The following is a 56036-nucleotide window of genomic DNA, read 5'->3' on the forward strand; positions in this document are numbered from 1 at the left end:
GCGTTGTAGGAGAAGTTTGGCTGGAACTCAGTGCCCGGAGTTGGGATCAGTGTTGCAGCCCAGTACTTATCAGTAAAGCCGAGCCAACCCGTGTTAGCGCGACCTGGGCGAATGCTTCCATCCTCAATCAGGTCAGAATAGTTGATTTCCTGGAGACCTTCTTCGCCGATAACGCCGATAAGACCTTCATGCAGTACGAAGAAGCCAGCGGTTTCTGGCTCGCCGTTACGCGCAATCAAACCATAAGGATAAAGCTGAACGTTCTGACCAGTGCTGTTCTGAACTTCCTGGTCAACAGTGAACATGTAGTTCTCGTCGACGGAGAAAGTGCGCTTGAACACCAGTCCTTCACCATTGTCCCAGCTAAGAACGATAGGGGAAGACGGCGTCAGGTTACCAGAAGTCTCTGCAGTCCAAATAGTTTCAGCATTAGGAAGTTTGACCTGTGCACCTGGATCTGCAACCCAGCCATGCTCAGCGTAGTATGGCTCTGGGCTGCCCTTTGGCGAGAACAGAACAACAGTTTCACTGTCTTTGGCCTGTGTCTGACGGTAGTCGTTCAGGCGAAGGTCATCCAGCTTCGCGCCTTGCAAATTGACAGAGCCGGAGAGGCTAGGGGTGTCAATGGTCAGGCGAGGAGAGGCAGCCAGTGCTTGTGCGCGACTGACGAATGATTGCGCAGCGGCCCCGCTGTCGGTGCCTGGAGCAGCCACTTGACCGGATGCACCTTCAGGCAGTGCAACGGGTGAGCTGGAACCGGCTTGTTGTGCATCGTCTGCCAGCTGCGCCTGTTGCGCGTCCTGCTGAGCTTCTAACTGTGGTCCGGCAATAAAATATTGCCAGCCCAATAGCACAACCAGCGACATTACGATCGCTACGATCATATTGCGATTATCGTTCATCGACTGGATCACTCATTTTCAAAAGGGTGGAATAAATAGTCATCACTGGTCAGTTGGCCTCAACTTTATCATGTGGAGGTTTAGAATTTGCCAGCGAGTTCGGTTTTGATCGGATAGGGCGAGGTTTACGAGGCTTGAACGCATTTCTTACACTACCTTTGAGGTCTTTCAAAAGCTCCTCGAAAGGTTGTGAGAGCGCTGCTCTCCTGCCAACTAAAACATAGTCGGCGCCTATCTGGGCAATATCCAAATCAAGGGAGGCAACAGCGGCTCGAAGTCGGCGCTTTATTCGACTGCGCTCAACAGAGTTTCCGGTTTTCTTGGTGACCGTATAACCCATTCGAGGGTCGCCATCACTGCGGGTTTTAGCCGCTTGAAGCACAAAAGCACGCCGAGCTATCCTTCCGCCTTTTGCGACGGTAAGAAACTCGGAGCGCTTTTTGAGTGTTTTCATGTTTTTGCGGCGGAACTTTTGTTCAATGGATATGAAGTGAATGCCGCCGCGCAACGTCGCGATTAAGCGCTAAGACGCTTACGGCCTTTAGCACGACGACGTGCCAGAACCTGGCGGCCATTTTTAGTTGCCATACGTGCCCGGAAGCCGTGGCGACGCTTGCGAACAAGGTTGCTCGGTTGGAAAGTACGCTTCATTTTATTACCCTAGCAGAGCCGTTGGCTCCAACTTAAACGTTAATTTGGATTGTGCGTCTTCTCCCCGAAGTCACCGCGACTTTATTCAAGTTACAGGACTTTGCGCAGGGGATCCGCACTCCTATTCGTCGGCGCTTATATTAGTGTGCGTGCTTCAAGTCAATAATTGCTGTGCCGGAATCTACGATATCCTGACTCTTTATTGCCTCACAGCCTCGTGTAGAGCTGTTACCCCTCATTCAAAACAGAGTGAAACTACGGGTAACGCACGAACCTGTGATAACACCGGAGGTCTTTCTGATTGTATGAAAATTGTAAGACATCAATTCACTAGGCGATTGAGCCTGCAAAAAACATAGTAACCTATTCAGTCTAGACTAGGCAAGAACACTGAGGTTTCGGTTCTTTTCAGGTCTGAACGTTGAAACCATCTAAGGAAAAGCACATGGGAATCACGGAACACAATGATAACAAGTCGCCAGCCGAGGGAGCTTTGGGCTTCGTCAAACGCTGGGGACTACTCTTTGTTATCCTTGCCGTGTCCGCCTATGGCATCTCTCAGGGCTGGCATCAGCAAATCACAATCAGCAACCTGATCAAAAATCAGCAACTGCTTTCTGGTTATCTGGCCGAATACCCAATCCTGACCCCACTGATCTATTTCGTCGTGTACACACTTGCTGTTGCGCTGTCTTTCCCGGGTGCATCCTTGCTTACAATCGCAGGCGGCTTTTTGTTCGGATGGTTCTTCGGTGGTTTGCTCACCGTTCTGGCGGCAACAATTGGTGCCTCACTGTTGTTCATCGCTGCAAAAACGTCTGTTGGTGCAACGCTCAAAGCAAGAGCAGGGCCGTTCCTCGATAAAATGTCAGAGGGCTTCCGTAAGAACGCGTTCAGTTACCTTCTCTTTTTGCGTCTCACCCCAGTGTTTCCGTTCTGGCTCGTCAACATAGCACCTGCGTTGTTCCATGTTCCGTTAAGCACATATCTGATCGCAACATTCGTCGGTATCATTCCAGGCACTTTCGCCTATGCCTTCGTTGGGGCTGGTCTGGATAGCGTGATCCTGGCGCAAGAGCAGGCAAATCCGGGTTGTTCGGCTGCTGGTACATGTGAAGTGGAGATTTCCGCACTCATCACGCCTGAGCTGATTTGGGCATTTGCGGCGCTAGGTTTGGTAGCGCTCATTCCGCCGATTGTTCAGCGTTTTCGCGGCAAATAAATCTCAGACCAGATCAATTTTGAAATGACGGACTTTCTCGATGACAAGTAACAATAATGCAAAAACATTGACCCCGGATATCTGTGTTATTGGTGCTGGCTCGGGCGGCCTCTCAGTCGCAGCAGCCGCGGCAGCCTTTGGCGTGGATGTTGTCCTGATTGAAAAGGGGAAGATGGGCGGTGACTGTCTGAACTATGGCTGTGTCCCATCCAAAGCAATTATTGCAGCTGGTAAAGCCGCCGCTACCTATCGGTCCTCAGAAAAATTTGGCGTTGGCGCTCAAGAGCCTGAGATTGATTTCTCTAAGGTGAATGATCACGTTCATGATGTGATCGCCACCATAGCTCCACATGACTCTGTTGAGCGCTTCGAAGGTTTGGGTGTGCACGTCATCCAGGGTGCAGGTGAGTTTACTTCCGCAGATACCGTCAAAGTCGGTGAGCAGATTATTAAAGCGCGCCGCTTTGTCATTGCCACGGGCTCCAGTGCTGCGGTCCCTCCGATCCCTGGTATTGAAAACACACCGTACCTGACAAACGAAAACCTGTTTGAACTGAAAGAACGCCCTGAGCACTTGATCATTATTGGTGCAGGGCCAATCGGCATGGAGATGGCACAGGCTCACCGTCGTCTGGGAAGCCGTGTCACAGTCATTGAAGCATTGCGTCCATTGGCAGTGACCGATCCTGCCCATGCTGCTCAAGTCATCGAGAAGATGGAATCCGAAGGTGTTGAGATTCTTGCAAACACTAAGGTCAACAGCGTTGAACGCACTGACGCTGGCGTAAAAGTCACCATCAAAGTTGATGATGAAGCCGAAGGAACTGTTGAAGGCACGCATCTCCTGATCGCGGCAGGTCGTGCCCCGAACGTCTCTTCTCTTGGTTTGGAAGCCGCTGGCATTGAGTATAACCGCAAAGGCATCAAAGCAGATGACGGGCTGCGCACCACAAACCGTAAAGTTTATGCGATCGGTGATGTCGCCGGTGGAGCGCAGTTTACACATGCCGCAGGAGCGCACGCATCACTCGTCATTCGCTCAATCCTGTTCCGCATGCCGGTCAATCACAACAACATAACAATGCCTGCGGTGACCTACACTGAACCTGAGATTGGGCAGGTTGGTCTTTCAGAGCAGCAAGCACGCGAACAGCTGGGCGATAAGCTCAAAGTTCTGACAGCAGAGTTCTCCGGAAATGATAGGGCGCTGGCCGAAGGCAAAGGCAAAGGTCAGGTTAAGCTCCTGACCAACGGAACAGGGCAGCTCGTTGGTGCGTCCATTGTAGGCCCAGGTGCTGGTGAGCAGATTGGTCTGTTGGCTCTGATGATCTCTCAAAAGTTGAAGGTCGGTGCTCTCTTGGGCGTGGTCTTCCCGTACCCGACACTAAATGAGGCAATTCGCAGAGCTGCACTTACGTATTATGCGGATGCCCCTAAAAATCCATGGCTCCGCAGAATTCTGGCGCTTCTGAGAAAGTTCGGATGACGCAGTTGTGATCAGCTGTGAGAGAAGTGTGTTGCTTGGCACACGTCATCTGCTAAAAATGAGTAAGGCATAGCGCGTAACAACAAATTGCGCTGCACGATCATTGTGTACCAACTCATCAGGTAGGTGGATGGCTCAAAATAATGGGAGAGTGGCCTCTGAAACAGAGGTCACACCGAAAAAGCTGAACTCGGATGAAACTCCGAAAGACAGACACCGCAAGATATTTGGCGGTGGAATGGGCCTCTCTGGCAAACTTTTGCTGCTGACAATCTTGTTTGTCATGCTCAGTGAAGTTCTTATTTTTGTCCCTTCCATTGCAAATTATCGAAACACTTGGCTGCGCGATCGATTAGCGGTTGGTGGTGTTGCCGCAACTTTGTTGTCTGAAAGTGAGACACTGTCTCCGCAAGTCCAACAAAAACTGCTTGAGGCAACGGGCGCTCAAGCAATTTCTCTTGCCGTTGGAGAGCGCCGTAATTTGATCGCTATGGAGAGTTCAGAAATGAACATCACCAAGACGATTGATATGACACAGGATTCCCCATGGGATGCGATTGGATGTAGCCTTCAGTTTCTGACTGGAACGCGAACCGGCCAGATCCGCGTCATCGGCGATATTGATATGCGCTCAGGTGGTAGAGTGGATATGGTCTTCCCAGCATCTTTGCTGCGAGACGATTTGCAGAAATACGCTCTGAACATTCTGCAGTTATCTCTCCTCATCTCATGCCTGACAGCTGCGCTTGTTTATCTGTCCATTCGTTCCTTGCTGCTGCGTCCTTTGCAACGGCTCACTGGCTCCATGATGCGGTTTGCTGAATCTCCTGAAAATGCGCGTGAGATTATCAAGCCAAGCGGACGTGCGGATGAGCTGGGTGAGGCTGAAATTCAATTGCAGTCCATGCAGAAGTCTCTGAACCAGACACTGAACCAGCAACGCCGTATGGCAGCGTTGGGACTAGCTGTTTCCAAGATCAACCATGATATGCGGAATTTGCTGGCTTCAGCGCAGCTGTTCCTTGAGCGACTGGAGTTACTGCCGGACCCGACCGTACAACGTGTTGCACCCAAGATCCTTGCAACGCTGGACCGAGCGGCCAGCTACACCAGTGCAGTGTTGTCCTACGGCAAGGCTCAGGAGGCTGCTCCAGAGCTGCGTGTCATCCGCCTTGCATCGGTTCTACGCGATGTGGAGGAGGTTCTTGGCCTGTCCAGATACGCTAATGGCATAGAGATGCATGTCAGCGTACCAGAGACGCAGGAGTTGGAAGCAGATCCTGAACAGATATTCCGCGTACTGCTCAATCTCTGCCGGAACTCGGTACAGGCGATGGAATCGTCCAAAGGCGCGTCTGGTGTTGTTTGCAGGATTGAGATCCATTCAAAGGTAAAAGACGACATGCTGTCCATCTATGTCTCTGATACGGGACCAGGCATCCCTGCAAAAGCTCAGGAGGGATTGTTCAAAGCCTTCCAGACATCCGGCAAAGTTGGCGGAACAGGATTGGGTCTGGCGATTGCAGCAGAGATCGTTGTGGCGCACGGCGGTAAGATCACATTGGAGAAAGATGTGACAACCGGGGCTTGTTTCAAAATCCAGTTGCCATACCGGCATGGGGCACAAGCGACTGAAAAAATTACGAGACTATTCCCTGCTGACAGCAGCAAGGGCTAATCTCTGGAAAAGCTGTACTGTGCAAGTGCAGCTTTTCTCACGTTTAGGCTGCAATGCCCTACGTCTTTGTTCTGATAGTCAGAAATTGTTATCCCCAAAACGCAAAATCACTTTAAAAAACTTCTCTAAAGCGCTTGCCAAGGTCCAGTAAGGCGGCTACATAGACCTCCGTTCCGCAGGGAACGCGGCCTGCACCGGTAGCTCAGCTGGATAGAGCACCAGACTACGAATCTGGGGGTCGGGGGTTCGAATCCTCCCCGGTGCGCCATTTACTCTTCTCTAAAGAGTAGGTGGCTTAGATTGCACTAGACCGATACATAATTCTTGTTCGCAAGAAACAGCGCACCGGTAGCTCAGCTGGATAGAGCACCAGACTACGAATCTGGGGGTCGGGGGTTCGAATCCTCCCCGGTGCGCCAATTTTCTCCCCTTAAAATTTAGCTGTTTCATCTGATAGATGAATTGTGCTTATTAAACTCTTTGAGCATTCAATTGCTTGAAGCGAGAGTTTCTTCTTCGCTCTGCCCTTGTGGAAGATTTTCCAACAAAAACCTGATGATGTTTTCGCCCATCACAGCTGCGATCTGTTTTTCTGTGAAGCCCTTTTTCAAAAGTTCCTGTGTCAGAACCGCATATTCAGATGTATCGAAGGCAGTCGTAACAGAACCATCGAAGTCAGATCCCAGCGCCACATGGTCGATACCGGCAATTGAAACAGCATAGTCAATTGAAGCTGCAACGCCCTTTGGGCTGATGTCGCAAGCTGCTGCATCCCAAAAACCGATACCAATCAACCCGCCTTTTGCTGAAATCTTCCTGACTTGATCATCTGTGAGATTGCGAGGCGTGTCACAAATCCCCTTCACGCCTGTGTGAGAAACGACAATCGGTCGTGTCGCCATTGCCAGCACATCTTCAACCACCGCCGGAGAAGAATGAGCAACGTCAACAATCATCTCCTTCTTCTCCATAAGCCGCACCACGTCCTTGCCAAAGTCCGTGAGGCCTGCCTTGGATTGGCCATGGAGAGAACCACCCAGTTTATTGTCGAAGAAGTGCTGGAGGCCCATCAACCTCAAGCCGCCCTCATAAAGCCGATCTACGTTCTTGATATCACCATCCAGTGCGTGCCCACCTTCTGTGCCTAAGACCCCGGCAATGATTTTGGAGCCTTGGGCTCTGGCTGTGAGGACAGCTTCCAGTTGTTCTCTATTATGGACAACAGTAATTTCGTCTGGATGTTTCTGCTCTAGATCGTAAAGGCGCTGCGCCTGCAACAGCGCACGCTCAGAAAGCTTATTCAGTGCGCTAGAAGGCCAGCTTTGCAGCCAACCTAGCAGCGTGATGTTGTCAAAGGCCTCGGCTGAGTTCTTCTTGTAGTTTTGCCCACGGGGGGACTTGGTGACGCTGGTGAAGATTTGTACACCAACATTACCCTTTTTGAAGCGTGGCAGGTCTGAGTGACCGATCGAAGATTCCTGCGATATGTTCCGGTCCCAAAGCAAAACATCATTGTGAAGGTCCGCAATCCGCAGGCTATCGTGTAAAGCCTGTGCATCTGCACTGATGGGATAGGAAGCGTGTTCGACAACGTGATTTTGGGATTGATCAACATATTGGGCAATGTAGCCAGACCGAATGATACCGTATCCAGCTGCTGCAACAATCACAACGGCACCTAAACCAACCTTTAAATAAGAGATACCCATAATACATGCCCAATATGTTTGTAGTCACCGACCCAGAAATATTGGTTTACCTTAAGGTAAATCGCATGTTTGTCCAGATACTCTAGCAGAGAGATGCTCCCGTTCCAGTGCAGGCGTGTTGCGTATCTCCTTGTAGGCAGACAACACTTCTGGGTAATATGAGAGCTGATTTCATCGGTTCTATAAACAGTTAAAGGCGAAAGGCGTTATCATGAATGCTCAGCAACTGGTCGAGACCATTCGCTCGCGTACATCTGCATCACTTAAGCTCATGAAAGCTCCCGGGCCGAATAGAGAAGAGATGAAGCTTATAATTGAGGCCGCTGCAGCTGCTCCTGATCACGGGCATCTACATCCATTCCGAATTTTGGAGATCCCGACAGACGCACGCAATGATCTGGGAGATCTGTTTGTAAAAGCCGTTGAAGAAATAAAAGATGACCCAACCGAAGAAGCGCTTACCCGTGCAAGGGAAAAAGCGCATAAAGGGCCTGTGCTTCTGGTTTTGATCGGATGTTTTCACGGTTCGGATGATACCCGTATTCCCCAATATGAGCAAATGCTCTCAGCGGGGACAGCTTTGCAAAACATGGTGCTTGTAGCTCACGCAATGGGGTATGCATCCCGGATTACCAGTGGTGACAGTGCGCGTTCCTCTGCCTTCCATAAAGGATTGGGTCTCTCCGAAAACGAGGAATTCCTGTGCTTTATCTCTCTTGGTAAGGTTGATGAAGCAAGACCTGCCAAAGGTAGACAAGAAGCCCAGGAAATTCACTCAACGTGGGTGCCGGAATAACGCGCTTACTTCGCTTTTGGGCGGAACGCCACAATCACATCTGGGTCCGTTTCAATACGCCCTGCACCGATCAGATCAAGACAGTACGGCACCGCCTGAAACACTGCATCAAGGCAGGTTTTGATGCTGGCTGGTTTACCCGGCAAGTTGATGATGAGGCTTTTGCCCCGAATGCCAGCTGTCTGACGTGAAAGAATTGCTGTCGGCACTTCTTTCAGCGACAACTGTCGCATCAGTTCACCAAACCCGCGAAGCTCTTTCTCCATAACGAGCTCCATAGCTTCCGGAGTCAGATCGCGAGGAGAGGGGCCTGTTCCGCCTGTTGTAAGGATGAGGTCGATACCATCTTCATCAGCCAATTGCTTCAAAGTAGTGCTGACGCTTTCAATTCCATCCGGAATGATCTTATGGATGGGTTCCCAGGGACTGGTCACAGCTTCTTCAAGGTATGCGAGAATAGCTGGGCCACTTTTGTCTTCGTAAGTTCCATCACTGGCGCGATCGGAGATGGTAACAGCTGCAATCTTCATGGATATCTCTCATAGACACGGATGATTTGCTGCGAGAGTAAGCGTGGAAATGCTTGGGTTCAAACATTAATTACCTGCTACTTTCCTTGTCCTCTTATTCTTTCAGGCCTGCAGAGAGCCCGTCTCCTTCTACGGTTTGCCACCTACTCCCCATGTGTTTCTCACTGTGTATTTTGATAGACTGACGCTTCTTTGTTTAAACGTTACTATCCCGTCATTACTGAAGTTTTTAGGATGTTATCTACGTAATCCGGGGGGAGAAGCTGCAACAGATTGAGATGCATTTTACCCGTAACAGTAATGGTCTCTTGCAAGTCCGATACTAACTTTGGGTAAGGTCATGTGCAGTTATTCTAAGACACTCTCAGCTTACAACTTTGATGCGCCGGGATGTTTCGGACATGTACTCTGCAGCTGTGCTAAATAGAACAGATATGGGTAAGTACGTAGAATAGCTTGGCGATCTGAATCTTGAAATGCACTCAAACAGCTGTTGGGCTGCAAAGCGTAAGGAATCCGCTTAATGCGTAAAGTGCAAGTTGCTGCATTAGATGAACTTGAAGATCGTAAGCCTGCTCATGCACTTGTTAGCGAGGTGGATCTCGTTGTCGTAAGGTTCGATGAGGACATCTCCGTCCTCTACGGTCGTTGCCTCCATCGCGGTGCATTGCTTTCTGATGGATATGTCAGAGGTCGCAATCTGATTTGTGGATTGCATCAGTGGGATTATCGCCTGAACTCCGGCGTCAGCGCCTATGACAACAAAGAGTGCCTGCGAAAATTCACGCATTTCGTTGAAGACGGCAACATCTTTGTTGATGAAGATGAAGTGAAGGCATGGGCTAAGGACAATCCGCAGCCCTATTTCCGCAAAGCCTATCTGGGTGAGTATGCGGACTTTCATGGTACGGAAGAAGAACCTCATAACAAGCTGATTCAGACATACGCTCGGGCAGGGCTGAAGCAGACGGGCCATCATGGCGCAATTGAAGCTATGGGAGTGCCGACAACAGAACTACCTCAATGGGAAGACATTCAGATACTGACAGCGCAGTTGCAAAAGCCGCCGCGGTTGGATGAAGAACCCGTTGGAACTGATATTGTTATCGGCCCCAAGGCCCAGAAGCCGTTACACCTGAAAATCCCGCTCTTTGTCTCAGACATGAGCTTTGGCGCACTATCAGAACCCGCCAAAATTGCACTTGCTCGCGGAGCAGAGAGCGTTGGCACAGGCATCTGTTCTGGTGAAGGTGGGATGCTCCCAGAAGAGCAAGCAGAAAACACACGCTACTTTTATGAATTAGCTTCTGCACGTTTTGGTTTCTCTTGGGACCAGCTGGAAAAAGTTCAGGCCTTCCATTTCAAAGGCGGGCAGGCTGCCAAAACCGGAACTGGTGGACACCTCCCAGCTGCGAAAGTGACTGAGAAAATCGCAGCGGTGAGGGGACTACCTCCGGGAGAGGGCGCTATCTCGCCTGCAAGATTTCCTGAGTGGATGAAACCAGCAGATTTCCGCAAGTTTGCAGATGAAGTGCGCGACAAGACTGGCGGTATCCCAATTGGTTTCAAGCTGTCTGCGCAGCATATCGAGAAAGATATCGATGCAGCTCTGGAAGTTGGCGTTGATTACATCATCCTCGATGGGCGTGGCGGTGGCACCGGTGCTTCGCCGCTCGTGTTTAGAGATAACATTTCTGTTCCAACCATTCCGGCGTTGGCGAGAGCGCGTCGTCATCTGGATCGCAGTGGTCAACGGGATGTAACGCTTGTCATCACCGGCGGTCTTCGCAAACCGGAAGATTTCGTGAAAGCAATGGCCTTGGGTGCCGATGCCATAGCCCTGGCGAATGCGCCAATGCAGGCCATCGGCTGTATCGCCATGAGAGCATGCCACACCAACAACTGCCCGGTCGGTATTGCCACCCAGAAAGACCATCTGGTCGCGCGTCTGGAAGTTGAAAAGTCTGCAAAGCGCCTGGAGAAGTTTTTCACGGCCTCAGTTGAACTGATGAAGGTGATGGCCCGGGCTTGCGGGCATGCGCATATCTCCGATTTCTCTATCGACGATATTACAAGTTGGAAGAAGGAAATGTCAGAGCTTGCTGGTATCAACTGGGCAGGGCACGGCCCCAATGACTAATTCTCCCTGCCATCAACGGCAGCACAAAATCAGTAGGGTGCAGAAATGATTGTTGCTGAAGGTATTATTCTGATTGCACAAATTTACTGCGTGATTGGTCTTGTCGTCGCACTGGCCTTTATCAGTTTTGGCCTTGGACGCGTGGAACTTGCCGCACGTGGAGCTTTTCTTTTCCGCCTACAAATCATCCCGGGGCTGATCTTGCTTTGGCCAATAGTCATTGTGCGTTGGATTGCGCTGGAACGCTCCGGTGAAAAAATCTTGCTCGATAAAGAAGAAAAAGAACTCCACGAAGAGCAGGAGGCCAAGAAGTAATGCAACGTGCCTATAGAAAAGCCCACCGCACCATTTGGCTCATTCTGGCCATTCTCATTCCTCTCGTTTTGGGCCTAGCGCTTTTGATGCGTCCGACAGGAACGCACGAACAGCCGCCTGTTCCCCTTGACGACACAGCAAAGTCGGCTCTGGAGGCAAACCAGTGAGTGTTAAATATGTACCGGTAATCTGGAACCGTACAAAATTTGTCTATGATGCCGTCGTCTTGGCAACTGTTGGCGCATATCTGGGAATCTACATCTACATCGCGCCGATGTTCCAGACAGTCACAAGACCGATTGATTGGGATATCTACAAAGCTCAGGCATTTGGAACCTGTGTCTTCTTCCTACTCACATTTATTCTATGTATCGGGCCACTAGCTCGACTGGACAAGCGCTTCCTGCCGCTTCTTTATAACCGCCGTCACCTGGGCGTGATCACTTGCGTGCTGGCCTACTTCCATGTCGACAACATTCTTGGCTGGTACAATGCATTCTCGCCAATTAATCGTTACGTCTCGGTCTTCATTGTAAATACCAGCTTCGACCGCTTTCTGGGTTTTCCTTTCGAAATCCTTGGCGTCTTTGCCCTTCTGATCCTGACCATTCTCGCAGTTACAAGTCATGATTTCTGGCTCCATTTCCTAAAGCCTACGCTTTGGAAGACACTTCATATGGGGATCTATCTGGCTTATGCGCTGGTTGTTGCTCATGTTGCACTCGGTGCTTTGCAGAGTGCTGCCGGTCCTTTCATGACCACTGCAGTCGGTGCGTCTGTTGCGCTTGTCGCCACCTTACACTTGCTTGCTGCAAGAAAAGAGCATCTCTTTGATACGCAACAGAATACGATGGATGACAGCAGCACGTGGATGGATGCAGGTGATCCAAAAGATGTTCCTGATAAGCGGGCGAGAATTATTTCCATTACCGATGACGAGCGTGTCGCGATCTTCAGAAATGGCAAGAAACTCTCTGCGATCTCCAATGTTTGCGCCCACCAGAACGGACCTTTGGGAGAAGGTAAGATTGTCTATGGCTGTGTGACCTGCCCATGGCATGGCTATCAGTACCGTCTGGAAGATGGAAAATCTCCACCTCCATTTACAGAGAAAATTTCCACTTATCGGCTCAAATTGGAAAACGGTCGTTTGTGGCTGAACGTAGAGGCTCTGCCACCGGGAACGTATGTTGAACCTATTGTTTCTCCGATAATGGCGGAGGGAAGCTAATGGCCAAAAAGAAACCAGATCCCTTCTTTATCGGTTGGGCGAAAAAGCCACCAAAGAGCCTGCAAGGCTTCTTGTTCCTAATCTCTGCAATTCTCGTTGGCGCAGCAGCAGGCGTGGCGTTTGGTATTGGCTCGTCTGTTCCGGACCCGGGTGACGCTCGCTTTGCTTGGGGCGCTGGATATCAAACGTTTACAGGCTACGTAGATGCAAAACCTTACCCTCTACTCCGGCTTCCTGCAGGAGAAAATGGGCGTGACAAGCCACATGCCATGCTGATTTCTGGTATTGGCAAACGCGGCATGCAGCAACTTGCCGGCCCTTTGGATGGTCAGCCTGTTGATGCTGGCGGCATTTTGCTGAAGCGTGGTGATCTCGATATGTTGCAGGTCGGAGGTAAGGTCTCTCTTCGCGCTGCAGAAAATCCAGTCCAAAATTTTACACCAGCACCAGCAGAGCATTTAGGCAAATGGCGGTTAACTGGCGAGATCTGTGATGGCAAATGCTACAACGGCGCAATGCGTCCGGGTGTTGGCTTAGCCCACAAGGCCTGCGCAAATCTCTGCATCATTGGCGGTATCCCTCCCGTTTTTGTGACTTCTACCCCCCTTATGGGAAGTGAATTCTTCGTGTTGGCTGACGAGAATGGTGAGCCCTTGACTGCTGAGGTTGAAGATTGGGTTGCTCTACTGATTTCGTTGGAAGGTGAGGTCGAGCGCCGGGATGACCTGATGATCTTCAAGGTGAATCTGGACAGCGCTAAACAACTCTAGCTTATCGGAGACAGCACTTGCGGCGGCGAAGCAGTTTGCCGCCCAAAAACAGCGTATCCAAAGGTTGAAGTGGCGTAACAATTCATAGACTGCTAAAAAACACCATGTTTGCAGTGCAACACAAATTGTATTGCGTCCTCCTTCCTAGGCGCTCTTGTTTGCCGCATGTTCCCAAGCGTGCGCACAAAGCAGCGCCGCCGCTAAGCACAATCTGGTGATCCAATGATACAATTTTATGCCTACCCAGAATCCGTATTCTGCGCGAAAGTTCGAATTGCTTTGGATATGAAAGATCTGGATTACGCCGAGCTACCGCCCCCAGATGGATATGGATCAGCAGCCTATAAGAAGATCGTTCCGGCGGGTTCAATTCCCGGCCTAAAGGATGGTGAAGCTGCTCTGTCAGATTCAAACGCGATCCTTGAGTATCTTGAGGAAACCGCACCGTCTCCAGCGCTAATGCCAGAACACCCTATCGAGCGCGCTAAAGTCAGGGCACTGATGGGTCTGCACGACACGCGGATTGAACCATCTGTTCGCGCATTTTATGCCCCAATCAAAGCCGGAAAGCCGCCGAGGGATGAAGTCTACAAGCAGTTGATCAATGACATGAGTGTTGCGTTCGAACGTTTGGAGGACATGATTGAGGCTGAGCCGTATGCGATTGGCCATCATGTTACTTTGGTTGATGTAGCCTTTGCCACAACGTTTTCTCAGGCTCAGCAGCTTGCTGGTATGTTTGGTGGGGAGCTAATGCTGAAGCCTAAATGCCAACATTGGTGGCAAGCTATGCAATCTCTCTCTCATGCTGCAACGTCAATCGATATAAACCGCAAAGCGATGCAGGATTGGGTCGCGAAGTTTATTCAGGTAGACGCATAAGCGTGCAGTGAACCCAAAAGAAAAGGTGCCCCAATTTGAGGCGCCTTTCTTATGCTTTATGAGCAGTTTTTACTGCGCCAAGCCCCATTTCTGAGCTGTCGCAGCAAGGAAACCATTCATTTTTTTAATCTTGATCCAGTTGTTGATGTAGTTGATCCAAACCTGATCAGTCTGCGGCATCAACATAGCGATCGGGGTCGGGTTTCTGCTTTCAGAAACTGGCACGTTGGTGATCTGCTTGAACTTCGCTTTCAGCGTAGCACCTTCAATGTTGGAGGTGATGAAAACATCAGCGCGGCCTGACAGCACTTCCTGATAGCCACGAGCAGGTGCCTCAACAACTTTGATAGTTGCATTCGGGAACCATTCCTTGCTCAGCTTCTCAAAAGTAGTGCCAAGCGTGGTTGCGACCGTCACGTCTTTCTGGTTGATGCTGTCCCAGCTGTTGAACTCTCCAACTTTGCTGCTGGTCGTATACGGCAGGATCTCAACGGAAATATAGCTTTCGGAGTAACCAGCTACTTTCATGCGGCTTGGGGAGATTGAAGCAGAGCCAGTCAGGTTATACTTACCTGCAACGATACCATTCACCAAGGTTTTCCAATCGGTTGGAATAAAGGTGAGCTTCACACCAAGGTCGGTTGCAAGCTCGTTCATGATGTCGATGTCATACCCTTTATAACCATTGCTGGCAGGATCACGAACAGACATTGGGTTCCAGTCTCCGGTTGTACCAACCCTCAGTTCACCGGAATCCAAAATTTCGTTAAGCGCGGATTGTGCAAATGCAGAGCCGGAGAACAACGTGCCCGCGGCGAAAAATACAGTAAGAAATGAACGTAGCATCTTCATGAGAGTTCCTTGAAACGCAGTTGGAATCTGGCCCAATGCAAACCTAGCCATTTTAGCGATAACTACAATGCTGTTTTTGAGAGAAAACCGACTTCAATTAATTGTGTGCGATAAGTCTCTATAAGATTTGTATAAGAGCGCACGACACTCTAGGTTTTGTGTCCGGCAATCTATCTGTGTTGAGGCAGATACATGAGCTGCTTACGTGTTTTGCTTCCGTTGGCAGCCTTCTTAAATTTGGAAGGTGGATACCTTGAAATTCCGAAATGCAGCAGTGCTCGTCGCATTGGCATTCGTTTTGGCGGGCTGCACTGGTGACCAGTGGGGCTGGTATGTAGTCTCACCAGACACTGAGACAGGAAGAGTTAATCTCGGTTTCATGATCGCCGGGCTGCAAGAAACAGTCAGTGTCTCGCTCACAGCAATCGCAATCTCCATGTTCGTTGGCCTTATTGTCGCTCTGCCGGGGCTTTCAGATAATAAGTACGGAATTGCGTTCAACAGAACTTACGTTGAAGTGGTGCGCTCAGTGCCAAGTCTGGTGCTGATTTTTTGGGTTTATTACGGCTTGCCTGTTGTCGCGAATATCTCAATCAACGTGTTCTGGGCAGGTGTACTGGCTCTTGCCCTGTCAGACAGCGCGTTTCAGGCTGAAATTTTCAGAGCAGGCATACAGTCAGTCGATAAAGGACAGGTCGAAGCGGGTCGCTCTCTTGGGCTGAGTTATTTTCAGCGTCTTCGCTTTATCATTCTTCCGCTTGCAATCCGCCGTATGCTGCCACCGCTTGGAAACCAACTGGTCTATATGCTGAAAATGTCGAGTTTGGTGTCCGTGATTGGCCTGCAAGACCTGACAAGGCGTGCAAATGAGCTGGTCGTCACAGAATATCGACCACTCGAAATCTACAGCGTCCTTGTGCTGGAGTATCTAGTTTTGATCCTGATTGTCTCGCAAGGTGTTCGTTGGCTGGAGCGTCGTTTTAAGGCGGAGCATGCCTAGAGAACAGGCTGTTACCTAGCTTTTCACTGGTGACCAGTTGGCCAGCAAAGCCTTTAGTTCCGGCTCATCTACAGCATGAACAGCATCGCTTACGGAGAACCATTTCCGTGTGCGCTCGTCCTTTTCTGGCCAGTCCTCAAGCATCTCAGTCACTTCCAGCGGAAAAACCTTCACGCGGCAAGGGATCGGCTCTTTGGTGACCCGAAGCTTAGGGTAATGATAGATTCCAGCAGCTTGATCTGTCAGCTCACCTTTAATGCCAGCTTCTTCGAAGGCTTCTTGCTCTGCGGCTTCTCCACCACTGAGATCCTTCATTGGCCAGCCTTTAGGGAGAACCCAACGCTTGGTTTCGCGGGACGTAATCAGAAGAATTTGTAGCTTACCTTTTTTATTCTTTTTGAAAGGCAGTGCAGCAAACTGGCGTTTTGGTTCTGGCCAGACTTGTGCCTCTGTCTTTCTAAGGGCACTCTTCATGGGTTTCTTCCTTAACAGTGATCCGGCCTAGTTTCATTTTTGTTTGATCCAGATCTTCAGCCGTGAGCAGAGCTTTCCTTTGCTTGTGGTAGGAAGTTAGATCTGCTCCTAACTATCTAGTGTACTGCTTATATTTTTTCAGCGCTATTGCAAGATATCGCTGTGATTGCAGCCTGATTGAGCGAGATTTATTTCCTTTTCTACATATTTAGAATATTTGTTCTGAAATTTCCAGATAATACTTTTTACCTAGACTTCATGGCGAGACTGTTGCTAAAAATACTTTAAACTTGAAATATTAAAAAATGGAATCGCAGCTCGGTATTGCTTTGATGCCAAAAAGAGTGTGATCATAAAAACGATAATAGGGGGCTGATAGTGGAACTGGATGCAGTAAGCATTGAGCAAAGAGATGGAGCTGACTCGCTCGCTCATTTGCGCCAGCTTTTCTCAATTCCTGATGGGATTATCTATCTGGACGGAAACTCATTGGGGGCTCTTCCTAAGAATGTGTCTGCGGTATTAGCCAATGCAGTCGAAGAGCAGTGGGGCAAAAGCCTCATCAAAGGGTGGAACTGCCACGGCTGGATTGACCTGCCAAGCAAAGTCGGAAACCGGATTGCCAAGCTCGTTGGAGCTGATGACGGAACCTTGATCTGCGCGGACAGCACCTCGCTGAATGTCTTTAAAGTCCTCGCAACTGCCATCAAAATGCGCCCAGGCCGTAAAGTTATTCTCTCCGATACAGGAAACTTCCCGACTGACCTCTACATGGCGCAAGGTCTGAAAGAACTGACCGGTGGTGACATCGAGTTGCGTCTGGTTGCTCCGGAAGACGTTGAAGCCGCCCTCGATGATACTGTTGCAGTCATGATGCTCACAGAAGTGGATTACCGCACAGGTCGCAAGCACGACATGAAAGCATTGACTGAGAAAGCGCATTCTGTTGGTGCCTTGGCGATGTGGGATCTGTGCCACTCTGCAGGTGCTTTTCCGGTCCATCTGAAGGAAGCAAAAGCTGACTTTGCCGTTGGTTGCTCCTACAAGTATCTGAATGGCGGCCCCGGTGCTCCGGCATTTGTTTATGTAGCGCCACAACATCAGAGCCATTCTGGCAACCCACTAACGGGCTGGATGGGACACGATGCGCCGTTTGCTTTCGATCTGGGGTATACGCCATCTGCTAAGACAGACCAGATGCGCGTTGGTACGCCTCAGGTTCTTGCCATGACGGCTTTGGATGCATCTTTGGATGTGTTTGATGAGACTTCTTTGGAAGCGCTGCAGGCTAAATCCATTGAGTTGAGTGAGTTATTTATCACCGAAGTCAAACGTCGCTGCCCTAATCTGGCGCTTGCGTCACCAACGGATCCACTTAAGCGCGGTTCTCAAGTCTCGTTCCGTCATGAGCAAGGCTATGCAGTCATGCAAGCGCTCATTGATCGTGGAGTGATTGGGGACTTCCGTGCACCAAATATCATCCGCTTCGGGTTTGCTCCTCTGTACCTCTCTTTTGCTGAGGTCTTTAAAGCTGCTGAGATCCTTGAAGAAATTATTGCAGGAGATCTCTGGGACAAGCCGGAATACCACCAGAAGAGCAAGGTTACATAAGCATGGTTGAGAGTATTGATCGCAAATTAGAGCACCACGGGGCAGAACTCTCTTTCAAAGAAAACATGTCTTATGGCGATTACCTTCGTCTTTCCGATGTACTGGGTGCGCAAGCACCTCTAACTGAAGCCCATGATGAACTGCTGTTTATCATTCAGCATCAAACAGCGGAACTTTGGATGAAGCTGGCGATCCGTGAGATGTCGGAGGCTTGCACTGCTTTGGCAGAGGATGAGTTTGCTGAGGTCTCAAAGCTGATGGCCCGCGTCAACAAGATCTTCGCGCAGCTCAACAGCGCGTGGGACATTCTGCGCACCATGACGCCAAGCGATTACACCACGTTCCGCGATAGCCTCGGCAAGTCATCTGGATTCCAAAGCTACCAATACCGTGCCATCGAATTTGTGGTTGGTAATAAAAATCCGGCCCTGATGAAACCACATGAGCATATGCCAGAAGTATCAGCATGGCTTCGTCAGATTTATGAGGCACCGGGCATCTATGATCAGATGGTGCGTGCTTTGGCGCGTGCAGGCTTCGAAATCTCCGATGCAGTACTCAACCGGGACGTCACTAAGCCATATACAACTGATGCGTCAGTTCAGAAGGCTTGGGAAATAATATATCGCAATCCACGTGATAATTGGCATTTCTACGATCTCGCGGAGAAGTTAATCGACTTTGAGGACTTTTTTCGTCGGTGGCGATTCAATCACCTTACAACCGTAGAGCGTATTATTGGAAGCAAAATGGGCACTGGAGGCACTTCAGGGGCACCGTACCTGAAAAAAATGTTGGATACTGTGCTGTTTCCAGAACTTTGGCAGGTGCGCAGTGATCTGTAAGATTGCTGCGAAAATTACTCAATTTATGAAATTATTTTGTTCTAAAATCTCTTCAAACGGCGCATATAAGTGGAATTATCTATATGTTTCAGGCAATATATGCGCAGTCGAAGCTGTTTCCTCGCAACTTATGGGAAGGTTGTTAGGAGGTAGAATCTGGAAAGTTTCACTCAACTTGTCCAGATAGAACCACAATAATCGAGTGATTAGGCTGCAAATGGCGCGGACTTCTGCCTTGAAATAATATGCTACTAAGGGCATTAGGTAGGTGCTTGACAACAATAAAACGCCAGTCCTTTGCAGTCTGGGGGGATAATAATGCTGGAAATCGAACAGCTGTCGAAGCAATTCGGCGGGTTTAGAGCCGTCAATAATTGCTCATTTTCGGTTCAAAAGGGCACAATCACAGGTTTAGTCGGTCCAAATGGAGCTGGTAAAACCACAACGTTTAATCTGATTGCCGGGGCCCTTCAGCCAACTGCTGGAAAAATCAAATTTTTGGGAGAAGATGTAACGCGCCTCAGCTCTGATCAGCTGTTTCATAAAGGCTTGGTACGTACATTTCAGATCCCGCATGAGTTTCATCGTCTGTCAGCTCTCGAAAACCTCATGTTGGTTCCGCCCTCTCAAAAGGGTGAAAGCTTATTCCAGAACTGGCTCAGCTTTGGCAGCGTGAAGAAGCAAGAAGAAGAAGTACGCCAGAAAGCTTTAGAGACACTGGAGTTTCTGGAACTGTCTCATGTTGTAAATGAGCGTGCAGGTAATCTGTCCGGTGGACAGAAAAAGCTTCTTGAGCTTGGCCGTACAATGATGACGGATGCAAAGCTTGTTCTGTTGGACGAGCCTGCCGCTGGTGTCAACAGAACATTACTACGCCGCCTTGAAGACAAAATCCAAATCCTGAACCAGGAACGTGGCTACACATTCGTTCTGATTGAGCACGATATGGAGATGATCGAGAAGCTCTGCGATCCGGTCATCTGTATGGCGGAAGGCTCGGTTCTGATTGAAGGTGATTTCCAGACCGTTCGTTCTGATGCGCGGGTGCTTGAAGCCTACCTCGGTGAAACGGTTGGGGAGGCTGCACTCTAATGACGTCTCAAGCAATTGCAGAGCAACCAATGTCAAAGAACTCCGTGCAACAAAAATACTCCGGCAAACCAATCCTCACCATGACAGGTGTTCGTGGCGGATATGGTGATGCAGACATCCTGCAGGGTGTCGACATGCAAGTGACCGAGCAGGAAATTGTTGTAATCGTTGGCCCGAATGGAGCTGGCAAATCGACTGCGATGAAGGCGATCTTTGGCCTTTTGAAGGTTCGCGACGGTTCTATTGTCGTCAACGGAACAGACATCGCGGGCTGGAAGCCAAACCGTATTGTTCAGCACGGTGTTTGTTACGTCCCTCAGGTCAACAACATCTTCCGTGAGATGACCATTCACGAAAACCTCGAAATGGGGGCCTTCCTACGGAAAGGTGACATTTCTGAAAGCTTGGAAAGGGTCTACACCCTGTTCCCTGATCTCAAAGAACGCCACAATGCGTTGGCTGGAAACCTGTCGGGCGGCCAGCGTCAAATGGTGGCAATGGGCCGTGCATTAATGCTCAACCCGTCATTGCTCTTGCTGGATGAGCCGACCGCTGGTCTCTCTCCAAAATACATGGAGCAGATTTTTGAGATCACCCGCAACCTGCGTGATGCAGGTCTTTCGATCTTGCTCGTAGAGCAGCACGCCAAGCAAGCATTGGCATTTGCTGACAAAGGCTACGTTCTTGCAGCTGGTAGCAACCGGCATGAAGGAACGGGGCAGGAGCTGCTCGCAGATCGTGAAGTCGCTGAAATGTTCCTCGGCGGGTAAATAAGGGAAAATCCAATGCCATTCATGGAATTCGTAAATTTTTACCTCATGCCGGGGATCGTACTGGGCTCAATTTACGCTCTGGGCGCAGTTGGTATCACGCTGGTATTCGGCATCTTGAGGTTTGCGCACCTTGCGCATGGTGACCTCGCAACGCTTGGCGCATTTGCGGCCCTCGGCGTGGTGACCATCTTCGGAGTAAGCCCTTGGGTTGCTCTTCCCGTTGCTATGGTTGTTTGTGCGTTTATGGCGATCGGCATCGACAAACTATTCTACGACTACCTCTCGGAGCGACCAAAGATCATCGTGGTGATGTCCTCACTAGGCATCGCGCTGATGTTGCGTGCTGTTGTTCAGGTGGTCTGGGGTGTTGATACCGAAACTTATACCCGTGGTATTGTCAGACCAGATGATTACTGGGGCATCCGCATTCGTGATCGTGAGATCTACACCATCATTGCTATGTTTGTGATCGTTGGCGTATTGTGGGCGTTCTTGCAGAAAACCAAGTGGGGCAAGGCCATGCGTGCCATGTCCGACAACCCGGATCTTGCGCTGCTTTCCGGCGTTGATAACCGTAAGATCACAATGTTGACTTGGGGTATCGTCGGCATTCTGTGCGCCGCGTCTGGTTTCTTCCTTGGCATCAACACAGAACTGAAACCGCTCATGGGCTGGACAATGCTTTTGCCAATGTTCGCTGCTGCAATTCTTGGCGGCGTAGGGCGTGTAGAAGGTGCTGTGATCGGTGGCTTAATTGTTGGCATTGCTGAAGAAACATCTGTTCTGTTTATCCCGGGAGAGTACAAGGCCGCTATGGCGTTTGCGATCCTCCTGCTCATCCTTCTTGTGCGGCCAACCGGCTTGCTCAAGGGTAAAGTTCTGTAGGAGGGAGATGAACCATGGAACTCATCGGTCTGCTTAACTACGCGGTGTTCATGGCGATCTTTATCGGCATTTACTCCCTTCTGGCTCTCGGTCTTAACATTCAATGGGGCTTTTCCGGTCTCTTTAACGCAGGTATTGCGGGCTTCTTCGCTGTTGGAGCTTATTCATCCGCACTGCTCACAGCACCAGAATCCGCTGTCCATCTGGGGGGCTACCAACTGCCTGTTGTTGTCGGTTGGATCGGCGCGATGATCGCCGCTGGTGCAATTGCATGGCCAATCGGCAAGGTATGCTTGCGTTTCCGCTCTGATTATCTTGCAATCGCGACAATCGGCGTGGCGGAAATCATCCGTCTGGTCGTCAAGTCAGAAGGTTGGATGACAGGTGGCGCACGTGGTGTGAACAAGATCCCACGTCCATTTGGTGATCTGTCCTATCTGTATTCCCAGCTGGCTTATCTCGCTCTCGTCTTTGCCATCGTGCTCGTCGTGTACTGGGCTATCGAGCGTCAGATCTCTGCGCCTTGGGGCCGCATGATGCGCGGTATCCGTGACAACGAAGACGCGGCAACTGCGATGGGTAAGGATATTAAGGCTCGTCGTCTGGAAGCGTTCATCTTCGGTGCTGCTGTGATGGGACTTGGTGGAGCGCTGTTTGCTCACTTTAACCGGTCCATAACCCCAGAAGCCATTGATCCGATGATCGCCACATTCCTGATCTGGATTATGTTGATCCTCGGCGGCTCAGGTAACAACCGCGGAGCCCTTCTCGGCGTTGCTGTTGTCTGGATCATCTGGTCTGCGTCAGAGTTTGTAACGGATCAACTGCCAACAGAATACGCCATTAAAGCCAAATACATGCGCGTGTTCATCATTGGCTTGCTTCTGCAATTGGTCCTCCGGTTCAGACCGGAAGGAATCTTGCCGGAACCTCAGGGAACCGCTGGCAGTCCAGAAGTCAAAACCTTTCAAAAACAAGAAAGTGCAGCGAAGTAACGCCAGCACTCGTGGAAATCAATTTTAACGCCCTGGTCAATCCGGATAGTATTTGAAACAGGGCTCTTTGGAGGTGAACTGATGCTTAAGAAAATCGCATTGGCAGCAGGCTTGTTCAGCGCTACTGCACTTGCATCCAACGCTGTTCAGGCTGATGTAAAAATCGGTCTTCTGGGAGGCATTTCTGGCCCAATCGCGGCTATGGCTCCACCAATGCTGGACTCTGCAAAGCTGGCTATTCAGCAGGTGAACGATCAGGGCGGCATTCTGGATGGCCAGAAGCTTGAAGCTGTTGTGGGCGACAGTGCGTGTAACCCACAGAACGGCGTGGATTCCGCTACCAAGCTGGTAAACATTGAGCAGGTTGCAGGTCTTATCGGCCCACATTGCTCTGGTTCCGTTCTGGCTGTTGCAAACTCTGTGACTGTTCCAGCTGGCATCACGCTGATCACGCCATCAGGGACTTCTCCTGAAATCACAGGTCTGGAAGACAAAGGTCAGGTATTCCGTACAGTACCTTCCGATGACTTCCAAGGCCGCTCACTCGCTCGTACACTGTTGAACCTTGGCACAAAGAAAGTTGCTGTTGCCTACCTCAACAACGACTACGGCAGTGGCCTTGCAAATGCTTTCAAAGTTGAATTTGAAGCAAATGGCGGTGAGATTGCTGGATATTCAGCGCACGAAGAAGGTAAGGCATCTTACCGTTCCAACCTTGCTGAATTGTCCCGTGGTGGTGCAGATACGCTTGTAATCTTCGATTACGGTGATGGCACTGGCCTGACCATCCTGCGTCAGGCGCTGGAAAACGGCTTCTTCAACAACTTCGTTGGCGGCGATGGCATGAAGTCAGATGCAATCATCCGTGAGCTCGGTGCTGAAAACCTGACAACCTTCATCGCATCCTCTCCAGTTGGTGAAGCGTCCAACAGCCTAGAACTGTTCAACAAAGCTTACATAGCAGTTGGCGGCAACCCGGATGCGATTTTCGCGTCAAACTCTTACGACGCCGCATTCCTGATGGCTCTGGCTCTGGAAAAAGCTGGTGGCGATGCCACAAAGGTTTCTGAGGCGATGGCTGCTGTGTCCGACGGACAGGGTGAAGCTATTCTTCCTGGTGAATGGAAGAAAGCAGTTGAGCTGATCGCAGCTGGCAAAGACATCGATTACAAGGGCGCATCTGGCGATCTGAACTTCGACAATGCTGGTGACGTTCCTGGTTCCTACGGCCTGTTCAAGGTCGAGGGCGATGCATTCGCACTGCAGCAGGCTCTGAACTAAGGTTCAGAACAGTCAAAATTAGGAGAAAGCCGGCCTCATCTCAGGCCGGCTTTTTTCATGGCAAATTCTTCACTTAGTAAGAATCAACTTGCCAAGTTTTGTGATCGACAATCGGTAGTTATCCTCGCGATGGGAGATTGTGATCTCGCGCTCATCGCCAAAGAGTGCCTTGCTATCAACAGTGCGCTCATGTGGCTGACTTTGTGAGCTTTCCTGAGCTTTTTCCATATCAGTCATTCGCCTCAGCCTTTCCCCAATTTTGGCTAGCGTGGATGGTCGCGATACCCTCAAGAGCTAGGGGGACTCTATCGCGTTTATTTCTTGACTTTCATATTCATGTTTTATTACAAGTGCAATGCCTACTCAATAATTGCTGGAGATCGCGTCCTCCGGCAAACCGTCCTGGAGTAGGATTTGTATCGATGCGCAAGCCAGCTGTTACTCTCTCCCTCAACAGCCAGCCAGCCCACGATATCCTTGATATCTGCGACTGATTTGCATTTGCAACTAAGTTTTAATTTTTGGGTTGGGGTCCTATGAATAAGTTGGTTAAGCTGTTTTCACTTGCTCTTGCTGCCTTGTGGATAACGCAAATAACTGCTGCTGAAGCAGCAAGCACGACAAGAGAACCAGTGATCGCTCTCCAGTTGAATAAAGCTGAGACCACTCAGAACGGGTGTCGTGTAAGCCTTCTTGTTCGCAATCACCTTAAAGATGAGATCATTCAACTGGCGCTGGACTTGGTAGTCTTTGATAGTACAGGTGGAATTGCTGATTTTCTGAGCATGAAGACAGGTCGTCTTCCTTCCGGAAAGACGCGAGTTCAGCAGTATGATCTCCCATCCAGCAGTTGTGCAGACATCTCGTCATTGCTCATCAATGATGTCAGCCAGTGTGAGGGAGCTGAAAATGTATCTCCGGCTAGCTGCTTAGACTCATTGAATGTATCCTCTCGCGCTGCGATAGAACTAACACTCTGAACCGCTGCAGAACCGAATTAGAAAAATAACGAGATTTCCAGAATGAATGCCATGATTGAAAACCTGGGCCTGACCGCAGCAATGACACCTGTTATGGATCTGCTTGCAAAAGGTGGCGTGGTCGTTGGATTGCTGCTGGTTGTCAGCGTACTTGCTCTAACAATTGTCATCGCAAAACTCTGGCAGTTCTGGATTGCAGGCGTTGGTCGTCATCGCAAAGCCGAGCAGGCCGTGGCCTTTTGGCGCGTCGGCAAGCGTGATCAGGCCTACAGGATCGTGGTAACAGATCGCTCTCCGGTCTCCGATGTTCTGGCACATGCCATGCGTGGCCTTATGAAACCGCAGGTGCCTGAGAAAAGAGTCCGGGAAGATGTCGAGCGCGTTTGCTTCACGCATCTTGCAGATCTTCGTAGTTATTTACGGGCATTGGATATGATTGCCCAGATCGCTCCTCTACTCGGCCTGTTCGGAACAGTGCTTGGTATGATCGGGGCGTTTCAGGCTATGGCCGACGCTGGTTCGCAGGTTGATCCATCTACTCTGGCTGGTGGCATCTGGGTTGCGCTGCTGACAACAGCCGTTGGTCTGGCCGTTGCAATCCCAGCTTCTGTGATGTTGTCATTGTTCGAAGGCCGCATCGAACGTGAGCAGGGGGCAATGGAAAAGATCGTCACTGAACTCTTCACCGGGGCAGTCACCTCCATCGCTACTCAAACTGAAGAAGCGGAACAAGTTGGAACACAGCCGCGCTTTGAGGTCGTCCACGATGCGCCTTAGTGAGGCTCCAAAAAGAAGTCGTGCGCCTGGTCTCACATCTCTGATTGATGTGATCTTCCTTTTGTTGATGTTCTTTATGCTCGCTTCCACGTTCTCGATATACCAAAAGTTGGATGTGACATCGGGAACTGAGGGCGCAGGACAAATGGAACAGTCCCCAATCCTGCTGCAAGTTTTCGCAGAAGGACAGCTGTCGGTGAACGGTGACCGGGTGAAGGTTGAGGCGTTGATTGTGGCGCTCGACAATGCAGGTATCGAAAAAGTACGACCTGTGGCGATCATTCCTGCCAAGGATTCCACTGTGCAGGATGTCGTGAGTGCGCTTGAGATGCTTAAAACAGCAGGCTGGTCAGCGACGATCGTTGGCAATTGAATTCAGAATATTGCGAAATAAGAAGTTTAAAGAATGCGTCTGAAGACAAAACCACAAAAGAGGACATTTGAGAACACGATCCCATTGATCAATATCGTGTTCCTGATGCTCATCTTCTTCCTCTTTGCAGGTTCAATTGATAGAGACGATGCAAAAAACGTGAGCCCTGCAGAAACGCAGGAGCAATCTGGTCGCGAGCTTATTGCCGGAGCGCTGATTATCGCTCCTGATGGATCGATAACCCAAAACGAACAGCCAGTTCTTGTTGAGGATCTGATACCGCTAGACGGCAATAATGATCCTCTGATGGTTGTTGCTGACAAGGCACTGTCTGGCCAGGCACTTGCCAGAACCCTTGCAGTGCTGAAGAAGCAAGGGTTCTCCGATATTACGTTGGTCACCGTAAGGGCTGCCCAATGAAGAAGGGAGTTCGCAGGAAAATCGGCGGTTCAGCCCTCACGGCCGCCTTACTCGTGTCGGTCAGCGTTCACGCAGCTGGGTTTGCTTGGTTCTATACGCGGGCCCCTGAAGTTCAGATTGCCTCAACACGGTCAACGTCTCTTTCTGTCGTCGGGTCGATTGAGGATCTTATTGCAGGCTCTAAGGAAGTTGTTGAACCGATTGAGCCGGACCAGCCAGATGAAATTGAGCCTCGTGAGATTGAAGCTCCGATAGAGCAAGTCAAAGAGATTGAGTCTGTTGAGCCCATTGAGCTGGTTAAAGCAGAGATCACACCAATCAAACCGATTGCAACGCAGGCTGTGAAACCAATACCAGTGCCTGTTGCTGAAGGTGTTACCATCAAGGCTGAGATTAAGCCGCTGAAACTTGAGCTTCAGCCCGAACAAATCAAACCTGCTGAGGTGCAGGAGATTAAGCCCGTTGAAGTTGCAAAAGTTCTGCCTGTTAAACAGCAAGAACCAGTAGAGCCGACTAATGACGTTGATCTTGTAAAGCTGAAAGAGCCACAAGAAGCAGTTAAACCGGAAGAAGCTAAATCAGCTCAACCAGAAAAACTGGAATTGGTACAACAGGAAACACCTGAAGAGTCGAAGCCGGTAGAAAAGAAGACAGCTGAACCCGTTGACGAAAAGAAAGAGCTTGAGGCAAAGCCTGTTGAGATTGAAGTTGCCGCTGTAACGGTTCCTGTCCCACGAGCAGCGCCGCCACGTCCCAAGCTACCGCAGAAAACTGCCAAGAAGGCTCCACCAAAAGCCAAGAAAGAGCCTGCCAAGAAAGCAGGTAACTCGGATGTTAATTCTGCTCGTGGCTCCAAGGTCGCCCGTAAAGGCTCCAACACCTCAAAGAATGGCAACAACATCGCTGGCTCCGGCGACAGTGCAGGCAATGCTGCGACGAGCAATTACTGGGGCAAGGTGCAAAAGAAGATCCAGCGTGCTGCGGATAGACGATACCCAAGACGTGAGAAGAATCGGAAGAAGTCAGGCATCGTCCGTGTGAGTTTTGTCGTGCACAAAGATGGGGCTGTAACGGGAATTAGGCTATCCCGTTCGAGTGGGAATAAGCGGTTTGATCAGGCCGCGCTGAAAGCCCTAAAGGCCGCTGCGCCATTCCCTGCATTTCCATCCTCGATGAGGAACAATACGGTCAGTAGAACAGCGCCGATAGTCTTCAAAGTACGATAACAAAAAAGGCAGCGAATGTTCGCTGCCTGATCATCTCGTCGCTGATGGCGCGCTTACTCAGCAGCAGCCATATTCTTTGGCAGAAGTGGGTCTTCAATCTGCAACAGGTGGCGAATGCTCGCACGGTTGTCAGCAAGATCTGCAATCGTGCACTTGTCGAGCACACCGAGGAATGCTTCCAGCGCTTCATGCAGAACAGAATTGAAGCCGCAGTGGTTGACGAGCGGGCAGTCCTGACGGCCACTGTCAAAGCACTCAGCAAGAAGGAATGACTCTTCAGTTGCACGTACCACCTGTCCTACACTGATTTGCTCAGCTGGACGTGGCAATACGATACCACCGTTACGCCCTCGGATGGTTTTCATCAGATCAGCGTCAACGAGCACCTTCATGATCTTGAAAAGGTGAGTTTCCGACATGGAAAACGAAGCCGCGATCTCAGCAACTTTGCTTGGCTTGCCAGGATTTGCCGCACAATACATCAGGGCACGTACAGCATAGTTGGTTTGTTGAGTGAGTCTCATAATATTAGCTATGCGTCTTCCGGTGTCTGTCGTCAATAAAAATATGCATCTCTAACTCAACAATAAACCATTCCCAGTTTAGAGTCATTAAAAACTTTGTCGGTGCTGGAAACAAACCCGACACCGTTCTTTTGCCAGTGCACGCGCAAAATATATCTAAATCCTGCTGATCCTACAATAATCACAGAGCAAATATCTAGCGTGAGAAACTCGTCATTTATTCAGCAAGCTAATGGTGATACAGCTCAAATATGAGAGTGAACACGACGGACGCAATTGAGTTCCAATGAAGATTTCAAAACAGAGCCTTGAGGAGCAAGCCGCAGATTTTCTGAGGCAGCAGATTTTGGCGGGTCATTATGTCTCAGGCGACAAGCTGACGGAAAGTACGCTTGCAAAAGGTCTGGAGCTTTCACGCACAACTGTGCGCATGGCGTTGAACACACTCTCGAGCGAAGGACTTGTCTCGCAAAAGCCTTATGCAGGGTGGAGCGTAACGACACTGACGGACCACGATATCTGGGAAATCTACCATCTTCGTGTCGCGCTGGAGAGCCAGGCTGCTCAAATGGCAGCTGAGACCATCACGCCGGAAAAGGCTGTTCGGCTGCGTAAGGAGCTGGAAGTCTTCAAGGAGATCTGCCGGCAAGATGGCGTCTCACTTACAGAAGTCACGTTCTATGATTTTGAGCTTCACAAGCTGATCATTGAACTGAGTGAGAGTGCACGCTTGGCGCACATGTACAAGAGCGTGATCAATCAGCTTTCAATCTATATTCGTATCACGCACTTTGACTTTGATATTGAAGACAGTGCGAACACTCATGTCGGTTTAGTGGAAGCCATTTGCTCTGGCGAGGCGGAAAAGGCTCGCAAGCTCGCTATTGAGAACATCAGTACCTTCACTGAAATGGGCCATAAGCTGAAACATGAACATGTTAAGCTGGCGACTGACGACTGATAGTGCTTGAAGATTTGAGATAGTCATAAAAAAAGGGCGGCCCGGAGGTCGCCCTTTTGCTTTGCCTGAGGAGGAAGCTTATTCCGCAGGAATAGCACCAGCTGCTTCGCGGGACTGCCGGAGAATATCTTCGCCACTTGTTAAAGCGAAGTCCTCACGCATCCACTTGATGAATCCGTAAACCATATAGCTGATGATAAACATCAGTGGGATAGAGGTTACGATGGCACATGTTTTGATGGTGTTCAGTGGGGCGTCAATGAACATCATCGCAAGTGGAACTGCAGCCAGCATCACACACCAGAACAGGCGCAGCATTGGAGATGGCTCTTCGTTCTCTTTCAGACCCTTTGTAGAAGCCGCTGCCATGGTGAAGGCTGCAGAGTCCAGAGTGGTTGCCAGGAAGAGAACGGAGACCAGCGCAAACAGAACGATGAAGATCGCGCTGAGTGGCAGGGTGTTCATGACCTGAACAATCGCCTGATTTCCTTCGCCGGAAGCTACAAGACCAGCAACATCAACAAGACCGGTTACGTTTGCTGACTGAGACAGACCACCAAGGATACCGAAGAAGAAGAAGCAACCAGCACTACCGCTCAGCAGCATGTTCGTGATGACGCCGCGGATACTACGACCCTTGGAGATTTTGGTCACGAAGATGGATACGAACGGAGTGTAGGTGATCCAGTAGAGCCAGTAAAAGATTGTCCAACCTTCTGGGAAGCCGCCATTGTCAACCGGATCAGTGTAAAGGCTCATGCGGATGAAATCCTGGATCATGATGCCAAGACCATTCACCGTAGACTTCGCAATGAACATTGTTGGGCCAACTAGGAACACAGCAATACAGAAGCCGATTGCCAGATATGTGTTCATTGAGCTGATACGCGCCATACCCTTCTGAATGCCCACATATGAACTCAGAGAGAAGAATGCGGAGATAATCAGTATCAGTACCAGATTCACATTGAAGGTTGGTTCAATACCGATCAGAGAAGACAGGATCTCAGAAACCATCGGCACAGACACACCAAGTGTGATGGAAAGTGCACCGAAGATGGTGAAGATGAAGATCACGTCAATCACACGGCTGATCAAGCGCCAAAGCGGAGTTATCGGCTTGTCACCGCGGATAGCAGTACACACAGCTGAGAGGCTGAGACCAGGGTTCTTGCGAACGTGGAAGTGGTAAGCAACTGGCAGAGAGACAATGCAGTAAGCTGCCCAGGCGCTGAAGCCCCAGTGGAACAGGTTGTAAGCAGTGCCCAGCTCGTAAGCCGCAGTCGTACCAGTCTGAACTCCTAGAGGAGGGGCGTTGAAGTAATATGCCCACTCAGTAAAGGCCCAGTATACTGTTGCAGAACCCAGACCTGCACAGATCATCATGGAAACCCATGCGAATGTGCTGTACTCAGGGCTGCCTTCACCCAGACGGATATTGCCGTATTTGCTTATACCAAGCGCAGCCAGAAAGATAACTGATCCAAACACAAGCAGCAGCACAGGCGTGCCGAAGATCGCATTGAATGTACCGAACAGGTAGTTGGCTATCTCGTTGCCCTTTTCAGGGAAGATTGTCAGGCCAGCAACAATGGCGATGACAAACCCCAGACTTATTGAAAGCAGTAAGGTGTCTAATCTTTTCCCAGTGTTAGACATTTGTTATTCCTCCATCTTCAAGCGTAAGCAGGTTGTGCATTCACTTGATATTTTTTGATTAGGTCTTCGTTCAGCTCGATCCCAAGGCCTGGGCGATCAGGAACAACAAGCTGCCCCTCAGCGAAGACCACTGGCTCTTTAGCCAGCCCGTTACCCGCAACAAGCGGACTATTGCTCTGGGAGTATTCCATCAGGTTTCCTTGCTCGCAGGAGGCAAGGAAATGCACAGATGCAGCAAGCAAAATGTCTGTGCTGAACCCATGAGGAATGAGTTGGACACCGCGCATCTGCGCCATGTCATAAATCTTGCGCATCTCGGTGATGCCACCACAACGCGTAATGTCTGGCTGAATGATGTCTGGTTCACAACGCTCCAGCATGTCGTGGAACTCGCGACATGTGGTCAGAGCTTCACCGCCAGCAATCTTCTGAGAAGCCTGAGCTCCAAGTTTCACATAGCCACGTTCGTCATCAGCCATGACAGGCTCCTCAATCCAGTGCAGATTGAAAGGTTCCAGACGCTTACACATATGCAAAGCATGAGAGGCAGTGCGCCATTTGGTGGCAAGGTCGATCTGTAACTGTATGTCTGGACCGATTGCTTCACGCACAACGCGTACAATCTCATAATCAGTGTCTGGATCATCACCCAGAATGCCGCCGCCAAATTTCAGGCTGGTGAAGCCCTTTGCGACCAGATCCTGTGCGATCTTGCGGTTGTCTTCTGGGTTATCTGCCGGGATGAAAGTGCCGTAAGCCGGAATCCGATCACGATACTTTGCTCCCAGCAGAATATGCAGTGGCACACCATAGTGCTTGGCGGAGATGTCCCACAGTGCAATATCGATAGCGCTCATGGCATGAATGCCAGCACCGCGACGACCAACATAGTTGCTGGACCAATACATCTTGTTCCATAAGCGGCTGATCTCAAGTGGATTTTCACCGATCAGCAGGGACTTCAGACCCGTGCAATACAAGTTGGACTGCGGTGCTTCAATGAGTGCTGCAATCACGGTTGGCGAGCTGTCTGACTCCCCAAGCCCCACCAGACCAGTGTCGGTGTGGATGCGTACGATCAGTGCATCTTCGCCCCACTCGCAATTTTGTGCGAGCAGCGGGACACGAAGATGGATGACCTCAACATCAGTGATCTTCATTTTATTCTCCCTGATGCGCCGGTCCTCAAAGAAGGCCTGCGCGTTGTTTTAATTATTCTGCGGGGATGGAAAGCAAACGCTCGACGCGCTGATCTTTCTGAATGAGTGAGCAGTAAGCGTAGCCAAAGTCTTCGATGGCGGTTTTCTCGCCATTGATCACGCCTTCGAGTGTTTTCAGGATTTGTTCGGAGACATTCTCAAGGCTGTCTTCACCGCGCATGATGCCGGTTGCATCAATGTCGATGTCTTCATTGATCAGTTGACTGTTGCCACTGACGCGGATGACTGGAACAATCGGATTATTGAAACCAGCCCCACCAGTGGTCCAAAGGATCACCTGACAGCCGAGTGCTGCAAAATGCATCGCTGAGCCACCACAAAGCATTGTCGTTTCAGACAAGTACATGCCTGGAGCCTCTGGCTTCTCCAACTTAGTCGCATTGATGCGCAAGATATCTTGAACTGGCTTGGAGCCTGTCTTTGCAAGAGCGCCGAGTGACTTTTCTTCGATGGTTGTCAGGCCGCCAATGCTGTTACCAACACTCATGGTTTCAACCTGAGTGCCCTCAACATGCCAGCGCTTTTCTTCATCGCTGATCAGCTGATCGATCTTCTCAGAGACTTCTAAGGTGACAGCCCGCTCTTTAAGAATATGCTCGCAGCCAAGCAGCTCCAGAAGCTCACCTGCCACGGCAGAAGCGCCCATATCAATCAGCTTGTCAGCAGCAAGACCAACACTTGGGTTAGAAGCAATGCCAGAGCTGGTGTCTGAGCCACCACATTTGATACCCACCAGCAGCTTGCTGATTGGAGCATCAACCTTCGGTGTTGCATTGGCGTGCTCAACGATCTTGGCAATCCGTTTCAACCCTTCGCGAATAGTCGAAACTGTTCCGCTTTCTTTAATGCAGGTGAGGGTCTCCACAGGACGCCCGGTTGCACGGATTGGCCCAGCCACAAGGTCAGGCGTAATGCTGCCACAACCCATATTGATCACCAGCGCCCCGGCGATGTTCGGGTTGGTCGCTGCGTTGATCATGGTGCCAATCATCTCTTCGTTGCCACCATACATGCAGGTATTGTAATTGGTGACGACAACAGTACCGGGCGTCTTCTCAGAGATCGCACGTGCGATGCCTTCCGCGCACTCATCGGCAGCAATAACCATGATGAGATTGCGGATGCCGACAGATTCATCTTCTCGCTGATAGCCTCTGAACGTCTGCATCAGTCCACCTCAATTTCCATTTGGGTGATGATTTCGTTGATCATCACCTCTGGAATATCCAGATTTAAGCTTCGAATGTTTTGAACGTGAGCAAGCTGGCCCTGAGGAACAGGTTTGATTGCTTTGCCGACTGCGACGCCGCCTTTAATCAGCTGGTCCTCTGGTTTCATGGGGCGAAGTGCGACTTTGTTGCCGAAGGGAATAGCTTGCAGAAGCTCCAGCTCTCCCAAGCTTTCGTTCTGTTCGGAGATCACCAGAACTGTCTCCCCCTTGCTGGCATTTTCCAGCAGGGTTGCAACATTGTCTGCAGCATTAAGGCGAAGTGCCTTGATCATAATGTACTCCGTCGATTGTCCTACAATCGACTATTGCATAAAATACACATCAAGTCTTGAGAAAAATCAATATTGTCTGACAATCGAGGTGGTGGGGGAATTAATTATTAAAATTCAGCGACTTGGCTTTGAAAAATTTCGGGTGCTGGGGGCTGATGAATGTTCTCAGCTAGGAAAAACTAAGTAAAATCCAGCAGAAATACGGGCTTTTTTACAAAAAAACACGGCGCAAAACCAAAAGCTTCACGCCGTGCCACCAAATGAGTCTCCCTGTTCTACCCAGGAAGGGATCAGCTATTTCTCCTAAAGTGGAGAAACGTCGACATAGACCTGATAGTCATAAATCAGAGTGTCATTGAGCTTCAAAACAGCTGAGAAAGGGATTTGGAGTGTGCTTTTGTCATGACGCGTATAATGCACCGCGCCCGTGCAAATGACTGTATCACCAACACTCCAGGCGTCTTTGAGTGTGTGTGACATAGCTGCGATGGATTGGAAAAAGGCTGCATTTGCATCGACAACCTGCTGGTAACCTGAAATCTCATCAAAATTCCCAAGTTGGAACCGTACGTCTTGTGCCAGAAAAGATCCAACAGCCTCAGCGTTCAAAGAGTCGACGGCTTGATAAAGCTTATTGGCAAAGTCGCGTGCATCTACGTGTGTCTTAGTGAGGGATGTCATTTTCTTTCCTATCGTTCTTTTAGGTTGGGAGAGTGGTTGCTGCATCTGAAAGGGCAGTATTCAGGGAGCTCGAAGTTTCGTGAGTTGAATGTGTCCGTTTGTCAGTGCCAGCCCAAAGAACAGAACGGCAATAGCAGCGAAGATGGCCATGCTGATGGGTTCTGAAAACACCAGTGCAGCAACCAAAATGCCTGAAACTGTGGCAAAGTATCCGACTTGGCTGAAGCCAACACTGTCCGTTCTGTCTTGAATAAAGAACGTGAGAGCATAGCTCGCTGCACTGAGAAATCCGATGCCAAGGATGATCCACCAGATGTCCTGGATTGGCTCGACAAGCGCTGGCAGACTATCGCCAAGAAAAAGCAAAGGCAGCAGCAACAGCACTTGTGAGAACATGGTTCCGGTTGCAGTCCCAACTGAGGAGGCGTCTTTGGGATAGGCTTTGTTGCGGTAGATGTTTGCAATTGCCAGCGACAAAGGCATGCCTGTCCCAATCAAAATCCAGATAGGATCAAACTGACTGACTTGAGCACTACTGAGTGTCACAAAACTAATCCCGGCAAGCCCAACCAAAATCCCGACAAGCCGCTGTGTTGCAATCAGCTTTCCATCGACGATTGATGAGAGCACCGCCGTAATCAAAGGCGATAGAGTTACAAGAACAGTCAAAAGCCAGGCTGGAATATGCTGTAGGACTAGGTATGCAACCAGCGAAGGCACTGTGATCCCAAGAAAGCCATTGATGATGTAATACTTGATATGGCGGCGTTTCAGCGAGAGGCTCTCATGCTTCAGATGAAGCAAGAGGTAGAGGAACAAACCCGCCAATAGTAACTGCGCAAATGTTGCGCTCAGTGCTGTGACCCCAGCTTTTGTCACAAGCTTGGCAAGAGCGTAATTAACGCCAACAATTGCGCCGATCAGGATGATGTAACCTGTTGGATTATTGTGCTTTCCAGTTTCCGTATAAGTTGCTTGACGATCCATTAGGCAGCTCCTTTTTGGAAGACACTGGCCTGGTCGCGACCGTGCAGTTTCAGCAGGTCCGACTGCGGGCCAATTGAAACGATACCTGTGGGATTGAGATGACGGTGGCTGCGGAAATAATGCTCCCGCATACGTTGGAAGTTCACTGTTTCTGCGATGCCAGGATACTGATAGAGCTCGCGAAGATATGAGTTGAGATTGGGATAGTCTGTAATGCGTCGCAGATCGGTTTTGAAATGTGTCACGTAAACAGCATCGAAGCGAATAAGAGTGGCAAAAAACTTCCAGTCAACTTCGGTGATTTGAGCTCCTGCCAGATAACGCCGAACACTCAGCCGCACCTCCAAGAGATCGAGAGCATCAAACAACTTGGAAACAGCAGCATCATAGGCACTCTGAGACGTTGCAAAACCAGCGCGATAGACGCCAGAACTCACGTTTTCCTGAATGAAGTCGGCAAGCTCATCTATCTCACTCCGCAGTGCTACCGGATAATAATTGGTGCTTGAGGATGCCAGATCAGCAAAAGATGTGTTCAGCATCCGCATGATGTCCGCTGAATTATTGCTGACGATCTTGTTTGTCTTCTTGTCGACCAGGAGAGGGACCGTAAGCGCGCCAGTGTACTGGGGGAAGGCGCGCAAATAGACTTCAAAAATAAATGTGTCTCTTGGAACACCTGCTGCATCATCAAACAAGGTTTTGTCAATCTGCCATCCCTTATCCCCCATGACCGGATGCATCTCGCTGACAGAAATGATCCCCTGCAACCCCATTAATGATCGCATCACCATCACACGATGGCACCACGGACACGCATGTGATGTATAAAGATGGTAGCGATCTTCTTCCGCAGGAAACTCAGCAGCCACATTCGGTTCTATCCAGTTACGAATATCGCTGCTGATAGGGCGATAGGTTCCGTCACTACTTTTGGGTTTTTCATGCAGTTGCCCATTGATAAGCATCATAGCCATTGGACTGTCCTCTTTTTCTGAAGAGAACTTAGTAAGTTTCCTATTTCACGATAATCACCTAATGTGGAAACTTGTTGGTGAGAAAAAGAGAACGAATAAGACAGGGCGAATGGAACATATAAATGCAATACCCGTTTTCGTAACGGTGGTTGAGCAAAAGGGATTTGCCGCTGCTGCGAGGCAACTCGGCGTCTCAAAGTCAGCTGTCAGCAAGCGGGTTTCTTTGCTGGAGGAACATCTTGGTGCGCGTCTTCTCCACCGTTCCACCCGCAACATTAGCCTGACTGAAGCAGGAGAACTTTACTACGCTCGCGCGGTAGATGCATTGGCTGCAGCGCAGGAAGCAGAAAGTGCAGTTGCGCAGCTACAGGGCAAGCCGAAGGGGCGGTTAAAGATAAATGTCCCAATGACATTTGGCCGGCTACATATAGCTCCTCTGATTCCTAAGTTCCTCAAGAACAACCCGGAAATCAGCATTGATATGATCATGGATGATCGCTTGGTAGATTTAGTTGATGGCGGATTTGATCTGGCAATCAGAGGAGGGCGCCTTCAGGACTCGTCCTTGATCGCTCGAAAAATAACACCTTGCCGCAACGTGCTGGCAGCCTCTCCGGATTATCTGGATGAGTTTGGAATGCCAGAAACCCCGGAAGATCTGCATCACCATAACTGCCTGCATTACGCATACTTTAGTGACCAGCAAGAATGGACGTTAGAGGGTGCAGACGGGCCCATCAAAATCGAAGCCTCTGGCAATTTCCAAGTCAACAATGGCGACGCCCTCACAGTTGCTGTTTTAGGTGGTTGCGGAATCGGTCGACTGACCACCTTTGCAGCAGGTGATTATCTGAGATCAGGAGAATTACGCCAAGTCTTGCCGGAATACATCCTACCAACCCAAAACATGTACGCCGTCTACCCCGCCCGCCAATACCTCCCCACTAAAACCCGCAGCTTCATCGACTTCATCTCATCAGAAATCGGTGGCGATGAACCTTACTGGGATGACGGGCTCTACCCCTCCAACCTCTCAACATCAAACACCAGATAGAGCAGGTTTTTGCACCAGTGCATTACGGTTTTGCGTTCTTGTTCGTCTGCTGTGAGGGCGACGATGTTGAGGCAGGAGACACTGATGAGGTTTTGGAGATAGGCGAGGCGGTGAGGGTTGTTTGGGAGTTGGCGGCCAAACTTTTCCTGGATACGGATGAAGCGTGCCAGAATTTGGTCCATGTGCGCTTCTTCTAGCTCTGACAGTTCTTTGGAGGAATTCATGGAGCGGCGAAGCTGCCAATGGCCTGCAGTGTTCGCTTGTGCATTGATTGCCATTTGCTCAAACATATCATCGATATAGTCCCGGATTGGCTCACTGCCATCATAGCGTGCATCCAGATCATCAAGTCCGGTTAAAGCATTTTCCAGCCAACGACGAAACAGCTCATAAAGAATGGATTGCTTGTTGGGAAAGAAGTTGTAGAGCGACCCCACACTGACGCCAGCACGGCGGGCAATCTCATTGGTGTTGATCCTATCAACCTGACCTTCGCTCAGCATATCCAGCGTTGTCTGCAGGATAAGCTCGATTTTTTCTCGTGAGCGTTGTTGTTTGGCTTTCTTTCGCAAAGCGAGTGATTGCGCGTTCATGGATGGCATGGGCTGGCTGTCCTTTGTAAAGCTCGCTTTCCTGTGTTCTGCACAACAAGATTTCCGGTGGCAAGCCCTTAAGAAACAAATTAGCAGATATACTCACTGAATAACTTGACTTATAAAGTCATATTATCTATTGGAGTCAAAGTCGAGTGATTGCTCAACTTTTTGGTCATTAGATCGGAAGTTGCTGTTAATTCTAAAAGTATTGAAAAATCAAATGATTGAGCTCCAGCCAAATTAAACGTCAAGCCAGAAGCCAGACATCTTTGGAGCGATTATCAGTGGGATAGGTGTTTAAAACATGGGTATCCACTACAAGTCTGCGCTTCTGTCTGGCTCCTCTATTAGCTTGCTGCTGTTTGCTGGAATTGTGAACGCGCAAGAGGCGGGTCCTCCCAATCAAGATCTGGATGAAGTTGTTGTATACGGCTCTTCCGTTGCCGAAGACGCGTTGGCGCCGACCCTAGGTTATGTCCCAACTGAGACAGCGAGTGCTGGCCGTATTGGTTTGCCGATCGAGGAAACACCGCGTTCTGTTTCGGTGGTTTCCTCTCAGCAGATGGAAGATCAGGGCGCTGAATCTATTGTAGATGCGATTTCCTACAGCGCTGGTGTTGTACCTGCGATCTACGGATTTGATCTTCGCTACGATAACTATGCAATTCGTGGTTTTGAAAGCGCTGTTGGTGGGCTTAACTATCGCGATGGGTTGCCGTTGCGAATTTTTGCCTGGGGTGGCTGGAACATTGAGCCATTTGGTGTCGAGCGCGTTGAAGTGCTGCGTGGCCCGTCCTCCGATTTATTTGGTGCGAACCAGCCAGGTGGCCTGGTCAACACTGTCACAAAGCGCCCGCAAGAAGATTTTTCTGCGATTTTGCAAGCAACCTATGGAAACAACAACCGTAAACAACTTGCTGCAGACGTAACGGGCTCCCTCTCAGAAGGTTCTCCAATCAGCTATCGGTTGGTTGGAGTTGGCCGTTTGTCAGATACCCAAGTGGATCATGTGAATGATGACCGGTTCTATTTTGCTCCATCTATTACTGCGAAGCTTGGCGACAACACAAAACTTACATTGCTGGCTCAATACCAGAAAGATTTTCAGGGTGAGAGCTGGCAGATACTACCGCAACATGGGACTCTGCTGCCAAATAGTCAGGGTAGTTTCGACTACGACACATTTGCCGGTGATCCGGATCGCAAAGGGCTGAACCGTGACCAGCATTATGTTGGTTATGAGTTTGATCACCAGTTCGACAATGGCCTTGAGTTCTATCAGCGTGCACGCTTGGCTTATAATAATATTACCTATGATGGTGCCTACAATGGGGGCGCAATAGACTTTGACACGCTTTTAGCAAGTGGGGTTCCGAAGGCTTCGGGGGTTGATACCGTTGTTCTTGTCAAAAACGAAATCGAAGAAACTGGCTATCAGGGATCCATTGATACCGCACTCAAGTTTGATGCCACATTTGGGGCTGTTGAGACGCAAATTATTGCGGGTCTGGACTACTATAAAGGCTATTCCGAAGCTGATTTAGGAAGCGGGTATGCCGGAGAAAAGAACCTCTTTACGGGCCAAATTACAAATCTCCTACCTAGCCTGCCAGGAATTAACGCGGCTTTGTTGAGCGACTATACAGGGTTCTCAGATCAATCAGTTACGCAAACCGGGTTGTATGCTGCAGCAAATTCCAAGATACTTGATAGGTTCCGGCTTGATTTAAATGTTCGTCATGATTGGCTAGAGCGAGACACCAAAGGGCAAAGACCTGAGCCATTTGCCGTAGTGGCGGATGAGCAAACATTTGACCGTGCGCTTACCGGACGTATTGGTCTCTCATATGTGAGTGATTACGGCATCACACCCTTCGCGAGCTATGGCACATCCTTTGATGCTCCTCCTGCTGGAACGACCAAGGAGGGTCGAGCCTTCAAACCGACTTATGCAAAGCAGTTTGAAGTCGGCATCAAGTATGCTCCTACGAGTTTTGATGGTTTCTTCAGCGTAGCCGGTTTTCAAATTACAAAAGATAATGTTCTGACAAATGACCCGAGCCACGCAGGACCTGCGCCAGCGTCGATCCAGGCCGGAGAGGTCAGGGTGCGTGGCTTGGAGTTTGAAGGTGCAATTGAGCTATACAGTGGTTTGTCTGCGCTCGGCAGCTACACCTATCTGGATACTGAAGTCACAAAAGATACAACTTCGTCTCTTTTAGGAAATCAACTTGAGCGCATTCCAGAGCATGCAGGCTCCCTCTGGCTCAAATATGACTTTGCGGAAAATACCTGGTTAGATGGTTTGAGTGTTGCCGCTGGGGCGCGATATCTGGGAGACCGATATGGTGACAATGAGAACGCGATTAAGCTTGATCCGGTGACACTCCTGGATGCGGCCGTGAGTTATGAATACCAAAACTTCAAACTCTCTTTCACAGGCCGGAATCTTGCAGACAAGTCATATATTAGTCATTGCGGTAAAGCGACACTTGCATCGCTTGTGCCTGCAAGTCTGAATATGGACTCCCACAACTGCACATATGGCAAGGGACGTGAGCTGCGGTTGCAGTTGACCAGTACTTTCTAGAGCTTCTCAATCAGTAAATACGGTGATGCCACGGGCTTTTCAGTCCGTGGCTGGTTTTGTGAGAGCGACATGCAAACCATCCACGCATGCATCAAAAAAATGAAGCTGCTGTTGTACTGCACTGTGCAGTTCCTTGCTGTGACTTTGCTGGGCCTTCAGCAGACGACAGCAGCTGAATTTCCAGTGGTGTTTGAGCATCAGTACGGGACAACGACGGTCACTGCAGAGCCCAAGCGGATCGTTTCTGTCAGCTTCATTGGGCATGACTTCCTTCTGGCGTTGGGAGTGAAGCCGGTAGCCCTTCGGCGTTGGTATGGCAGCTACCCGAGTGGTGTCTGGCCTTGGGCGCAACCTGCTCTGGGGGATGCCAAGCCGACAGTCATGTGGGGTGAGATTAATGTGGAGCAGATCGCTGCTCTGAAACCTGATCTGATCTTGGGTTTGTGGTCTGGAATGACCCGTTCTCAGTACAAGATACTCTCGCAGATTGCGCCCGTTCTCGTGCCTGAAGAGCGCTTCGGGGATTACGGAACGCCGTGGCAGCAGATGACACGCACAATAGCGAAGGCTGTTGGGCGTACTGCAAAAGGTGAGCAAGTGGTGCAGGATCTGGAAGCTCGCTTTTCTGCTATTAAGGCACGCAATTCGACATGGCTCGGCAAATCTGCCGTGGTTGTGTGGCCGGGAGATATCGGGGCCTATCCTTCGTCAGATTTGCGTGGGCGTTTCCTGAGCGATCTTGGGTTTATTGTCTCTCAAAAAGTGGAAGCGCTTGTTCGCAGCGATCTTTTTTATGTGCGTGTCTCGCCAGAGGACTTGGATCCGATTGATACGGATGTGCTGATCTGGCTCGACTTTGGCTCAGGTGCCTCCCAAATCAACACTTTGCGGCTCCGACCAACAATGCGCGTCTACAATGAAGGCCGTGAGGTGGTGGCAACGCCTATGATCGCAGCTGCCCTCTCACATTCCTCACCACTCAGCCTGAGCTTTGCTTTAGATCAGCTGGAACCGCTGATCGCAGCAGCGATTGATGGTGACCCGGCAACACCTGTTGCGACTTCAGTTGAGGCAGGCATCACCCGTGCACAGCAAATGGAGGGGCAGTGATGTTTGCTGAAACCGCTCAACGAGTTGGGACTGGTGATAGTCTTGCTCACTCCGGTCAGTCTCGAGGTGGCTGGTCACTTGCGTTTGTAGCCATTTTGATTGCTTTGTCTGTGGTGTCGCTTGGTGCAGGTGTGCGGGCAGTTCCACTCTCGGCAATCAGTGATGCTTTGCTGGCAACTGATCTGAGTAATCCGGATCATATTGTGATTTTGGAAATGCGTGTGCCACGGCTTATTGGTGCGCTTTTGATCGGTGCATCTCTGGCAATGGCTGGTGCGATCATGCAGATCGTAACCCGCAATCCGTTGGCTGATCCGGGATTGTTTGGAGTGAATGCCGGTGCCTCTATGGCCGTTGTGCTCTCCATTTGGGGAGCAGGCATTTCTGCTGCCGGGATGTTCATCTGGCCAGCAATGGCGGGTGCGTTTGTGGTGAGCATTGCGGTGTATGGGCTTGCTAATCTGGGGCAGGGCGGAGCCAGCCCCTTGCGCATGGCTTTAGCTGGAGCTGCTGTCAGCTCGTTCCTTTTGGCATTGGTGCGCGGTGTATTGCTGGTCAGCCAGCAAACGCTGGAGGCCTATCGCTTCTGGGTCGTTGGGTCACTGCAAGGTGTGAAGCCGGAAATCCTACTCCAACTCTGGCCGTTCTTTGCGGTTGGTTTTCTGGCCTGTCTTATTCTCGGGCGTTGGCTCAACGCTTTATCGCTTGGTGAGGATTTAGCGAAATCCCTTGGCACCAAAATGGGCCTTGTCAAAGGACTGAGTTTGTTTGCTGTGGTCTGCCTTTCGGGCGGGTCCGTCGCATTGGCTGGGCCAGTCGCGTTTGTAGGGCTTGTTGTGCCGCATGTTGCACGACGTTTTAGTGGAGCGGACAGCGCTTGGTTGCTGCTGTTCTCAGCTCTGCTGGGCGCGCTATTTGTGCTTTCGGGAGATATCCTTGGCCGAATAGTGCTCGAAGGGCGTGAGTTGCAAATTGGCGTCACAGTGGCCTTGGTTGGTGGTCCGTTCTTCGTCTACCTCATCAGAAAAACAAGGATGATGTCTCTATGAAGTTGCTCAGTCATCATCTCGTCATTCCGCTACCCGGTGGTGCATTGCTCATGCGCAAGCGCAGCGCTGTGGTTGGTATAGTCTTGCTAACACTCAGCCTTGTTTCGGTGATTGCTGCGCTTTGGCTTGGAGCCTATCCCATCGCGGCAAGCCGCATCCTTCCGCTGTTCTTCAGCGGGGAGGGCGGTGTAGACCAGCTCATCCTGCTGGATGTGCGGATGCCGCGTATTCTCGTTGGGGTGTTTGTGGGCGGTCTTATGGGCATGTCCGGTGCAATCTTTCAAGCACTTATGCGCAACCCATTGGCATCACCAGATGTGCTCGGGTTCAATGCTGGTGCTGCGTTTGGTGCGTTATTGACGATCTTCCTGTTTGGATCTGCCGCCTATGTGTTCTGGGGTGCGGTGGCTGGTGGTATGCTGACGGCGCTTCTTGTTGTTGCACTGTCCTGGCACCGCGGCTTGGATCTGTTCCGGTTGATCATGGTTGGCATTGGTATTGGGTTCACCTTGCTGGCATGCGCTGACTTCCTCATGTCGCAGCTTGATGTCCAGCGCGCATCTGACATGGCCAAGTGGCTTGTTGGCAGCCTTGGGCAAGTGCAGCGTGAAGATATTGCCCCTGTTGCTATTGCATTTGTGGCTTTGGGCTCACTGGGCGTTGTGTTGCAGTACTTTTTGGACAGGCTCGCCTTTGATGAGGATCTGGCAACCGGGCTTGGTCTTAAAGTGAATGGACTTCGACTGCTCATGGTTGCTGTTGCAGTGGTGATGACAGCAACAGCTGTCGCGGTTGCTGGCCCAATTCCTTTTGTGGCTTTCGTCTCCGGCCCCATAGCACGTCAGCTTTCCCGTACTCCATCATCAGCACTCATCCTTGCTGCTGGGATTGGCATTCTCGTCACTTTGTTATCTGACACCGCAGCACGCACACTGGTTGCAGCTTTTCAAATGCCGACCGGTGTTTTTACAGCTCTGATTGGTGCGCCCTATCTTATTTGGTTGCTTGCCCGGCAGGCGAAACGGAACCTCATCTAATGCTTGATCCTAAAGAACACACACCGTTAGAGGCCAGGGGTCTTGGGCTTTCGTTTGGATCTCATAGTGTCCTGAAAGACTTTAACCTGACTATTCCAAAGGGGCAGATCTCTGTCGTAATTGGCCCCAATGCCTGCGGAAAATCAACGCTTCTACGATCATTAGCTCGGCTGGAAAAGCCGAGTGTTGGCACTGTATTGCTGGATGGCAAATCCATCCATAAGCAGCCTACCCGCGAGGTTGCCAAGCGTCTTGGTATATTGCCCCAGATGCCTGTCGCGCCTGAAGGTATCACCGTCGGCGATCTGGTAAGCCGAGGCCGCACGCCTCACCAGTCTGTTTGGCGCCAATGGTCCCGGCAGGACGAAGTGGCCATTCAAAATGCGATGGATATGACAAAAGTGACTGAGTTGCAAGACAAGCCATTCAGCTCGTTGTCAGGTGGGCAGCGTCAACGTGTGTGGATTGCGATGGCTCTGGCACAGGAGACCGATCTGCTGTTGCTGGATGAACCAACAACCTTTCTTGATCTCGCCCACCAGATTGAACTGCTTGAGCTGTTGAAGCGATGCAATGGAGAACAGCAGATGACAATCGTTGCTGTGTTGCACGATATCAACCTCGCAGCGCGCTATGCCCACCATCTCATCGTGATGAAGGGTGGGCAGATTGAAGCGCAGGGCAATGCAGCCGAGGTCATCACACAAGACATCATGAAATCAACCTTCGGTCTTGAATGCTACGTGATGCCCGATCCGGTGAAGGGAACCCCGCTGGTTGTTCCAGCTTGATGCCAACAATATTTCGATAAAACAAGACGAGCACTTTGATGACAACCACTGCAACAGAACTTCATAGGATCGAAAGCCTCATTCCCGGTATCGAGTTTGCCAAAGCCATTGAGCTTTTTGCTGCCGAAGCAAAGCTCCATAATCTGACGCTGGAAGAAATTACCAGTTCCCATTACTGCGTGAATTCTCCTGTCGGAATGGTTGAGTTTCTGAAGGCAGATACAGAGGCGAAGCTGGTGATTTCAGCACCATCTCAAGAGGCACTGCATCTGGTCAAAGAGAGTGTCGAGCATCTTATTGGCCACATTGACATAAACATTCCACCTCAGGTGGTCTGGAGCGGGGATTTTACAGCAGGCGTTCACCCGCCCAACTTTCTCGAAGTTCAGGTTGTCAGAACAGCGGCTTTCAGCTCCAATTTCATACGGGTAACCGTTGCAGCGAAGGGAATTGAGCGCTTCTTTGAAGGTGGGTTGCACTTCCGTCTGTTGTTCTCGAAAAATCTGGGTTTTGAAGCCAGATGGCCCTATTGGGATGACAAAGGCCGCACGGTCTGGCCTGAGGGTGATTATGAATTGATGCGCCCTGTCTACACTGTTCGCCAGTTCGATAAGTCAGCACAGACTATCGACTTTGATGTTTTCCTGCATGAAGGCGGGCCGACAGCGGAGTGGGCAGCTCGCGTTAACGAAGGGGACAAGGTTGGTCTGCTTGGCCCTGGTGGCGGGTGGATTCCGGAGGCCAAGTATCTGTTGCTGGCTGGAGATGAAACAGCCATTCCAGCCATCTCACGCATTCTCGAAAGTTCTCCTGCAGGTACGAAAGGTGCGGTGATCATCAGTGTTTCAAAAAAAGGTATGGAAGCACCAATCCCGTTATCTGAGACAATGAGCCTTGAATGGATTTATCGGGATGCTCATGGTCATGACGGATTATTTGATGCTGCAAAACGAGTGGAAATTCCTGAGGTTCAGGAGGCATTCCTCTGGTTTGCTGCGGAAAAGAAAACTGCCAAGAAAGCGCGCAAGTATTTCCGTAATGAAGTTGGTTTCAAAGCCGACAACTGCTACATCGCGGGGTTTTGGGAGGAGGAATAAGCTCTCCTAAAACCCAAAGAGCTTTGCGCCTTGGTAAAACAGGAATGACACCAGCCAGGCATAGCTTAGAGACAAGATCAGCGAGAAACTGGTGAACTGCCATGACTTTCCTTCTGAATGCACCGTCGCAATGGTTGTTAGACAAGGCGTGTAAAGCAGGCAGAACAAGCAGAAACTATAGGCTTCCAGCGGTGTGACACTCACCGAAATGGCTTGAGAAACACCACTGGCAGATAGTGCGTAGATTGTAGACAAAGATCCGATGACGATCTCTTTGGCGATGAAACCGAAGATCAGTGCCAGAGTAAGATACGGATTGATGCCGATTGGCTCCATGATCGGCTGAAGCAAAACGCCCAGTTGGCCGCCATAGGTATTCAATCCTTCTGCGCCAACTGGCAGGTTCGTCAACAACCAAACCAGAATGCAGCCGATGATAATAAACCGTGAAGCTCTTCTGATGAACTCACGCACCTCACCCCAACCTCTGAGTAAAACTTGTTTGACTGTCGGAATCCGATAGGGGGGTATCTCCAACAAGAAGGGTTCCTGGCTCTTGAACTGCTTGGAAAAGCTAAAGATGGCGGCCGTTGAAAATGCGGCGAGGAAGCTGATCACGTAAAAGGAAAATAACACTAGTGCACCTTTGGAACTGGGAAAGGTGGCACTGATAATAAAAACGAACACAGCAAGGCGCGCAGAGCAGAGTGAAAATGGAATAACCAGCATAGCCAGCAGGCGCAAGGAGCGGGTACGCATGACCCGCGTGCCCATTAATGCGGGTACATTGCAACCGAACCCCATCATTTGCATCGCAAAAGCGCGGCCATCCAGCCCAACGCGGCGCATCAGAGCATCCATCAAAAAGGCAGCACGCGCCAGATACCCGCTATCTTCAACAGCGGCCATGCAAAAGAAAAAGAGCACAAGAAGCGGCACAAATGATGCGACCGTCGACAGACCAAGCCATATGCCATTGATCAAGAAGCTATTGAGCCAGACAGGCGCCCAGGCCAAACCCGGCTCCAGCAGTATCGTTTGTACCCAGTCAGCACCTCGGCTCACAAGATCCTGAGAGGGAAGGCCAATCTCCCAGATCACGGAGAAGATAACCAGCATGCTGAGAAAGAACATGGGCAGGCCCAGCAGCGGATGCAAAAACAGCTGATCCAGCTTTTCCGTCAGTGTTTTCGGCCAGATTTTGGGAAGAGTCACGCAACCTTTCAAAGCATCATCGAGCGTTTCCTCAGTCATCAGTGTTTTGAACAGCGAGTCATAGTCCGCCAGAACTGGCTTGCTGGCAAAGTCAGAGCTTAAACTGTCTGAGACTTGTTTCATGGCATCGTCAAAGCCGGTGCCGTATTTGGCGCTGATCAAAGCCACCGGCATCTTGAGAGAATTCTGCAACTGCTCAAGATCAAACGTGATACCGAGCTTATGAGCTTCATCGCACATGTTGAGCATGACAACAGCAGGTAGTCCCAGCGCCTTCACCTGCAAAGGCATCAGGATCTGTCGTTCAATCTGCGCTGCATTGATAACGATAATAACCAGATCAATCGGAAATTTTGTCAAAAACCGGTTCACGACGGCTTCGTCTTCAGATCCGCCTTCCAGATTATAAATACCCGGCAGGTCGACATATTCCACGTTTCTCCCTGCTAAAGGCACACGCGCGCGCATCACATTAACGGTGATGCCTGGCCAGTTGCCAACGGAGGCGCGGGCATTGGTGATGCGATTAAACAGCATGGATTTGCCAGTGTTTGGCTGACCGATAAGTGCAATACGTGGGGTACTCTGGGCACCTGCCTCAGGCCGAGGGTTCATCGCCTTTGATCTCCTCCACAACAACGCAACGTGCTTCAGAACGTCGGATCGCAACCTGTGTTACCTGATTGACACGAAGCAACATGGGGCCACCCAACCAAGCAAGCCGCATAACGCTGACTTCCTTCCCAATGTTGATCCCCAGTGCGTTCAGGCGAACGACCAGAGCACGACCATCAGATGTTTCCTCACTCTCGATTTCTCGGACAATGGCTCTTTCGCCTTTGAGAAGGTGATCGAGACTGCGTGTTCTCGGTGCATTGCTCATAATCTGTTCTTGAGGCGTTGGAGTGAAGTTGAGGTTTAAACTCATAAATAGACAAGCTCCTGTCAGCAAACTGGTTAGAAGCGTGTTGCCGCTGGCTTGAAAACTTAGCTAAAGCAGAAATTATTGTAGTTTTCCCGCAAGATCTAATTGCGAATAACTTGCAAGTAGTGATTGAAAATATGAGTGTAATTCTCTAGTTAAAAATCATTAGTTGGTTAGCCAGAACGACTCGTTCGAGCCAGGCCGTTGAGTGCTAGGTAGAAAATGGCTAACGACAGCAGTGCCCATATTGCAGGGCAGGCGCGCGTAACTTCACACAACGAGCAAGGTGATCGTACAGCCCGTTCAGTCATTATCGTGCTGGCGGGGCTTTATGTAGCTCAGGCTATTCCGGTTTATCTTGTCGCTGCGGCCATGCCGGCGATCTTCCGCGCACAAGGCATCAGTCTTGTCAGCATTGGCTCTATGGCACTTTTGATGCTGCCTTGGGTCATCAAGTTTCTCTGGGCGCCAATTGTTGACCGTTATTCCTTCGCTGCCTTTGGAAGACGCCGAAGTTGGATCATCCCGATGCAGCTTATCTCCGTGGGCATCATCACTTACCTTTCAACACTCAATGTCGCCGAGCAACTGCACATCCTGTTTCCATTACTGATGGTTCTGGCGCTGTCCTCCTCTACACAGGACATTGCAACAGATGGCTTTGCCGTTGAGCACCTCGCCCCGAAAGACCAACCTCTTGGCAATGCAGTCCAGGGAGGCAGTGTTGCCGCAGGCGTGCTGATCGGTGGTTCTCTGTCTCTGTTCCTGCATGATCTGTGGGGGTGGAGCTTTGCCCTTAAAACAGCTGCTGGCCTGTCATTTCTCACTTTGCTGCCACTGCTGTTCTTCAGAGAAAACCCACGGAAAGACAAAGGTGTCGATGGAGAAAGTAAACCACGGCCATCGATCATCGGATTTGTGAAACGCAACAACACGTTGATGCTGCTGTTCTTTGCACTGCTGTTCCGCCTGCCTGAGGGGCTCGTCAAAGGCGTTGAGCAAGCGTTCCTGGTGGACTTCGGCTTTTCTCTTTCTCAGATTGGGATGGTCAGCGGAGGTGCAGCTGCTTGCGTCGGCTTGGGCGGCTCAGCGATCGCTGTGGTGCTGATCAAGCGAGCTGGTCTGATGCAATTCCTCTGGCTCATCGGCACTTTGAGGACTTTGTGCTTTCTCGGCTACGCGTCTGTAGCTCTGCTGGACTATCGCGGGGTTGCCGTGCTTGTTGGCCTTTCTGCTGCCAACACCTTCATCCGCTACATGGAAATTGTCGGTCTTTACAGCGCATTCATGCGCGTCAGTTCACTCAAGCAAGCTGGTACCGACTTCACCATTCTCAGCTGCGCAAATCTGTTCGTCTACATGCTGGGCAGCGTAGCAGCTGGTGTTATCGCGCAGTACTCCGGCTACGGCATTCTCTTCTCGCTCGCAACTGTCTGCTCTGTCGCAGGCATTCTGGCCAGCATGTATTTCTTCAAAAAAGCATCCATCGGCAAGGGGCAACAAACTGCTGAAGATGCAGATCTTTCAACAACATCACCGATAAAAACTTAGGGGGCAATATGAAACGCATCGCTATGGGGAGCAAGGGCTCCCTCGCGCGAGTGCTGCTATGCACCGTCGCACCTTTCGCACTGTTTCAAACAGCATCCATCGCAACCGCACAGGATGCCATTGAAGACGACACCGATCTAACCGTCGTCGTAACCGCCAGCCGCACCGAGGAATCCATCTCCTCCATTCCGGGCACTGTGCAGGTGATCTCCGGCGAAGAACTGCAACAAGCGGTCGCTGCGAACGGGAGCCTTGCGAGTGCGCTCTCGCGTTTGGTTCCAGGATATTCATTGGACAACCAAGGGCTCACCGACACTGGCCAAAACTTCCGTGGCCGCTCTGCTCAAATTCTGGTGAACGGAACACCGAGGACAACCGAGCTCCGTGGTTTAAGACGTGCCCTTTCCCTGGTAGATCCAGACAGCATTGAGCGTATTGAGATCGTGAATGGCGCAAGTGCTATTTACGGGAACGGTGCAACTGGTGGTGTGATTAACATCATCACAAAAACTGCTGAGAAAGAAGGCTTGTCCGGCAGTGTATCCACGACGGTATCTGGGTCTGAACGAGATTGGTCGGATAGTGCAGACCTGACTACCAGCTTAAGTGCTGGTTTCCGGCAGGATGGCAAGAGTATTCAGCTCAATGGTCAGTTTAAGAACACAGGTGACAGGTTCGATGGTGCTGGTGATCAGATCTCTGAAGATCCGATGACCGGGCAGGGCGGCGGCTCTGGAATCGAACAGTACAACGTTTCAGGTCAGGTTGGTTTTGAGGCAGAAACATTTGATCTCTCCATCTATGCAAACCTTGTTAAGATGGAACAAGATATCAAGTATAATACAATTTATGCTCCAGAAAGCGTATCTGTAGATAAAAGCAGTCCGTATCAAGGGCTGCCTGTTCTTGAAGATAGTAAGAACATCAGCGCAAAATTGAATTTCTATGATCTGGGCGTTTTCGGTGATGCCCAACTAGAGGTATATTACAATAATTCGGAAAAACGTGCTGCATTTGTGCCCTTCAGTGCTGCCAACCCGATTGAGTACAAGCCAGAGCCCCTCAAAGGACAAAGCGTTTTGCTTGCAAAACAGGCTGGGGTTCGATCCACAATCAATACAGATCTTTCAAAACTCTACGAAGGGCTCGAGCTGACTTGGGGAGCCGATTATACCTTCAATGATATTGCTCAGACGACAACTGACGGCCGCGATATTATTTCTCCAATGACGCAGCATGGCTACGCATTCTTTGCGCAGGTCGCAGCACCTGTGACTGACATGTTTGAGGTTCGTGGCGGAGTTCGCCACGAGCGTTATAACCTCGAACTTGATAGCTTCGTAAGGCCAGAAGCAAAAGTACTTGGCTATTCTAATGACTTTACCGCTCACACTTTTCTTGCGGCGAAGGAAAGCTACAGTGCGACCGTATTCAATTTGGGCGGTGTTGCGCATTTGACTGATGAACTTGATGTGTTTGCGGGGTTCTCGCAAGGTTTCTCAGTTCCTGATGTGGGCTCATTCACTCGGCGAGCACGTCCGGATAACCCATTCGTGCCTGATGGTATTGTAAAGTTCGATGACTTTGCTCCGGACGCCGTGGTCGTAAATAACTTCGAGTTCGGTACACGATACGATACAAAGAAGCTGTCTGTCGCTGCTTCTGCGTTCTACTCAACCTCTGACGAGGGGGTGAACTTTGATGACGCGACCCAAACTGTTTCTCAAGCGAAAGAACGCATCTGGGGAGCTGAACTAACAGTTCGAAGCCAGCTTAATGATGCATTGGGATTGGGTGCTGTTCTTGCATATCAAGAAGGTGTTTGGGACCCTGATAATGACGGAGACTTTGATGAAGACCTCCCAAACAACCGCATTCAGTCCCCTCTAAAAGCAACACTTTCCGCTGACTATGATTTCGGCAATGGCTTTGTTGTACAGGGAGAAGCTTTATTAAGTGCTGGTCGTAGTGGCAAACAGAGCATTTCTGACAAAAAACGCGTAGATTTGACTAAGCTTGAAGCTACCTACACCTTCAACGCAAATGCTTCTTATCGCTCAGACTACGGTGATTTCCGATTTGGTGTAACAAACATCTTCGATACGAAGCAGCAGAACATTACCGCTTCCTCGATACGCAACCGTGAAGTCCTAGCCGAAGGCCGCCGCGTCTTCTTGCAATACACCAAGACGTTTTAAGTTATGCAAATGTGAGGCAGGGCTTTGCCTTGTCTCCAGTTGTATCTGGTAAGTACAAAAAAACAGCGCAGGGACTAGAGTCCTTGCGCTGTTTTGCTTTGGCGAGTGGAGGGAGGGTTACTCGCCAGGTTCAAGCACGTCTTCGTGGTCGACGACTTTACCCTTCACCTTCACCCGGACTGCTGAGGCAATCAGTAGGGCTGCGAGGATGCCGCCGATGGTGGAGACCGTCATTGGCAGGCCAAACCCAAGTTTGGTGGAGTTCAGCAGGAAGGTCACAACAACGGTAGTCATGAAGGTTGCCGGTATAGTGCAGATCCAATGCAGCTTGTTATGGCGTAGCAGATAGGCAGCTGCAGTCCAAAGCATCAGTGCGGCAGTTGCCTGATTGGCGACGCCGAAGTAACGCCAGATCACGCCGAAATCCACCTGAGTAAGGAATGCTCCTCCAACGAACAGCGGGATCGCCAGCAGCAAGCGCTTTGGCATCTGGTTCTGTGGCATGTTGAAGAACTCAGCAAGGATCAGGCGCGCGGAGCGGAATGCAGTATCGCCAGAAGTGATTGGCAGAATAATCACGCCGAGCACCGCAAGGAAGCCACCAAATGCGCCCAAGAGACCGTTGGATGCTTCATAAACCAGGTTCGCAGGATTGCCGCCCATGCCTTCTGCAAGGCCTTCAACACCGCCGAAGAAGGACAAAGCAATTGCACACCAGATAATCGCGATAACGCCTTCACCAATCATCGCACCGTAAAAGACGAAGCGACCATTTTCCTCATTTTCCATGCAACGGGCCATCAGAGGGGACTGTGTGGCATGGAAGCCGGAGATTGCACCACAAGCAATAGTGATGAACAGGGCAGGCCACAGTGGCATGTCATTCGGGTTCAGGTTCTGGAAGAAATCGCCAGCTTCAACACCTGGTAGCATGGTGTGTTCGCTGGACAGCAGCAAAGCGACCGTCAAGCCCACAGACATAAACACCAGTAATGCGCCGAAGAAAGGGTAAAAGCGCCCGATGATCTTGTCGACAGGAACGATGGTGGCGATCAGGTAGTATGCGAAGATGCAAACCAAGAAGATGGTAACATCAACACCAGTCAGGCGGCCTAGCAGGCTTGCCGGAGCAGACACGAACACGACGCCCACGAGCAAAAGCAAAACAATTGCAAAGATGTTCATGAAGTGCTTCGCACCGTTGCCAAGGTACTTGCCGGCAAGGTTGGGGACGGATTGCCCTTTGTTGCGAACGGACAGCATGCCGGAGAAGTAATCATGCACTGCACCTGCAAAGATGCAGCCACAAACAATCCAAAGCATCGCAGCTGGACCATACAAAGCTCCAAGGATCGGGCCAAAAATCGGTCCAACACCTGCAATGTTCAGCAGTTGAACCAGATAAACCTTCTTGGTGGACATAGGCACATAATCGACGCCGTCTGTATGTGCATGGGCAGGTGTCTGGCGTGCGGGCTTAATCCCGAAAACCTTCTCGACAAACATGCCATAGATAAAATAGCCGCCGAACAGCAGGCCAATACTTAAGAGAAACCAGGACATCTTTCTTCCTCCACAAATCTCTGGGAGCGATTAGACCGGTTTCAAGGGCAAGGCGCTGAAGTTTCAGCTAAGCGGCAGTTGAGGCAAGGTGAGCGGCAATTAAAACAAATAAGCGGTTAATTGCGACGCGACAGTTTCACGTAAACTTGAAGCGACCCAAAGGCTAAGTGTATATACGTACTTATGAATATCCAAAATGTTGCTTCAGGCTTTTCAGGTAGCGACGCGAAACTGGGATCTTGGTGCCGTTGTGCGTCACCACTTCCGCACCTGTTTCTTGCAGCACGATTTCCGAAATCGCATCCGGTGAGACGAGGTACTGGCGGTGGCAACGGGCCAATGCGGTTCTTTGCTCCAGCACTTTAAGGGTGAGGTGTGTGTGGACATAAGACTCTGCAGTCGCCACATGGATTCCAGACAAGTCGCTAAACACATATTCAACGGTTGCCACTGGAACGACCTTCAGCTTGTTTCCAAGATAGCAGGGGAGGTGCTGAAGCTCTTGAGGCGTAATTTCTTCCATCAATTGCGGACGCAGATCAGACCGGACCCGGCCAAGTGTCTTGGCAAGCCGGTCCTCTTCAATTGGTTTGAGCAGATAATCAAAAGCATGATGCTCGAAGGCTTTAATGGCATACTCGTCATAAGCGGTCGAAAACACAATGCGCGGCATAGTTTCCGGGTCCAGCATGCCAATCATTTCCATGCCAGAGATGCGCGGCATCTGAATGTCCAGAAACACCAGTTGAGGCTTGTGCTTATTTATAAACCCAAGGGCATCAATCGCATTACTGCACTCGCCAAGTACTTCGATACCATCTGCTCCAGTGAGCAAATCCTTCAACTCCTCACGAGCATAAGGTTCATCATCAACAATCAGACAACTAATCATTGGGCTGCCTCCAACATAGGAGCAGGGAGTAGGATTGAAACCCGGGTAAAAGCGTCCTCTTCCCATTCAATGTGCAGGCCAAACTCCTCACCCCACTGTTTCTTCAAGCGTTTGTCGACCAGTGAAACTCCAAGTCCTTCGCGGTTCTGTGGTGGCACATAAAGCCCGGCATCGTCTTCCACTTGAAGTTCCACATACTCATTGCTCATGAGCCCACGGATTCTAACGCATCCACCGTCTATGCTCTGCGAAATGCCATGCTTGATGGCGTTTTCAATGAGTGGCTGCAACGTAAATGCTGGAATTTTCAGGGATAGCAGTTCAGTGGGAACATCGAGCTCAACAGCCAGTTTGTCCGGGAAACGAGCTTTCTCAATCGCCAGATAGGCATCCACATGGTCAAGTTCTTCACCAAGAGTGACGAGGCCAGAGGTGCGCTTCAGGTTAATGCGTAAAAATTTGGAGAGCTGCAGCAATAGTTCCCGAGCCTTCTCCGCGTCGCGTTTTGTAATAATGGCAATCGTATTGAGCGTGTTGAACAGAAAGTGCGGGTTCACTTGCGCTTGCAGCAGTTTCAACTCAGCCCGTGTCAAAAGGCTCTGTTTCTCTTCCAGTTCTCCATAAAGGATCTGATTGGAGAGAAGCTTCGCAATGCCTTCGCCCAGTGTTCGGTTGATATTCAAAAACAGCTTGTTCTTCTGCTCGTAGAGTTTGATTGTGCCGATCACTTGGGAGTCGCTACGAAGCGGAATAACAAGGCATGAACCCAACTTGCAGGAGGATGACAGCGAACAGCCATATGGCTCTTCAACACCGTCTGCATACATAACCTTGTTTTGTTCGATAGCATCAATAGTCAGTTGAGAGGAAATCTCTGTCCCCGGTTTGTGGTGATCCGAACCAATACCAATAAAGGCAAGCAGCTTGGTACGGTCCGTAATCGCGACGGCCCCTACATTCGTTTCGTCTTTAACAATCTGGGCAACCTTGCCTCCAGAAACTTCATTTAGCCCCTTAGCAAGGACGCCGACACATCGTTCTGCAATCTTTAGTGCCTGACTGGAGAAGGCTGATGATAGTTTGTCAAACATCGTCTTCTGATCACGGACAATGCTCATAAAGAAAGCTGCTCCCAGTGAGTTGACGAACAACATCGGGGGCGCAATTTGCTGGACAAGCGCAAGAGCCTGATCAAATGGCCGGGCTACAATCAGGATGATGAGCATCTGCACCACTTCCGCTACAAAGGTGAGGCCAAACACAAACATCGGGCGAAACAGCAGTGCGCGTTTGTTATGCGTGCGCAAATAGAATGCAGTCATCCCGGCCAACAGGCCTTCTGAGGTGGTCGAGATCGCACAAGCCAGATCAGTAAACCCACCAAAGCCGTAGCGGTGCAAACCGCCCGTCAACCCAATCAGAAACCCCGTAACTGGACCACCCAAAAGACCACCCAGGACCGCGCCCATAGCGCGGGTGTTAGCAATGGCCCCATCAACCTGTTCACCGAATGTTGTGGCAATCACGCAAAAGCCAGAGAACACCAGATAAATAAGTACCTTGTGCGGTAGGCGAGGGGCGTCTTCCGTAAAGATCTTAAACAGCGGCGTTTTGCTGACCATATAAACGATCACCAAATACACACACATTTGCTGCAGCAGATGAAGAATGAGGGCCATTTGTTGGCTTTACTATTGTTTCTTGAATTAGCCCCAAAAGTGTACCACCACACAACAGATTTTCAATCCACCAAGCAGACCACACACACCAAATTATACTACCTCTAAGATTTTGATATATTTGAGTTATTACGCCTGCCTAACTAAACGCGCGCAATTATCGCGAAGCGTAAAGAACTAAATATATAGGAGACGTCGCTAGTTCTTGGCAGTGAGGAAAGCTCTCTTGCTGGCATAATTGATCTGTGGTGCGAGAATGAAGTGTGAGGATCACGTAAGGT

At 50.3% G+C, this 56036-nt stretch carries 55 protein-coding genes and 2 tRNA genes (1 of these 57 running past the window's edge); 35 read left to right on the forward strand and 22 right to left on the reverse strand.

Features of this window, described 5'->3' with window-relative positions; translation table 11 throughout:
* The 3 genes in view from yidC to rpmH are tightly spaced (at most 49 nt apart) and all read right to left on the reverse strand, a layout consistent with a single transcriptional unit that may run on beyond the window.
* Positions 1 to 902: the 5' portion of a membrane protein insertase YidC gene (gene yidC / locus PsAD13_RS05835; RefSeq protein WP_063317538.1), read on the reverse strand. 910 nt of this gene lie to the left of the window's left edge; only the first 902 of its 1812 coding nucleotides appear in the window; the start codon lies at positions 900 to 902; its stop codon lies off the left edge, out of view.
* A 49-nt stretch (positions 903 to 951) separates the two neighbouring features.
* Positions 952 to 1410: a ribonuclease P protein component gene (rnpA, locus tag PsAD13_RS05840; protein ID WP_063317539.1), complete on the reverse strand. Its 459-nt coding sequence runs from the start codon at positions 1408 to 1410 to the stop codon at positions 952 to 954.
* An 8-nt stretch (positions 1411 to 1418) separates the two neighbouring features.
* Positions 1419 to 1553, reverse strand: a complete 135-nt coding sequence (rpmH, locus tag PsAD13_RS27220) for a 50S ribosomal protein L34 (protein ID WP_014283918.1) — start codon at positions 1551 to 1553, stop codon at positions 1419 to 1421.
* A 445-nt stretch (positions 1554 to 1998) separates the two neighbouring features.
* Here rpmH and PsAD13_RS05845 point away from each other — a divergent pair, with 445 nt between their 5' ends.
* The 5 genes from PsAD13_RS05845 (at position 1999) to PsAD13_RS05865 (ending at position 6358) form a co-directional block, all read left to right on the forward strand.
* Positions 1999 to 2775, forward strand: coding sequence for a VTT domain-containing protein (locus PsAD13_RS05845; RefSeq protein ID WP_063305578.1), 777 nt, complete (start codon positions 1999 to 2001; stop codon positions 2773 to 2775).
* Between the two features lie 40 nt (positions 2776 to 2815).
* Entirely contained in the window at positions 2816 to 4261 is a 1446-nt protein-coding gene (locus PsAD13_RS05850) for an FAD-dependent oxidoreductase (protein ID WP_063317540.1), read from the forward strand.
* 130 nt (positions 4262 to 4391) lie between these two features.
* A complete protein-coding gene (locus tag PsAD13_RS05855) occupies positions 4392 to 5939 on the forward strand; it encodes a HAMP domain-containing sensor histidine kinase (protein WP_208986452.1) in 1548 nt (515 codons plus the stop codon).
* 191 nt (positions 5940 to 6130) lie between these two features.
* Positions 6131 to 6207 (forward strand) — tRNA-Arg (locus PsAD13_RS05860).
* A gap of 74 nt (positions 6208 to 6281) precedes the next feature.
* Positions 6282 to 6358, forward strand: a tRNA-Arg gene (locus PsAD13_RS05865).
* Between the two features lie 69 nt (positions 6359 to 6427).
* Here PsAD13_RS05865 and PsAD13_RS05870 read toward each other — a convergent pair.
* The gene (locus tag PsAD13_RS05870; RefSeq protein ID WP_063317542.1) at positions 6428 to 7648 is read right to left on the reverse strand and encodes a dipeptidase; all 1221 of its coding nucleotides are present in this window, start codon (positions 7646 to 7648) and stop codon (positions 6428 to 6430) included.
* A gap of 211 nt (positions 7649 to 7859) precedes the next feature.
* Here PsAD13_RS05870 and PsAD13_RS05875 point away from each other — a divergent pair, with 211 nt between their 5' ends.
* A complete protein-coding gene (locus tag PsAD13_RS05875; protein ID WP_063317543.1) occupies positions 7860 to 8444 on the forward strand; it encodes a nitroreductase in 585 nt (194 codons plus the stop codon).
* 5 nt (positions 8445 to 8449) lie between these two features.
* Here PsAD13_RS05875 and mog read toward each other — a convergent pair whose 3' ends face one another.
* A complete protein-coding gene (gene mog / locus PsAD13_RS05880) occupies positions 8450 to 8974 on the reverse strand; it encodes a molybdopterin adenylyltransferase (protein WP_057462860.1) in 525 nt (174 codons plus the stop codon).
* A 523-nt stretch (positions 8975 to 9497) separates the two neighbouring features.
* Here mog and PsAD13_RS05885 point away from each other — a divergent pair.
* The 6 genes from PsAD13_RS05885 (at position 9498) to PsAD13_RS05905 (ending at position 14312) form a co-directional block, all read left to right on the forward strand.
* Positions 9498 to 11114, forward strand: a complete 1617-nt coding sequence (locus PsAD13_RS05885; protein WP_063317544.1) for a glutamate synthase-related protein — start codon at positions 9498 to 9500, stop codon at positions 11112 to 11114.
* A gap of 45 nt (positions 11115 to 11159) precedes the next feature.
* A complete protein-coding gene (locus PsAD13_RS05890) occupies positions 11160 to 11429 on the forward strand; it encodes a hypothetical protein (RefSeq protein WP_057462859.1) in 270 nt (89 codons plus the stop codon).
* Complete coding sequence (locus tag PsAD13_RS27750; protein ID WP_159096913.1) at positions 11429 to 11596, forward strand: hypothetical protein; 168 nt, start codon at positions 11429 to 11431, stop codon at positions 11594 to 11596. The genes PsAD13_RS05890 and PsAD13_RS27750 overlap by 1 nt, the downstream gene beginning before the upstream one ends.
* Positions 11593 to 12660, forward strand: coding sequence for a Rieske 2Fe-2S domain-containing protein (locus PsAD13_RS05895; protein ID WP_063305582.1), 1068 nt, complete (start codon positions 11593 to 11595; stop codon positions 12658 to 12660). The genes PsAD13_RS27750 and PsAD13_RS05895 overlap by 4 nt, the downstream gene beginning before the upstream one ends.
* Positions 12660 to 13430 (forward strand): hypothetical protein, encoded by a 771-nt coding sequence (locus tag PsAD13_RS05900; RefSeq protein ID WP_063286805.1) that lies wholly within the window; start codon positions 12660 to 12662, stop codon positions 13428 to 13430. Before PsAD13_RS05895 ends, PsAD13_RS05900 begins: the two co-directional genes overlap by 1 nt.
* Positions 13431 to 13652: 222 nt before the next feature.
* Positions 13653 to 14312, forward strand: coding sequence for a glutathione S-transferase family protein (locus tag PsAD13_RS05905; RefSeq protein ID WP_057462856.1), 660 nt, complete (start codon positions 13653 to 13655; stop codon positions 14310 to 14312).
* A gap of 69 nt (positions 14313 to 14381) precedes the next feature.
* Here PsAD13_RS05905 and PsAD13_RS05910 read toward each other — a convergent pair whose 3' ends face one another.
* Positions 14382 to 15164: a transporter substrate-binding domain-containing protein gene (locus PsAD13_RS05910; protein ID WP_208986453.1), complete on the reverse strand. Its 783-nt coding sequence runs from the start codon at positions 15162 to 15164 to the stop codon at positions 14382 to 14384.
* Positions 15165 to 15408: 244 nt separating this feature from the next.
* Here PsAD13_RS05910 and PsAD13_RS05915 point away from each other — a divergent pair, with 244 nt between their 5' ends.
* On the forward strand, positions 15409 to 16164 hold the full coding sequence (locus PsAD13_RS05915) for an amino acid ABC transporter permease (protein WP_206599760.1): 756 nt from the start codon (positions 15409 to 15411) through the stop codon (positions 16162 to 16164).
* 15 nt (positions 16165 to 16179) lie between these two features.
* Here PsAD13_RS05915 and PsAD13_RS05920 read toward each other — a convergent pair whose 3' ends face one another.
* A complete protein-coding gene (locus tag PsAD13_RS05920) occupies positions 16180 to 16638 on the reverse strand; it encodes an NUDIX hydrolase (protein ID WP_057462854.1) in 459 nt (152 codons plus the stop codon).
* Positions 16639 to 17016: 378 nt separating this feature from the next.
* Here PsAD13_RS05920 and kynU point away from each other — a divergent pair, with 378 nt between their 5' ends.
* The 7 genes from kynU (at position 17017) to PsAD13_RS05955 (ending at position 24120) form a co-directional block, all read left to right on the forward strand.
* The gene (kynU, locus tag PsAD13_RS05925) at positions 17017 to 18249 is read left to right on the forward strand and encodes a kynureninase (RefSeq protein ID WP_063317546.1); all 1233 of its coding nucleotides are present in this window, start codon (positions 17017 to 17019) and stop codon (positions 18247 to 18249) included.
* Between the two features lie 2 nt (positions 18250 to 18251).
* Positions 18252 to 19094 (forward strand): tryptophan 2,3-dioxygenase, encoded by an 843-nt coding sequence (kynA, locus tag PsAD13_RS05930; RefSeq protein WP_063291383.1) that lies wholly within the window; start codon positions 18252 to 18254, stop codon positions 19092 to 19094.
* Positions 19095 to 19412: 318 nt separating this feature from the next.
* Positions 19413 to 20186, forward strand: a complete 774-nt coding sequence (locus PsAD13_RS05935) for an ABC transporter ATP-binding protein (protein ID WP_063317547.1) — start codon at positions 19413 to 19415, stop codon at positions 20184 to 20186.
* On the forward strand, positions 20186 to 20956 hold the full coding sequence (locus tag PsAD13_RS05940) for an ABC transporter ATP-binding protein (RefSeq protein WP_244275112.1): 771 nt from the start codon (positions 20186 to 20188) through the stop codon (positions 20954 to 20956). The genes PsAD13_RS05935 and PsAD13_RS05940 overlap by 1 nt, the downstream gene beginning before the upstream one ends.
* Positions 20957 to 20971: 15 nt before the next feature.
* The gene (locus tag PsAD13_RS05945) at positions 20972 to 21844 is read left to right on the forward strand and encodes a branched-chain amino acid ABC transporter permease (protein WP_063317548.1); all 873 of its coding nucleotides are present in this window, start codon (positions 20972 to 20974) and stop codon (positions 21842 to 21844) included.
* A 14-nt stretch (positions 21845 to 21858) separates the two neighbouring features.
* Entirely contained in the window at positions 21859 to 22839 is a 981-nt protein-coding gene (locus tag PsAD13_RS05950) for a branched-chain amino acid ABC transporter permease (RefSeq protein WP_063291384.1), read from the forward strand.
* Positions 22840 to 22920: 81 nt separating this feature from the next.
* The gene (locus PsAD13_RS05955) at positions 22921 to 24120 is read left to right on the forward strand and encodes an ABC transporter substrate-binding protein (protein WP_063317549.1); all 1200 of its coding nucleotides are present in this window, start codon (positions 22921 to 22923) and stop codon (positions 24118 to 24120) included.
* 69 nt (positions 24121 to 24189) lie between these two features.
* Here PsAD13_RS05955 and PsAD13_RS27225 read toward each other — a convergent pair whose 3' ends face one another.
* Positions 24190 to 24357 (reverse strand): hemin uptake protein HemP, encoded by a 168-nt coding sequence (locus PsAD13_RS27225; protein WP_082596781.1) that lies wholly within the window; start codon positions 24355 to 24357, stop codon positions 24190 to 24192.
* Positions 24358 to 24656: 299 nt separating this feature from the next.
* Here PsAD13_RS27225 and PsAD13_RS05960 point away from each other — a divergent pair, with 299 nt between their 5' ends.
* From PsAD13_RS05960 to PsAD13_RS05980, 5 genes are read left to right on the forward strand one after another with little or no spacing between them, the layout of a single operon-like run.
* On the forward strand, positions 24657 to 25100 hold the full coding sequence (locus PsAD13_RS05960) for a hypothetical protein (protein WP_063317550.1): 444 nt from the start codon (positions 24657 to 24659) through the stop codon (positions 25098 to 25100).
* A 42-nt stretch (positions 25101 to 25142) separates the two neighbouring features.
* Positions 25143 to 25877, forward strand: a complete 735-nt coding sequence (locus PsAD13_RS05965; RefSeq protein WP_063300489.1) for a MotA/TolQ/ExbB proton channel family protein — start codon at positions 25143 to 25145, stop codon at positions 25875 to 25877.
* Complete coding sequence (locus tag PsAD13_RS05970; protein ID WP_063317551.1) at positions 25867 to 26250, forward strand: biopolymer transporter ExbD; 384 nt, start codon at positions 25867 to 25869, stop codon at positions 26248 to 26250. The genes PsAD13_RS05965 and PsAD13_RS05970 overlap by 11 nt, the downstream gene beginning before the upstream one ends.
* Before the next feature lie 33 nt (positions 26251 to 26283).
* On the forward strand, positions 26284 to 26670 hold the full coding sequence (locus tag PsAD13_RS05975; RefSeq protein WP_063317552.1) for a biopolymer transporter ExbD: 387 nt from the start codon (positions 26284 to 26286) through the stop codon (positions 26668 to 26670).
* A complete protein-coding gene (locus PsAD13_RS05980; RefSeq protein ID WP_063317553.1) occupies positions 26667 to 27896 on the forward strand; it encodes a TonB family protein in 1230 nt (409 codons plus the stop codon). The genes PsAD13_RS05975 and PsAD13_RS05980 overlap by 4 nt, the downstream gene beginning before the upstream one ends.
* Before the next feature lie 53 nt (positions 27897 to 27949).
* Here PsAD13_RS05980 and rirA read toward each other — a convergent pair whose 3' ends face one another.
* A complete protein-coding gene (rirA, locus tag PsAD13_RS05985; RefSeq protein ID WP_082596779.1) occupies positions 27950 to 28420 on the reverse strand; it encodes an iron-responsive transcriptional regulator RirA in 471 nt (156 codons plus the stop codon).
* Between the two features lie 286 nt (positions 28421 to 28706).
* On the opposite strand from rirA, the gene PsAD13_RS05990 reads away from it, so the two are divergent.
* The gene (locus PsAD13_RS05990; RefSeq protein WP_063317554.1) at positions 28707 to 29381 is read left to right on the forward strand and encodes a GntR family transcriptional regulator; all 675 of its coding nucleotides are present in this window, start codon (positions 28707 to 28709) and stop codon (positions 29379 to 29381) included.
* A gap of 78 nt (positions 29382 to 29459) precedes the next feature.
* Here PsAD13_RS05990 and PsAD13_RS05995 read toward each other — a convergent pair whose 3' ends face one another.
* From PsAD13_RS05995 to PsAD13_RS06025, 7 genes are all read right to left on the reverse strand, one after another.
* The gene (locus tag PsAD13_RS05995) at positions 29460 to 31040 is read right to left on the reverse strand and encodes a BCCT family transporter (protein ID WP_063317555.1); all 1581 of its coding nucleotides are present in this window, start codon (positions 31038 to 31040) and stop codon (positions 29460 to 29462) included.
* Between the two features lie 17 nt (positions 31041 to 31057).
* Positions 31058 to 32200 carry a mandelate racemase/muconate lactonizing enzyme family protein gene (locus PsAD13_RS06000; RefSeq protein WP_057462840.1) on the reverse strand — a complete coding sequence of 381 codons (1143 nt, stop codon included), beginning with the start codon at positions 32198 to 32200 and terminating at the stop codon, positions 31058 to 31060.
* Between the two features lie 52 nt (positions 32201 to 32252).
* Positions 32253 to 33428, reverse strand: a complete 1176-nt coding sequence (locus PsAD13_RS06005; RefSeq protein WP_063317556.1) for a UxaA family hydrolase — start codon at positions 33426 to 33428, stop codon at positions 32253 to 32255.
* Positions 33428 to 33763 carry an SAF domain-containing protein gene (locus PsAD13_RS06010; protein WP_063286819.1) on the reverse strand — a complete coding sequence of 112 codons (336 nt, stop codon included), beginning with the start codon at positions 33761 to 33763 and terminating at the stop codon, positions 33428 to 33430. The genes PsAD13_RS06005 and PsAD13_RS06010 overlap by 1 nt, the downstream gene beginning before the upstream one ends.
* 303 nt (positions 33764 to 34066) lie before the next feature.
* Positions 34067 to 34444 (reverse strand): nuclear transport factor 2 family protein, encoded by a 378-nt coding sequence (locus PsAD13_RS06015; protein ID WP_063317557.1) that lies wholly within the window; start codon positions 34442 to 34444, stop codon positions 34067 to 34069.
* Between the two features lie 60 nt (positions 34445 to 34504).
* Positions 34505 to 35431 carry a DMT family transporter gene (locus PsAD13_RS06020; RefSeq protein WP_063317558.1) on the reverse strand — a complete coding sequence of 309 codons (927 nt, stop codon included), beginning with the start codon at positions 35429 to 35431 and terminating at the stop codon, positions 34505 to 34507.
* Entirely contained in the window at positions 35431 to 36408 is a 978-nt protein-coding gene (locus tag PsAD13_RS06025; RefSeq protein ID WP_208986454.1) for a glutathione S-transferase family protein, read from the reverse strand. Before PsAD13_RS06025 ends, PsAD13_RS06020 begins: the two co-directional genes overlap by 1 nt.
* A 109-nt stretch (positions 36409 to 36517) precedes the next feature.
* On the opposite strand from PsAD13_RS06025, the gene PsAD13_RS06030 reads away from it, so the two are divergent.
* Complete coding sequence (locus PsAD13_RS06030; protein WP_063317559.1) at positions 36518 to 37462, forward strand: LysR family transcriptional regulator; 945 nt, start codon at positions 36518 to 36520, stop codon at positions 37460 to 37462.
* Here the strand turns inward: PsAD13_RS06030 and PsAD13_RS06035 are convergent.
* Positions 37426 to 38064 carry a TetR/AcrR family transcriptional regulator gene (locus PsAD13_RS06035; RefSeq protein WP_063305598.1) on the reverse strand — a complete coding sequence of 213 codons (639 nt, stop codon included), beginning with the start codon at positions 38062 to 38064 and terminating at the stop codon, positions 37426 to 37428. The two genes, PsAD13_RS06030 and PsAD13_RS06035, sit on opposite strands and share 37 nt — an antisense overlap.
* A 298-nt stretch (positions 38065 to 38362) precedes the next feature.
* Here PsAD13_RS06035 and PsAD13_RS06040 point away from each other — a divergent pair, with 298 nt between their 5' ends.
* The 6 genes from PsAD13_RS06040 to PsAD13_RS06065 all read left to right on the forward strand — a co-directional run bounded on the left by PsAD13_RS06040 (position 38363) and on the right by PsAD13_RS06065 (position 45732).
* Positions 38363 to 40648 carry a TonB-dependent siderophore receptor gene (locus PsAD13_RS06040; RefSeq protein ID WP_063305599.1) on the forward strand — a complete coding sequence of 762 codons (2286 nt, stop codon included), beginning with the start codon at positions 38363 to 38365 and terminating at the stop codon, positions 40646 to 40648.
* A gap of 69 nt (positions 40649 to 40717) precedes the next feature.
* Positions 40718 to 41758, forward strand: a complete 1041-nt coding sequence (locus tag PsAD13_RS06045) for an iron-siderophore ABC transporter substrate-binding protein (protein ID WP_063305600.1) — start codon at positions 40718 to 40720, stop codon at positions 41756 to 41758.
* Entirely contained in the window at positions 41758 to 42807 is a 1050-nt protein-coding gene (locus tag PsAD13_RS06050) for an iron ABC transporter permease (protein WP_063317560.1), read from the forward strand. Before PsAD13_RS06045 ends, PsAD13_RS06050 begins: the two co-directional genes overlap by 1 nt.
* Positions 42804 to 43844, forward strand: coding sequence for an iron chelate uptake ABC transporter family permease subunit (locus tag PsAD13_RS06055; protein ID WP_063317561.1), 1041 nt, complete (start codon positions 42804 to 42806; stop codon positions 43842 to 43844). Before PsAD13_RS06050 ends, PsAD13_RS06055 begins: the two co-directional genes overlap by 4 nt.
* Positions 43844 to 44635 carry an ABC transporter ATP-binding protein gene (locus PsAD13_RS06060; RefSeq protein ID WP_063317562.1) on the forward strand — a complete coding sequence of 264 codons (792 nt, stop codon included), beginning with the start codon at positions 43844 to 43846 and terminating at the stop codon, positions 44633 to 44635. The genes PsAD13_RS06055 and PsAD13_RS06060 overlap by 1 nt, the downstream gene beginning before the upstream one ends.
* Before the next feature lie 38 nt (positions 44636 to 44673).
* Entirely contained in the window at positions 44674 to 45732 is a 1059-nt protein-coding gene (locus PsAD13_RS06065) for a siderophore-interacting protein (protein WP_063317563.1), read from the forward strand.
* 6 nt (positions 45733 to 45738) lie between these two features.
* On the opposite strand, the gene feoB is transcribed toward PsAD13_RS06065, so the two are convergent.
* Positions 45739 to 47562: a ferrous iron transport protein B gene (gene feoB, locus PsAD13_RS06070; RefSeq protein ID WP_057462828.1), complete on the reverse strand. Its 1824-nt coding sequence runs from the start codon at positions 47560 to 47562 to the stop codon at positions 45739 to 45741.
* The gene (locus PsAD13_RS06075; protein ID WP_063317564.1) at positions 47546 to 47875 is read right to left on the reverse strand and encodes a FeoA family protein; all 330 of its coding nucleotides are present in this window, start codon (positions 47873 to 47875) and stop codon (positions 47546 to 47548) included. Before PsAD13_RS06075 ends, feoB begins: the two co-directional genes overlap by 17 nt.
* A 219-nt stretch (positions 47876 to 48094) precedes the next feature.
* Here PsAD13_RS06075 and PsAD13_RS06080 point away from each other — a divergent pair, with 219 nt between their 5' ends.
* Both PsAD13_RS06080 and PsAD13_RS06085 read left to right on the forward strand, forming a co-directional pair.
* Positions 48095 to 49423, forward strand: coding sequence for an MFS transporter (locus tag PsAD13_RS06080; RefSeq protein ID WP_063317565.1), 1329 nt, complete (start codon positions 48095 to 48097; stop codon positions 49421 to 49423).
* An 8-nt stretch (positions 49424 to 49431) separates the two neighbouring features.
* Positions 49432 to 51621, forward strand: coding sequence for a TonB-dependent receptor (locus tag PsAD13_RS06085; RefSeq protein WP_208986455.1), 2190 nt, complete (start codon positions 49432 to 49434; stop codon positions 51619 to 51621).
* 117 nt (positions 51622 to 51738) lie between these two features.
* Here the strand turns inward: PsAD13_RS06085 and PsAD13_RS06090 are convergent, their stop codons facing one another.
* The 3 genes from PsAD13_RS06090 to PsAD13_RS06100 all read right to left on the reverse strand — a co-directional run bounded on the left by PsAD13_RS06090 (position 51739) and on the right by PsAD13_RS06100 (position 55755).
* The gene (locus tag PsAD13_RS06090; RefSeq protein WP_063317566.1) at positions 51739 to 53184 is read right to left on the reverse strand and encodes a carbon starvation protein A; all 1446 of its coding nucleotides are present in this window, start codon (positions 53182 to 53184) and stop codon (positions 51739 to 51741) included.
* 181 nt (positions 53185 to 53365) lie between these two features.
* A complete protein-coding gene (gene btsR / locus PsAD13_RS06095; RefSeq protein WP_063309596.1) occupies positions 53366 to 54076 on the reverse strand; it encodes a two-component system response regulator BtsR in 711 nt (236 codons plus the stop codon).
* Positions 54073 to 55755: a sensor histidine kinase gene (locus tag PsAD13_RS06100; RefSeq protein ID WP_063317567.1), complete on the reverse strand. Its 1683-nt coding sequence runs from the start codon at positions 55753 to 55755 to the stop codon at positions 54073 to 54075. Before PsAD13_RS06100 ends, btsR begins: the two co-directional genes overlap by 4 nt.
* Positions 55756 to 56036: the final 281 nt, after the last annotated feature.

This window comes from Pseudovibrio sp. Ad13 (genome assembly GCF_001623225.1).
Lineage (GTDB): Bacteria > Pseudomonadota > Alphaproteobacteria > Rhizobiales > Stappiaceae > Pseudovibrio.

Bases quoted from the DNA above. Each gene is read 5' to 3' on its own strand.
- rpmH (WP_014283918.1), bottom strand. From the start codon at position 1,553: ATGAAGCGTACTTTCCAACCGAGCAACCTTGTTCGCAAGCGTCGCCAC.
- PsAD13_RS05845 (WP_063305578.1), top strand. From the start codon at position 1,999: ATGGGAATCACGGAACACAATGATAACAAGTCGCCAGCCGAGGGAGCT.
- PsAD13_RS05850 (WP_063317540.1), top strand. From the start codon at position 2,816: ATGACAAGTAACAATAATGCAAAAACATTGACCCCGGATATCTGTGTT.
- PsAD13_RS05855 (WP_208986452.1), top strand. From the start codon at position 4,392: ATGGCTCAAAATAATGGGAGAGTGGCCTCTGAAACAGAGGTCACACCG.
- PsAD13_RS05870 (WP_063317542.1), bottom strand. From the start codon at position 7,648: ATGGGTATCTCTTATTTAAAGGTTGGTTTAGGTGCCGTTGTGATTGTT.
- PsAD13_RS05875 (WP_063317543.1), top strand. From the start codon at position 7,860: ATGAATGCTCAGCAACTGGTCGAGACCATTCGCTCGCGTACATCTGCA.
- mog (WP_057462860.1), bottom strand. From the start codon at position 8,974: ATGAAGATTGCAGCTGTTACCATCTCCGATCGCGCCAGTGATGGAACT.
- PsAD13_RS05885 (WP_063317544.1), top strand. From the start codon at position 9,498: ATGCGTAAAGTGCAAGTTGCTGCATTAGATGAACTTGAAGATCGTAAG.
- PsAD13_RS05890 (WP_057462859.1), top strand. From the start codon at position 11,160: ATGATTGTTGCTGAAGGTATTATTCTGATTGCACAAATTTACTGCGTG.
- PsAD13_RS27750 (WP_159096913.1), top strand. From the start codon at position 11,429: ATGCAACGTGCCTATAGAAAAGCCCACCGCACCATTTGGCTCATTCTG.
- PsAD13_RS05900 (WP_063286805.1), top strand. From the start codon at position 12,660: ATGGCCAAAAAGAAACCAGATCCCTTCTTTATCGGTTGGGCGAAAAAG.
- PsAD13_RS05905 (WP_057462856.1), top strand. From the start codon at position 13,653: ATGATACAATTTTATGCCTACCCAGAATCCGTATTCTGCGCGAAAGTT.
- PsAD13_RS05910 (WP_208986453.1), bottom strand. From the start codon at position 15,164: ATGAAGATGCTACGTTCATTTCTTACTGTATTTTTCGCCGCGGGCACG.
- PsAD13_RS05920 (WP_057462854.1), bottom strand. From the start codon at position 16,638: ATGAAGAGTGCCCTTAGAAAGACAGAGGCACAAGTCTGGCCAGAACCA.
- kynA (WP_063291383.1), top strand. From the start codon at position 18,252: ATGGTTGAGAGTATTGATCGCAAATTAGAGCACCACGGGGCAGAACTC.
- PsAD13_RS05935 (WP_063317547.1), top strand. From the start codon at position 19,413: ATGCTGGAAATCGAACAGCTGTCGAAGCAATTCGGCGGGTTTAGAGCC.
- PsAD13_RS05940 (WP_244275112.1), top strand. From the start codon at position 20,186: ATGACGTCTCAAGCAATTGCAGAGCAACCAATGTCAAAGAACTCCGTG.
- PsAD13_RS05945 (WP_063317548.1), top strand. From the start codon at position 20,972: ATGCCATTCATGGAATTCGTAAATTTTTACCTCATGCCGGGGATCGTA.
- PsAD13_RS05950 (WP_063291384.1), top strand. From the start codon at position 21,859: ATGGAACTCATCGGTCTGCTTAACTACGCGGTGTTCATGGCGATCTTT.
- PsAD13_RS05955 (WP_063317549.1), top strand. From the start codon at position 22,921: ATGCTTAAGAAAATCGCATTGGCAGCAGGCTTGTTCAGCGCTACTGCA.
- PsAD13_RS27225 (WP_082596781.1), bottom strand. From the start codon at position 24,357: ATGACTGATATGGAAAAAGCTCAGGAAAGCTCACAAAGTCAGCCACAT.
- PsAD13_RS05960 (WP_063317550.1), top strand. From the start codon at position 24,657: ATGAATAAGTTGGTTAAGCTGTTTTCACTTGCTCTTGCTGCCTTGTGG.
- PsAD13_RS05965 (WP_063300489.1), top strand. From the start codon at position 25,143: ATGAATGCCATGATTGAAAACCTGGGCCTGACCGCAGCAATGACACCT.
- PsAD13_RS05970 (WP_063317551.1), top strand. From the start codon at position 25,867: ATGCGCCTTAGTGAGGCTCCAAAAAGAAGTCGTGCGCCTGGTCTCACA.
- PsAD13_RS05975 (WP_063317552.1), top strand. From the start codon at position 26,284: ATGCGTCTGAAGACAAAACCACAAAAGAGGACATTTGAGAACACGATC.
- PsAD13_RS05980 (WP_063317553.1), top strand. From the start codon at position 26,667: ATGAAGAAGGGAGTTCGCAGGAAAATCGGCGGTTCAGCCCTCACGGCC.
- rirA (WP_082596779.1), bottom strand. From the start codon at position 28,420: ATGAGACTCACTCAACAAACCAACTATGCTGTACGTGCCCTGATGTAT.
- PsAD13_RS05990 (WP_063317554.1), top strand. From the start codon at position 28,707: ATGAAGATTTCAAAACAGAGCCTTGAGGAGCAAGCCGCAGATTTTCTG.
- PsAD13_RS05995 (WP_063317555.1), bottom strand. From the start codon at position 31,040: ATGTCTAACACTGGGAAAAGATTAGACACCTTACTGCTTTCAATAAGT.
- PsAD13_RS06000 (WP_057462840.1), bottom strand. From the start codon at position 32,200: ATGAAGATCACTGATGTTGAGGTCATCCATCTTCGTGTCCCGCTGCTC.
- PsAD13_RS06005 (WP_063317556.1), bottom strand. From the start codon at position 33,428: ATGCAGACGTTCAGAGGCTATCAGCGAGAAGATGAATCTGTCGGCATC.
- PsAD13_RS06010 (WP_063286819.1), bottom strand. From the start codon at position 33,763: ATGATCAAGGCACTTCGCCTTAATGCTGCAGACAATGTTGCAACCCTG.
- PsAD13_RS06015 (WP_063317557.1), bottom strand. From the start codon at position 34,444: ATGACATCCCTCACTAAGACACACGTAGATGCACGCGACTTTGCCAAT.
- PsAD13_RS06020 (WP_063317558.1), bottom strand. From the start codon at position 35,431: ATGGATCGTCAAGCAACTTATACGGAAACTGGAAAGCACAATAATCCA.
- PsAD13_RS06025 (WP_208986454.1), bottom strand. From the start codon at position 36,408: ATGGCTATGATGCTTATCAATGGGCAACTGCATGAAAAACCCAAAAGT.
- PsAD13_RS06030 (WP_063317559.1), top strand. From the start codon at position 36,518: ATGGAACATATAAATGCAATACCCGTTTTCGTAACGGTGGTTGAGCAA.
- PsAD13_RS06035 (WP_063305598.1), bottom strand. From the start codon at position 38,064: ATGCCATCCATGAACGCGCAATCACTCGCTTTGCGAAAGAAAGCCAAA.
- PsAD13_RS06040 (WP_063305599.1), top strand. From the start codon at position 38,363: ATGGGTATCCACTACAAGTCTGCGCTTCTGTCTGGCTCCTCTATTAGC.
- PsAD13_RS06045 (WP_063305600.1), top strand. From the start codon at position 40,718: ATGCAAACCATCCACGCATGCATCAAAAAAATGAAGCTGCTGTTGTAC.
- PsAD13_RS06050 (WP_063317560.1), top strand. From the start codon at position 41,758: ATGTTTGCTGAAACCGCTCAACGAGTTGGGACTGGTGATAGTCTTGCT.
- PsAD13_RS06055 (WP_063317561.1), top strand. From the start codon at position 42,804: ATGAAGTTGCTCAGTCATCATCTCGTCATTCCGCTACCCGGTGGTGCA.
- PsAD13_RS06060 (WP_063317562.1), top strand. From the start codon at position 43,844: ATGCTTGATCCTAAAGAACACACACCGTTAGAGGCCAGGGGTCTTGGG.
- PsAD13_RS06065 (WP_063317563.1), top strand. From the start codon at position 44,674: ATGACAACCACTGCAACAGAACTTCATAGGATCGAAAGCCTCATTCCC.
- feoB (WP_057462828.1), bottom strand. From the start codon at position 47,562: ATGAACCCTCGGCCTGAGGCAGGTGCCCAGAGTACCCCACGTATTGCA.
- PsAD13_RS06075 (WP_063317564.1), bottom strand. From the start codon at position 47,875: ATGAGTTTAAACCTCAACTTCACTCCAACGCCTCAAGAACAGATTATG.
- PsAD13_RS06080 (WP_063317565.1), top strand. From the start codon at position 48,095: ATGGCTAACGACAGCAGTGCCCATATTGCAGGGCAGGCGCGCGTAACT.
- PsAD13_RS06085 (WP_208986455.1), top strand. From the start codon at position 49,432: ATGAAACGCATCGCTATGGGGAGCAAGGGCTCCCTCGCGCGAGTGCTG.
- PsAD13_RS06090 (WP_063317566.1), bottom strand. From the start codon at position 53,184: ATGTCCTGGTTTCTCTTAAGTATTGGCCTGCTGTTCGGCGGCTATTTT.
- btsR (WP_063309596.1), bottom strand. From the start codon at position 54,076: ATGATTAGTTGTCTGATTGTTGATGATGAACCTTATGCTCGTGAGGAG.
- PsAD13_RS06100 (WP_063317567.1), bottom strand. From the start codon at position 55,755: ATGGCCCTCATTCTTCATCTGCTGCAGCAAATGTGTGTGTATTTGGTG.